The organism is Azospirillum humicireducens (assembly GCF_001639105.2).
Taxonomy (GTDB): domain Bacteria; phylum Pseudomonadota; class Alphaproteobacteria; order Azospirillales; family Azospirillaceae; genus Azospirillum; species Azospirillum humicireducens.
This window is the reverse complement of the sequence record NZ_CP015285.1, coordinates 2,554,333-2,609,146: the sequence shown is the minus strand read 5'-3', so window position 1 is coordinate 2,609,146 and position 54,814 is coordinate 2,554,333. Positions and strand designations below refer to the sequence as shown.

The window sequence follows — 54,814 nt, the reverse complement described above, 5'->3', positions numbered from 1 at the left end:
AGCTTCCCGCCTTCGCCCGCAATTCCCGGTACTCCGGCAGATAGCGCCCGGCCTGACGCATCAGCCAGAAGGGCGGACGAGACCGCACCTCCCCCGCCAGAGCGGCGAGCATCGGCTTCAGCGCGGACTTCGGATTCTGGACGGCAGAGCTGGAATCGGACAAGGCGGTGCGTTCCCCTGAATGCTGATCTGGATTCCGCGATTCCAACACGGAATCGGGCCAGGAATCTCGGACGGGTTTATCCCTTCTTCTTCACTATATTTTTTAAAGGGAGAAAGGAAGAGGATGAGGTGGATGGCTGTGGATAACGGTGATCCCCGAGGCACCGAAATCTATCCACAGATCCGGGCGCTTGTGCGGACATGTGCGCGGATCTGTGGACGATTCGGAGCACTACCCCGGGAAACGGCGGAAATGCTATAGCTGGACGAACGGGAGTCCCGTGGATAACAGCGCGGGCGGGGCCGGATCTTCCCAGCTTCCGAAGCGGTCGGCGGAGTTGTCCTCCCCTTGGCCGTATCGGGGAGGAGGAGTCCCCCGGTCGGGATGAAACGCAGGCGGATCCGGTTGTCCACAGATCTGGGCCGGGTTCTCCACAGAATGTTGGGGACGGATGAAAGAGTTCCACCTACATCTCGTGTCCGATGCGACGGGCGAGACCATCAACAGCGTGGCGCGCGCCTGCGTCATCCAGTTCGACGACGTTAGGCCGATCGAGCATTTCTGGAATCTGGTGCGGACCGACCGCCAGCTCGACCTTGTTCTGGAGGGGATCCGGGACAATCACGGGCTGGTGATGTTCACGCTGGTCGACGAGACTCTGCGCCGCCGTCTGCAGGATTTCTGCCGTGAGATGCAGGTGCCCTGCATCCCCGTGCTCGATCCGCTGATCAACGCGCTCGCCGCTTTCCTGGGCGTGGAATCGCAGCGCCAGCCCGGCCGCCAGCATGTCCTGGACGCCGAGTATTTCAGCCGCATCGATGCCGTCGATTTCGCCCTGTCCCATGACGATGGACAATCGAACTGGGACCTGCACGAGGCCGACGTTGTGCTGATCGGCGTGTCGCGCAGTTCCAAGACACCGACCTGCATCTATCTGGCCAACCGAGGCATCAAGGCGGCCAACATCCCGCTGGTGCCCGGCAGCCCGCTGCCGGCCGAGGTCGACCTCTTGACCCGGCCACTGATCGTCGGATTGACCAAGGACCCGGACCGGCTGGTGCAGATCCGGCGCAACCGGCTTAAGCTGCTCAATCAGGGCGAGGGGTCCAGCTATGCCGATCCCGAAGTGGTGCGCTCCGAGGTGCAGGAGGCGCGGCGCCTGTTCAGCCGGCGCGGCTGGCCGGTGATCGACGTCTCCCGCCGGTCCATCGAGGAGACGGCTGCCGAGATCATGATGCTGCTGGCCCGGCGCCAGAGCGCCAGTTTCAGCCCGGAAGGGAAGAAGACGTGAGCGCGCCCGTGCTGGTGCTGGCATCCGGCTCGCGCACGCGGGCGGCGATGCTGGAGCAGGCCGGGGTCGGCGCCATCCTCGACAAGCCGCTGGTCGACGAGGACGAAGTGAAGGCCGCCGGCCGGGCGGAGGGCGTACCGGCCGAAGCGGTCGCCGAGGCCCTGGCCGAGTTGAAGGCCCAGCGCATCACCCGCCGCCATCCTGGCGCGCTGGTGGTCGGCGCCGACCAGATGCTGGAATGCGAGGGGCGCTGGTTCGACAAGCCGGCCGACCGCGCCGCGGCGCGCGCCCAGCTGCTCGACCTGCGTGGTAAGACCCACCGCTTGGTCAGCTGCGCCGTGGTGGTGCGGGACGGCGAGCGGATGTGGCACAAGGTCGACAGCGCCCGCCTGACCATGCGCAATTTCTCCGAATCCTTCCTCGACGACTATCTCGACCGCGTCGGCGACGACGTGCTGCACTCGGTCGGCGCCTATCAGCTGGAAGGGCTGGGAGCGCAACTGTTCCAGCGGGTCGAAGGCGATTTCTTCACCATCCTCGGGCTGCCGCTGCTGCCGCTGCTCGGGTTTCTGCGCGTGCATGGGGTTGGCAGGGAATGACGGCGGTTCCTTCAAACAGCGGTGGATCTATCAGCGGCAAGGCCAAGATCGCCGGTGTGATGGGCTGGCCGATCAGCCATTCGCGCTCCCCCCGTCTGCACGGTTTCTGGCTGCGGCAGTACGGGATCGACGGGGCCTATGTGCCGCTGGCGGTGGCGCCGGAACGGGCCGAGCAGGCCATCCGCGCCCTGCCGGCTCTGGGCTTTCGCGGCTGCAACGTCACCGTCCCGCTGAAGGAGATCGCCTATCGTAGCGTCGACCGGCTGGACGAGACCGCCCGTCGGATGGGTGCGGTCAACACCATCGTGGTGGGCGACGACGGCGCGCTGGAAGGCGGCAACACCGACGGCTTCGGCTTCATCGAGAATTTGCGCTCCGAACAGGTGGAATGGACGGCTGAGAGCGGTCCGGCCGTGGTGATCGGAGCGGGCGGCGCTGCCCGTGCGGTGGTGGTCGCCCTGCTCGATGCCGGTGCGCCCGAGGTCCGGCTGGTCAACCGCACCCGCGTCCGCGCCGAGGAACTGGCGGCGGATCTGGCCGCGGTCGGGCTTTCCGGTGGCATGACGGTGGTGGATTGGGTTTCACGTGAAACGGTCCTCGAGGGGGCTGCGCTGCTGGTCAACACCACCACCCAGGGCATGGCGGGCCAGCCGGCGCTGGACCTGCCTTTGCGCGCCCTGCCCGTTTCGGCGGTCGTCAACGACATCGTCTATGTGCCGTTGGAAACCCCGCTGCTGGCCGAGGCCAGGGCGCGCGGCAATCCGGTGGCCGGCGGCATCGGCATGCTGCTGCACCAGGCGCGCCCCGGCTTCAAGGCCTGGTTCGGCGTCGAACCGCAGGTGACGCCGGAACTGACCCGTTTCGTCCTGGAAGGCTGAGGTTCGGCCATGATCGTGCTGGGCCTGACCGGCTCCATCGGCATGGGCAAGAGCACCGCCGCCCGCATGCTGCAGGCGATGGGTGCCCCGGTCTGCGATTCCGACGCGGTGGTGCATGGGCTGCTCGGTCGCGGCGGCCGGGCGGTGCCGGTCATCGACGCCGCCTTTCCCGGCGTGGTGATCGACGGAGTGGCCAATCGGACGGCGCTGGGGGCGGCAGTGTTCCGCGATCCGCATGCGCTGAAGCGGCTGGAAGCCATCCTGCACCCGATGGTGCAGGCTGCGCAGCGCGACTTCCTCGCCCGTGCCGCCCGCCGCGGTGCGAAGATCGCCGTGTTGGACATTCCGCTGCTGTTCGAAACCCATGGCGAGCGGCGGGTCGATGCAACCATCGTCGTCTCCGCACCCTTCGCCGTCCAGCGCGCCCGCGTGCTGGCGCGGCCCGGCATGACGGCGGAGAAGTTCGCCGGTATCCTCGCCCGCCAGATGCCGGATGCCGAGAAACGACGGCGCGCCGATCATGTCGTGCCGACCGGAGCCGGTCGGCTGGTGACGCGGCGGGCACTTCAGGGCATTGTGCGGGACGTGGTGCGGCGGCCGGGCAGGCATTGGCCGCCGCGCGGCTATCAACCAGGGCAGATCCATCATGCGTGAAATCGTTCTCGACACCGAAACCACGGGCTTCAAGCCGGAGGAGGGTCACCGGCTGGTCGAGATCGGCTGCATCGAGCTGGTCAACCACCTTGCCACCGGCGAACGCTTTCACGTCTATCTGAACCCCGAACGCGACATGCCGCCGGAGGCCTTTGCCGTCCACGGGCTGAGCACGGAGTTCCTGGCCGACAAGCCGCTTTTCAACGACGTGGCCGCCGACTTCGTCGCCTTCATCGGCGACTCACCCCTGGTGATCCACAACGCCGCCTTCGATATGCACTTCCTGAATTGGGAGCTGAAGATCGCCGGCTACCCGGTGATGCCGAAGGACCGCGCGATCGACACGCTGCTGATGGCCCGGCAGAAGTTCCCCGGCTCGCCCGCCACGCTGGATGCGCTGTGCAAGCGCTTCGGCGTCGACAACTCCAACCGTACCCTGCACGGCGCGCTGCTCGACGCCCAGCTGCTGGCCGAGGTCTATCTGGAGCTGCTGGGTGGCCGGCAGACCGGCCTGTCCTTCGCCGGCGGCCCGGTATCGAAGGGCGGATCCGCTGGACCGGTCCGCATCGACCGCCCCTTCCGCGAGGCTCGCGTCTTCGCAGTCAGCGAGGAGGAGGCAGCAGCCCATGCGGAGATGTTGAAGAAGATGAAGAACCCGCTCTGGGCCGTGGAGTAATACCAGCGGTCATTGATGATGACCGCTGGTATCCGCGCCGACTGGCGCGGCGGCGGCCCATGCCGCCGAAGCTCTTGATCCTGACAGGTCAGGATCAAGGGCCGCTGGTATAAGGGCACCGATCGATGGGGCGGATCCGCCTCTCCGCCCCAATGCAAAATCTTACGGCACCAGCACCGTCGACCCGGTCGTCGCCCGCGATTCCAGCGCCCGATGCGCCTCCGCGGTGTCCTTCAGCGCAAAGCGCTGGTTGACCGTAAAGGTGACGCCGCCATTCTTCACCGCGTCGAACAGATCCGCGGCCGATGCCATCAGGTCTTCCCGCTTGGCGGTGTAGGTCGCCAGCGTCGGCCGGGTCACATACAGCGACCCCTTCGCCGCCAGCACCCCCAGATCCAGCGGCGCCGGCGCACCGGACGCCGCACCGAACAGCACCATCAGACCGCGCGGACGCAGACAGTCCAGCCCGTCCAGGAAGGTCGTCTTGCCGACGCCGTCATAGACGACCGGCACGCCCTGCCCGTCCGTCAGGTCCTTCACCCGGCTGACGAAATTCTCGCGGGTGTAGTCGATGGTGTGGTGGCAGCCGTGGGCCTTGGCCAGTTCGGCCTTCTCCGCCGACCCGACGGTGCCGATCACCGTGGCGCCGAGATGCCGGGCCCAGGAACACAGCAGAAGCCCGACCCCGCCGGCCGCGGCCTGCACCAGGATGGTGTCGCCTGGCTGCACCGCATAGGTGCTGCGCAGCAGATACTGTGCGGTCAGACCCTGCAGCAGTGTGGCGGCGGTCGCCTGTTCGTCGAGCCAGCTCGGCAGCGGCACCAGCCGGTCGGCGGCGATCAGGCGGCTCTCGGCATAGGCGCCGATGGACATGGCGTAGCCGACGCGGTCGCCGACCTTCAGCGTGGTGACATCCGGCCCCAGGGCCTCGACCACACCGGTGCCGGCCATGCCGATCACCGCCGGCAGATCCGGCAGCTTGTAGGCGCCGGAGCGGTGATAGGTGTCGATGTAGTTCAGCCCGACCGCGGTCTGGCGGATGCGCACCTGTCCGGGGCCGGGCTCTCCCACCTCGATCTCGTCCCAGCGCAGAACCTCCGGCCCGCCGTGCTCGTGGATGCGGATCGCATGAACCATGGTGGTTTGGTTTCCCTTATCGTTGATCGTTGGATGTCGCGTTGACCTCACAGCAGCGCGAACTGTTCCGCCGCTGCGCCATTGCCCTGCCCCCTGCTGGATGCCCCCAGGCCGGCATGCCGGCGTTCGAGACCCAGAAGCCACGCCTTGGTGTCCAGCCCGCCATGGCCGGAATAGCCGCCCGGTGCTCCGCCGCTGGCCAGCACCCGGTGACAGGGAATGATGATAGGGATTGGGTTGGCGCCGCAGGCGCCGCCGACCGCACGGGGGGCGCTGCCCAGCAGCTTCGCCATCCCGCCATAAGTCGCAGTGCCGCCATAGGGGATCGCCAGCATCGCCTCCCAGACGCTTTGCCGGAACGGGGTGCCGGCCGGCTTCAGCGGCAGGTCGAAATGCTGAAGCCGCCCCGTGAAATAGGCGTCCAGCTGGCGCGCCGTCTCGGCAAGCACAGTGTCCGCATCGTCCTGTTCGAAGCGGCCCCACCCGACCCCGGTCAGTGCGGATCCGTCACCGGTCAGCATCAGGGGGCCGAGCGGGCTGTGGATGGAAAGACGCGCCATGGTTTCCTCCCAGGGAAGGCAGCATTTCCCAAAACTAGTTTGTCGTCGCCAGAAGAGTGGCCAGATCCGCCGGGTCCGTCACCGGCGCCGAACAGGTCATGCCACGGCAGACATAGGCCGTGGCCGTCCCGTCGAGCATCCCTTTCCCCTGCGCCGGGTGGGTGGCGGGCAGATCCGCTCCCGGTGCCAGTATGGTCAGGATACGGTTCGGCAGAGAGCGGTCCAGCACAGTCCGGCGCAACGCCTGTGTCTCCGCCGCCGTGGGCGGGCCGACGATGACGATCTGCAACGGCGCCGTCATCAGCTCCACCGCGTTCAGGAAAGTCGGCAGCGGGAAGAAGTTGCGGGTCAGCTCACCCGAGAAAGCGGCGGCGAGTGCCTCGGCCCGTTCGCGATAGGCATCCTCGCCGGTGCGCTGGAACAGGGTGGTCAGCACCGCCAGCATGGTGCCGTTGCCGCTGGGCGTGGCGTTGTCGTAGGCGCTCTTGGTTCGGACGATCAGCCCCTCCGCATCGTCGGCGGTGAAGAAATAACCGCCGTTGGCGCCGTCCCAGAAATGGGCGTCGAGCGTCGCCACCCAGGTCCTGGCCTGATCCAGTGCCGCCGGATCCCCGGTCGCCTCGTGCAGCGCCAGAGCGGCGCGGGCCATATGCGCATAGTCGTCGAGCATGCCCGTATGCTTGCCCTGCCCATGCCTCCAGCTGTGGCAGAGCCTTCCGTTCCTATCCATCCGGTCGCGGACGAAGGCGAAGGCGCGGCCGGCGGCATCAAGCCATTCCGGCTCGTCCAGCGCCAGGGCGGCATGGGTCAAGGCCGCGATCATCAGGCCGTTCCAGTCGGCCAGCACCTTGTCGTCCCAGCCCGGCCGCACCCGCTTGGCCCGCGCGCGCAGAAGAACCTCGCGTCCCTTGGCCAGCGTCGCCTCGGTGTCCGCATCCGCCAGGGTCAGGCCGCCCAGCCGGTTGAGAATGGTGACGCCTTCCCAATTGCCCTGAGGCAGCACCTCATAAACGCGCTTGAACGTTGCCAGCCCGTGGGTGCCGAGGACGGGGTCAAGCAGCCGATCGACCTCCTCCTCCTTCCATATATAGAAGAGTCCCTCCTCTCCTTCGCTGTCGGCGTCGAGTGTCGCGGCGAAGCCGCCACCATCGGCGATCATTTCGCGCAGCAGCCAGCCGGCCGTCTCGCGGATGCGCATCTCCAGCAGCGGGTCGCGGGTCTCCTGCCAGACCAGAGTCATCAGGTCGAGCAGCTCCGCATTGTCGTAGAGCATCTTCTCGAAATGCGGCACCAGCCAGCGTTCATCGACCGAATAGCGGGCGAAGCCACCGCCGAGATGGTCATAGATGCCGCCCTGTGCCATGTTGGCAAGCGTGTGGATCACCGCCTCGCGGAACGGCTCGCGCCCGGTGCGCTGCCATGCCCGCCACAGCAGTTCGAACAGCGGCACCTGCGGGAATTTCGGCGCGCTGCCGATGCCGCCATGGATCGGATCGACCTCCCGCAACAGCCGTTGCGCCACCTGGTCCAGCATCGCGGCATCGACAGCGCCGGCCGACCGGTTCTCCCCCATCCCGGCGAGCGCCGATTTCAGCGCGTCGACATTCTTGCCGACCTTGTCCGGCTCCTGCGCAAAGGTGACGGCGATGCCGCGCAGCACGTCGGGGAAACCGGCGCGGCCATAGCGCGGTGCCGGCGGAAAATAGGTGCCGCCCCAGAAGGGTTCGGCCTCCGGCGTCAGGAACATGGTCAGCGGCCAGCCGCCCTGCTGCCCCAGCAGCGCCAGTGCCGACTGGTAGATGGTGTCGAGGTCCGGCCGCTCCTCCCGGTCCACCTTGATGTTGACGAACAGTTCGTTCATCAGCCCGGCGATCTCCGGATTCTCGAAGCTCTCATGGGCCATCACGTGGCACCAGTGGCAGGCGGCATAGCCGACCGACAGCAAAACCGGCTTGTTCTCCGCGCGTGCGCGGGCAAAGGCATCCGGTCCCCAGGGCATCCAATGCACCGGGTTGTCCTTGTGCTGAAGCAGATAGGGGCTCGTCTCCCGGCCCAGCAGGTTTTCGCCCAACGGAGTGGCGGGCATGGCGGTGTCCGATCTGTTGGTGTGTCGATACTCAATAGGTGGCGCCGGGGTGGCGTTGCGCCAGTGCATCCTATCTGTATAGTGGGGCATGAGCCGCCGCGGCGCTCAACCCCAAAATCAACACGGCCAATGCCTGGACCGGTGCCTCTTCCGGCGTCCGGCCCTCGGTTCTGGAGGGGGTCCCATGAAAATCACCGTCGACATCGACTGCACCCCGGACGAGGCCCGGCACTTCCTGGGCTTGCCCGACGTGAAGCCGATGCAGGATGCCATGATGCAGGAGATCCAGGAGCGGATGCGTGCGAACCTCCAGGCCATGGACCCGGAGACCATGTTGAAGACCTGGCTCCCCGCCGGCATCCAGGGCATGGAACAGATGCAGAAGATGTTTTGGTCCCAGATGGCGTCGGCCCTGGGGCAGGAAGGAAGAAAGTGACCGACCAAACTATTGAAGCGCAAAAGCCGTATTTCGAAGCCCACGTCTTTTGCTGCACCAACCGCCGCCCCGATGGGCACAAGCGCGGATCCTGTGCAGCCCACGGCTCGGAGAAGCTGCGCGACTATATGAAGGCCCGCGCCCGTGAACTCGGCTTCGACGGCAAGGTGCGGATCAACTCCGCCGGTTGCCTCGACCGTTGCGAGCTGGGGCCGACGCTGGTGATCTATCCGGAAGGCGTTTGGTACACCTACCACAGCACTGGCGATGTCGACGAAATCCTGCAGACCCATCTGGTTGAAGGCCGTCGCGTCGAACGGCTGATGCTGACGACGGAGCAGCGGGAGTTGCGGCCCGAGCAGCAGGGTTGATCCGACAGCGATGTTCACCACCATCTACGCGCTCGCCACCGCCCCCGGCCGATCCGGCGTGGCGGTGGTTCGTGTTTCGGGTCCGGAGGCCGGATCTGCCCTCGCCTCGTTGACCGGCCGCCCCCTGCCCGAGCCGCGTCGCGCCGTATTGACCAAGCTGCGCGATCCCAAGACCGGCGACGCGCTGGACGATGCGTTGGTCCTGCGCTTCACCGCTCCCGCCAGCTTCACCGGTGAGGATGTGGTGGAGCTGCATCTGCATGGTGGCCGTGCCGTCGTTACCGGCGTGATCGAGGCGCTCGCCACCCTGCCCGGTCTGCGGCTGGCCGAACCCGGTGAGTTCACCCGCCGCGCCTTCGAGAACGGCAAGCTCGACCTGACCGAGGCCGAAGCGGTCGCCGACCTGATCGACGCCGAAACCACCGCCCAACGTCGTCAGGCGTTGCGGCAGATGGAGGGTTCGCTCGGCCGGCTCTATGACGGCTGGCGTGATCGGCTGACCCGCGCGCTCGCCCACATCGAGGCCGACATCGACTTTGCCGAGGATGATCTGCCGGGCGGTGTCGCCGATGCCGTCCGTCCGGTGATCGCGGAGCTGGCTGGCGAAATTGCCGCCCATCTCGATGACGGCGGCCGGGGCGAGCGTCTGCGCGAGGGGCTGCACATCGCCATCGTCGGTGCGCCGAATGCCGGCAAATCGAGCCTGTTGAACGCGCTGGCGCGCCGGGATGCCGCCATCGTTTCCGCCCGCGCAGGCACCACCCGCGACATCATCGAGGTGCATCTCGACCTTGGTGGTTATCCGGTCGTGCTGGCCGATACCGCCGGCCTTCGCGAAGCCGCCGCCGATGAGGTGGAGGAGGAAGGCATCCGCCGCGCCCGCGCCCGCGCCGCCCGCGCCGACGTGAAGGTGGCGGTTTTCGATGCCACCACCCTGCCCGACCTCGATCCGGCGACGCTGGACCTGATCGACCGCGACACGGTCGTGGTTTTCAACAAGACCGACCTCGCAGCCTGCGCCGGGCCGCGCCCGGATCTGTCGCCGATCCTGGTCTCCGCCCAGACCGGGGCGGGGTTGAGGCTGCTCGAAGAAAAACTGTCTGAGTTCAGCGCCGACCGCCTTGCCATCGGAAGCGCGCCCTCCCTGACCCGTGCCCGTCACCGTGCCGCGCTGACCGAATGCCGGGAGTCCCTGTTGCGGGCACTAGACGCGCCGCTTCCCGAACTCGCGGCGGAAGATGTCCGTCTTGCCAGCCGGGCGTTGGGGCGGATCACCGGGCGAGTGGATGTGGAGGATTTGTTGGACGTGATCTTCCGGGACTTCTGCATCGGGAAGTGAGAGGCGGGAAATGAGGGCGTGTTTCACGTGAAACAGGGTTGACTGCGGCACTTGTCCCCGTTCGCCTTCCCGCCTGCCTCTTGGATCCGCAGCGCCATTCCGCTATGGTCCCGCACATGCGAAGCTATGATGTCATCGTTGTCGGCGGCGGTCACGCCGGCTGTGAGGCGGCTGCAGCGGCAGCGCGCATGGGTGCGCGCACGCTCCTGCTGACCCACAAGGTCGAAACCATCGGCGAGATGTCCTGCAACCCGGCCATCGGCGGCTTGGCCAAGGGCCATCTGGTGCGGGAGATCGATGCGCTTGACGGGGTGATGGCAAAAGCCATCGACCGCGGCGGCATCCAGTTCCGCATCCTGAACCGCAGCAAAGGTCCCGCCGTCCGTGGACCGCGGGCCCAGGCCGATCGCAAGCTCTATCGTCAGGCTATGCAGACGCTGCTGGCCGAACAGGAGAACCTGTTCATTGAGGCGGGCGGCGCCGAAGACCTGATCGTCGACGCAGAGCAGCGGATCACCGGCGTCGTCACCGGGGCTGGCGAGTCCATCCGCGCCGGTGCCGTGGTTCTGACCACCGGCACCTTCCTGCGCGGCCTGATCCACATCGGCGAGGAGCGTACTCCTGCCGGCCGCGTCGGTGAAGCGCCGGCCATCGGCCTGTCCGACACGTTGGCCCGTCTCGGCTTTCCGCTCGGCCGGCTGAAGACGGGCACCCCGCCGCGGCTCGACGGGCGCACCATCGATTGGGATGCGCTGGAGAAGCAGCCAGGCGACACACCGCCGCCGCCCTTCTCCTATATGACGGACCGGATCGATACACCGCAGATCGACTGCGCGATCACCTGGACGACGCAAGAAGCCCACGCGCTGATCCGTGCCAACCTGCACCGCGCCCCGATGTATTCCGGCCAGATCACCGGCACCGGCCCGCGCTATTGCCCGTCCATCGAGGACAAGGTCGTCCGCTTCGCGGAGAAGGAGAAGCATCAGATCTTCCTCGAACCGGAAGGGCTGGACGATCCCACCGTCTATCCCAACGGCATCTCGACCTCCCTGCCCCGCGACGTGCAGCTCGGCATCCTCGCCAGCATGCCGGGGCTGGAGAAGGTGGTGATGATCCGCCCCGGCTACGCCATCGAATACGACTATGTCGATCCGCGCGAGCTGAAGCCGACGCTGGAGACCCGTCGGGCGCCGTGCCTGTTCCTGGCCGGCCAGATCAACGGGACCACCGGCTATGAGGAGGCAGCGGCCCAGGGCCTGATGGCCGGCATCAACGCGGCGTTGACGGCAAGCGGCAGCCGGGACGGATTCGTTCTCGACCGCGCCGACGCCTATATAGGCGTGCTGATCGACGACTTGATCGGCCGTGGCACAAACGAACCCTACCGCATGTTCACGTCGCGCGCCGAATACCGTCTGCTGCTGCGCGCCGACAATGCTGACCAACGCCTAACCGACAAGGGCATCGCCATCGGCTGCGTCGGCTCCGAGCGCCGCGATGTCTTTGCCGCCAAGAGCGCGGCCCTGTCCGCCGGCCGCGCCCTGGTCGCGTCGCTGCAGGCAACGCCGGTCGAGCTGTCCCGCCAGGGCGTTGCGGTCAACCAGGATGGCGTGCGCCGCAGTGCCGCCGACCTGCTGCGCTATCCCGACATCGATCTCGCCGCCCTCGCCCGCCTGTGGCCGGAGCTTGGCGGGATCGCGCCCGAGATCGCCGAGCAGCTGGAGATCGACGGCAAATATGCCGGCTATCTCGGCCGGCAGGAGGCCGACATCCGTGCCTTCCGCAAGGACGAGTCCCTCGCCCTGCCCGACGATCTGGATGTCGATGGCATCGGCAGCCTGTCCGCCGAAATCCGGCAGAAGCTGCGCCAGTCGCGTCCGGCGACACTGGGCGCCGCCGCGCGCATTCCCGGCATGACTCCGGCGGCGCTGGTCGCCCTGCTCCGTCATGTGAAACGCCGCGATGCGGCGTCCTCCGGAGTGGCTGCGGAATGAGCGGCTTGGACGCGGCCGCGTTTCAGGAGGCCACCGGTGTTTCACGTGAAACGCTCGACCGCCTGATCGCCTATGAGGCTCTGCTGCGCAAGTGGCAACCGAAGATCAATCTGGTCGGTCCCTCCACCCTGCCGGAGGCCTGGAAACGCCATTTCCTCGATTCCGCCCAGCTTCATCCGCTGCTGCCGGAGGGCACGCGGGTGCTGGTCGATCTCGGCAGCGGTGCCGGCTTTCCCGGTCTGGTGCTCGCCATCCTCGGTGTGCCGCAGGTGCATCTGATCGAAAGCGATGTGCGCAAATGCGCTTTCCTGCGGGAGGTTGCCCGCGTCTGCGAAGCGCCGGTTACCGTTCATACCAAGCGGATCGAGACCGTCACCGGGATCGCGGCGGACGTTGTCACCGCCCGCGCCTTGGCGCCGCTGGCCGACCTGTTCGCCTGGGCCCATCCCTTTATCGGGGCGCGCGGCAAGTGCCTGTTCCTGAAGGGCGCAGCGCTGGACGACGAATTGACCGCTGTAACGCAATATTGGACAATGGAACCTGAGCGATTTGACAGCCGCACCGATTCCAGCGGAACCATCCTGCGTGTGAGCAACCTTGAGCGTGCGTGAAGACCGTGCCTGACACTGTTGTTCCCCCGCCCTCTTCCCGCCAACCGGACTCCCGAGAGGCTGCCATGTCTGCCGTCACCCGTCCCCTTGCCCGCGTGGTTGCGATTGCCAACCAGAAGGGCGGCGTGGGCAAGACCACGACGACGATCAACCTTGCCACCGCGCTCGCCGTCATCGGCAAGCGGGTGCTGGTGATCGATCTCGACCCGCAGGGCAACGCGTCCACTGGCCTCGGCATTCCGCGTTCCGACCGCCGTGTCGGGATCTATGATGTGCTGTTCGATGACGTGTCGCTGGAGGAAGCCGCCACGCCCTCCTCCGTGCCGAATCTGTCGATCATCACCTCGTCGGTCGATCTGTCGGGCGCGGAGATCGAGCTGGTCGGCGCCGAGCGCCGCGAGTTCCGGCTGCGCGAGGCCGTCGCCAACAGCGCGCTGGAATATGACTACGTCCTGATCGACTGCCCGCCGGCGCTGGGCCTGCTGACGCTGAACGCGCTGGTCGCGTCGCATGCTGTGATGGTCCCCCTCCAATGCGAGTTCTACGCGCTGGAAGGTCTCAGCCATCTGGTCCGCACCATCGAGCGGGTGAAGCGCGCCTTCAACCCCAACCTCGACATCCACGGGGTCGTGCTGACCATGTTCGACAAGCGCAACAATCTGTCGGACATGGTGGCGGCGGATGTCCGCGGCTTCTTCGGGGAGAAGGTGTACGACACCGTGATCCCGCGCAACGTCAAGGTGTCGGAGGCGCCGTCCCACGGCAAGCCGGTGCTGATCTACGACATGCGCTGCCCCGGCTCCCAGGCCTACATCCATCTGGCGGGCGAGGTGCTTCGCCGTGAGAAGAGACTGACCGCATGATCGACGACACCAAACAAGGCGGCGCCCGCCGCGCCAGTCTGGGCCGTGGCCTGTCCGCTCTGTTCGGCGAGGCGACCGAGGATTATTCGGCGCTCGACAAGGTGCGGCAGTCCAAGCAGGTGCCGATCGAATTCGTCCATCCCGGCAAGTACCAGCCGCGACGGAAGTTCGACGACGAGGCGATCCAGGGCCTCGTCGAATCGATCCGCGACAAGGGCATTCTCCAGCCGCTGCTGGTCCGCCGCGACGGCGAGGATGCGAACTCTTACGAACTGATCGCCGGCGAGCGCCGCTGGCGCGCGGCGCAGATCGCCGGCCTGCACGAGGTTCCGGTCATCATCCGCGATCTCAGCGACCGCGAGGCGCTGGAAATCGCGCTGATCGAGAACATCCAGCGCCAGGATCTGACCCCTCTGGAAGAGGCGGAAGGCTACCGCCGCCTGATGGAGGAGTTCGAGCACACGCAGGAGGATCTGGCCCGCGCCGTCGGCAAGAGCCGCAGCCATGTCGCCAACATGATGCGTCTGCTGGCCCTGCCGGAGCCGGTCAAGTCGATGGTGCAGGACGGCGCCCTGACCGCCGGCCATGCCCGCGCCCTGCTGACCGCCCCGGATCCGGCCGCCGTCGCCCGTGAGGTGGTGACGCGCGGCCTGAATGTGCGCCAGACCGAAGACCTGATGCGCGGCGACCAGCCCAAGGCGAAGAAGGGCAAGGCCGCCGCTGGCGGTGCCGGATCCGCCCCTGCGATGAAGGATGTCGACCTGATCAATCTGGAGGAGGAAATCTCCGCCCGCATCGGGTTGAAGGTCGCGATCAACCCGCAGGGGCAGCGCGGGACGATCACCATCCACTACCAGACGCTCGACCAGCTGGATGACGTGCTGCACCGTCTGGGCGGAGAGGAGTAGACGGCTTCGGGGGAGCCCGTCACTCCCCTATCCCCGCGCCTTCTCCAGGTCGATGTAGCGGTAGAACAACCCGTTCTCTTCCATCGGTGCGCTCGACCAGACTTCAACCCATTCCGCGCCGATGGGGGGCATCAACGTGTCGCCCTCTATCGCACTCTCGATACGGGTCAGATGCAGGCAATCGGCGATGGCCAGGGTCTCGCGGAACAGCCCGGCGCCGCCGATGACGCACAGTTCAGCGGCGCCGGATTCCTGTGCCCAGGCAATGGCGGTTCCCAACCCGGAGAACCAGCGGGCGCCGTCATGCTCTCCAACAGCGGCCTGACGGCTGATGACGAGGTTGTCGCGGCCGGGAAGCGGACGTAGAGGCAGCGACTCCCAGGTCTTGCGGCCCATCAACACCGGCTTGCCCAGCGTCAGCTGCTTGAACCGGCGCAGGTCGCCCGGAAGATGCCAGGGCAACCGGCCATCACGGCCGATCACGTCGTTCATGGCGGCGGCGACGATCAGGCTGATGAGCATCCCCTGCCCTTTCCCCATTGAAGACAAGCAATCTTACGCCAGAATTGCGCTGAGCACCGCGTTCAGTCGCAGTCGCCCCTCCGATGTCGCAGACAGCCGCTCTGCGTCTCGGGTCAGGAAACCACCATTGATCAGGCGGGTCAGCGCCGCCGCATCGACGAAATCATCCAGCGTCCGCCCGGTTTCCTCCACCAGCCGGGCAAGCCGTACCCCTTCGCGCAGGCGCAGCCCCATCATCAGCAATTCGGTCCCGCGGGCGTTGCGGTCGATGGGATCGGGCGAGGCGGCGCCATGGCCGTCGCGTTCCACCCGCTCCAGCCAGATTTCAGGCGCGCGGTGGGCGCGGGTCGCGAACTTTCCGCCGTCCATGGTCAGCCGGCCATGGGCTCCGGGACCGATGCCGACATAGTCGCCATAGCGCCAATAGGTCAGGTTGTGACGGCTTTCCTCGCCCGGCCGCGCGTGGTTGGAAATCTCGTAGGCCGGCAATCCCGCCGCCGCCAGTTGGCTCTGCGTCGCCTCATAGAGGTCGCCGGCGAGATCGTCGTCGGGCAACACGAGATCGCCGCGGGCATGCAGTGGGTAGAAGGCCGTCCCTTCCTCGATCGTCAATTGGTAGACCGAAAGATGGCCGACGGCGTAATCCAGGGCTCGCGTCAGCTCTGCCTGCCAAGCCGCCACCGTCTGGCCGGGACGCGCATAGATCAAGTCGAAGGAGAAGCGGTCGAAGGTCTTCGCCGCCAGTTCGATGGCGTCGGCCGCCTCAGCCGCATTGTGCTGGCGGCCGAGGAACTTCAAACTGGCGTCGTCCAGCGCCTGGATGCCCAGCGAAACGCGGTTGATCCCTGCGCTGCGGAAGGCGCGGAACTTGTCGGCCTCGACGGAGGTCGGGTTGGCCTCCAGCGTCACCTCCAATCTGTCGGCAACCCGCCAGCGTTGCCCGACACGGTCGATGATGGCGCCGACGGTGGAGGGCTCCATCAGCGAGGGGGTGCCGCCGCCGAAAAAGATGGAGGTGACGGTGCGTCCGGCTGTCAGGTCGGCGTAATGATCCAGCTCGCGCAGCAGCCCGGCCCGCCAGCGGTCGTGGTCGACGCGCTCGCGGACATGGCTGTTGAAATCGCAATAGGGGCACTTCGATTTGCAGAAGGGCCAATGGACGTAGACCGCGAAGCCGGGTCCATCATAACCAGGCTCAAAACCACTCACCGGAAACACCGCTCCACCAGTTGGCGGAAGGCATCGGCGCGGTGGCTCATCTCATGCTTCCTGGCCGGATCCATCTCGCCGAAGGTCAGTTCGTGGGCGTCCGGCAGGAACATCGGGTCATAGCCGAAGCCATGCGGTCCCCGCGGCGGCCACACCAGCGTGCCGTGGCAGCGGCCCTCCACCGTCTCGACATGGCCGTCTGGCCAGGCCAGCGACAGGGCGCAGACGAAGTAGGCGCTGCGGTCGGCCTTGCCGGCAAGACCGTCCTCCACCTTCCGCATCGCCATGGCGAAGTCCTTGGCCGGCCCGGCCCAGCGGGCGGAGTAGATGCCGGGATCGCCATTCAGCGCCGGCACCACCAGCCCGCTGTCGTCGGCGAGCGCGACATGGCCGGCGGCGGCCGCGGCCTTCGCCTTCAGCTCCGCATTGGCGATGAAGGTCGTGCCGGTCTCTTCCGGTTCGGGCAGGCCCAGCTCCCCGGCCGCGGTGAAGGTGGCGACATAGGGGCCGAGCAGGTCGGCGATCTCGCGCACCTTGCCCTTGTTGTGGCTGGCGATGACGAGAGTGTCGCCGGTGAAGCGGCGGGGAGCGGACATGGTCATGAATCTCCGGCTGATACGGCCTTACTTGATGCCGAGAACCTGCTTCTGCAACGCCACCAGCTCGGTCACGCCCTTGCGGGCGAGCGCCAGCAGCTCCATGAACTGCGGCTCGGAGAAGGGGGTCTCCTCGGCGGTGCCCTGGATTTCGACGATGCCGGCCTTGCCGGTCAGGACGAAGTTGGCATCGGCCTGGGCCTTGGAATCCTCGTCATAGTCGAGATCGAGCACGGCGTTGCCCTGGAACAGGCCGCAGGACACGGCGGCGACCTGATCGGTCAGCGGCATGGTCTTCAGCGCGCCGATCTGCATCAGGTGCTGGAAGGCCAGATGCAGGGCGACATAGCTGCCGGTGATGGCGGCGGTGCGGGTGCCGCCGTCGGCCTGGATCACGTCGCAGTCGATCTTGATCTGCTTCTCGCCCATCGCAGACCGGTCGGTGACGGCGCGCAGCGCGCGGCCGATCAGGCGCTGGATTTCCTGGGTGCGGCCGGACTGCTTGCCCTTCGCCGCCTCACGGTCGGTGCGGCTGTGGGTGGAGCGCGGCAGCATGCCGTATTCGGCGGTGACCCAGCCGAGGCCGGTGTTCTTCAGGAAACGCGGCACCGTCTCGTCGACGCTGGCGGTGCACAGCACATGCGTGTTGCCGAAGCGGACCATGCAGGAGCCCTCGGCATAGCGGCTGAAGCCGGGCTCGAGGGAGACGGTGCGCAGTTGGTCGAAGGCGCGGCCGGAGGGGCGCATGGGCATCATTCCGAAGGTCGTTTGCAATCGGGCGGCAAGCTAACGGCTCCGTCCGTTCCCGTCCAGCATGGCGTCCCGCATGCCGGTCCGGCCGACACGCAAGAAGCGCCGGCTTCCGGGCAAAACGGAATTGGATGAGATGACGAACAAGCTGGATATGTCGTCAACCCGCAGGAAAATGCATGATTCGTACAAAATGGCACCGATCGAGGCTTGGCGAGCTGCGCGTTCGGCGTATACCATCGCTGCCCCACCGTCGGCAGCGCACCGCACAAAATGGCATCAACGACGACCGACGGGCTGCACACTCCGTTGAGGAACACGACATCCATGTCCGACACCAAGCGCGTCACCGACGAAGAGGCCCTGCTGCTGCATTCCAGCGGCCGGCCCGGCAAGCTGGAAATCACCCCGACCAAGCCGCTGACCACCCAGCGCGATCTTGCTCTCGCCTATTCGCCCGGCGTGGCGGTTCCCTGCCTGCGCATTGCCGAGGATCCGTCCCTCGCCTACGACTACACGGCCAAGGGCAACATCGTTGCCATCATCTCCAACGGCACGGCGGTGCTCGGCCTGGGCGACCTGGGCGCGCTTGCCGGCAAGCCGGTGATGGAAGGCAAGGCGGTGCTGTTCAAGCGCTTCGCCGACGTCGACGGCATCGACCTTGAGGTCGACACCCGCGACGTGGACGAGTTCGTCAACTGCGTGCGCTTCCTCGGCCCAAGCTTCGGCGGCATCAACCTGGAGGACATCAAGGCGCCCGACTGCTTCATCATCGAGGAGCGGCTGCGCGAGCTGCTGGACATTCCGGTCTTCCATGATGACCAGCACGGCACCGCGATCATCGCCGCCGCCGGCCTGATCAACGCCTGCGACATCACCGGCCGCCGGATCGAAGACGTCAAGATGGTGGTGAACGGTGCCGGCGCGGCGGGCATCGCCTGCGCCGAGCTGTTCTGCACGATGGGTGTTTCACGTGAAAACATCATCCTGTGCGACACCAAGGGCGTGGTCTATCGCGGCCGCACCAACGGCATGAACCAGTGGAAGTCGTCCTTCGCCGTCGACACCGACAAGCGCACGCTGGAAGAGGCGGTCGCTGGCTCCGACGTGTTCGTCGGCCTGTCGGCCAAGGGCGCCATGACGCCGGAGATGGTGAAGTCGATGGCGGCCAGGCCGATCATCTTCGCACTGGCCAACCCCGATCCGGAAATCACCCCGGAAGAAGTCAAGGCGGTGCGTACCGACGCCATCGTGGCGACCGGCCGCTCCGACTACCCGAACCAGGTCAACAATGTCCTGGGCTTCCCCTATCTGTTCCGCGGTGCGCTGGATGTCCGCGCCACCACCATCAACGAGGCGATGAAGGTCGCCGCTGCCAAGGCGCTGGCGGCGCTGGCGCGCGAGGATGTGCCGGACGAGGTCGATGCCGCCTATTCCGGGCGCCGGCTGCGCTATGGTCCGGACTACATCATCCCGGTGCCCTTCGATCCGCGCCTGATCGTCACCGTTCCGGCCGCCGTCGCCCAGGCGGCGATGGAAAGCGGGGTGGCGCGCAAGCCGATCCTCGACCTGAGCAGCTACAAGCATGCCCTGCGCACCCGCCTGGATCCGACGGCCGACAGCCTGGAGCTGATCCTGGAGAAGGTGCGGACCAACCCGCGCCGCGTCGTCTTCGCCGAGGGCGAGGAGGAACGGACGATCCGTGCCGCCATGGCCTTCCGCGCCCACGGCTATGGCACGCCGGTGCTCATCGGCCGCGAGGAGGTGATCAAGGAGCAGCTGGCGGCGATGGGCCAGGGCCATGTCCAGTTCGAGATCCACAACGCCCGCCTGTCGGACGCCAACCGGCGCTATGCCGACCATCTCTATCGCCGCCTGCAGCGCAAGGGCGCCCTGCTGCGCGACTGCCAGCGGATGGTCAACCAGGACCGCAACGTCTTCGCCGCCTGCATGGTGGCGCAGGGCGATGCCCACGCCATGGTGACCGGCCTGACCCGCAGCTTCGGCGTCGCCTATGAGGAAATCCGCCGCGTCATCGATCCCAAGGCGAGCGAGCCGGTGTTCGGCCTGCATCTCTCGATCACCCGCAACCGCACCGTCTTCATCGCCGACACCACCGTCCATGTCCGTCCCGACGGCAAGACGCTGGCCGATATCGCAGTCGGTGCCGCGGCCAAGGCGCGGCAGATGGGGCACGAGCCGCGGATCGCGATGCTGTCCTTCTCCAACTTCGGCCAGACGCCGCACCCGAACACCGATCCGCTGCGGGAAGCCCTGTCGATCCTCGACAGCCGCCGGGTCGATTTCGAGTATGACGGCGAGATGTCGGCCGACGTGGCGCTGGATTACCAGCTGATGAAGCGGGTCTACCCGTTCTGCCGGCTGTCCGGACCGGCCAACGTGCTGATCATGCCCGGCCTGCATTCGGCCAACATCTCGGCCAAGCTGCTGAACAAGATGGCCGGCGGCCAGATGATCGGCCCGCTGCTGATCGGTTTGGACAAGCCGGCGCAGATCGTCAGCATGGGTGCTTCGGTCAACGACATCGTCACCGCCGCGGCCCTGGCGGCGCATGACTCGCTGCCCTGGTGAGTTGAGACGTTCCTTCCAGATATCCCCTCTCCCCCTGGGGAGAGGGGTGGGGTGAGGGGGAACGCATATGCCGGACTGGTTTCGGCTGGGCCCAACCCCTTCTTCCCAACGGGAAAGAAGGCGCTTATTCCGTTACCCAAGTTCCTTGTAGAAATACGTGGTGTTGCAGAAGCCGCCCTCCGGCCACAGGGCATAGTTGGGGATGACGCCGACCTTTACCCAGCCGGCGCGCGTGTAGACGCGTTCGGCATCGGGAGAGGCGGTGTCCAGCACCAGCAGGCACTTGCCGGCGGCGCGGGCGGCATCCTCGGCGGCCTGGATCAGGGCGGCGCCGATGCCACGGCGGCGGGCGCGGCGGTGGACCAGCATCTTGGACAGGTCGGCGCGGTGCGGCTGGTTCGGTGGCTGGCCAATCACCAGTTGGACGGTGCCCAGTATGCCCTCCCCGTCCTCCGCCACCAGCAGGATGCGCTCCCCCTGCTCCACGCCCGCTGCTACCTTTCGCCAGAAGTCATCGGCGGTCCTGCGGTCGAGCGGAGCCATGAAGCTGACGGAGGCACCGCCCGCCACGCAGTCCAGGAGCACGGCGGCCTGAGCCTCGGCGACCGTCAGCACGCGCACGGTCACGGGGGCCGCGCCGCTATCCCCATTCTGTCGGCGGGAGTCCAGGCAGGCATCGTCCATGGCAAGCTCCTTCAGCGTTTAACGGCGTTTAAGGCTGGGCGCCCATCGGTGGTCAGCGCCACGATGTAGCGGGCCGTCCGGTCGGTCGGGTTGTGGAAGCCGGTCGGCCGGTCGAGCCGCATCGCGAGGCAGTCGCCGGTGGACAGCCGGTGCGTTTCCTCCCCCACCGTCAGGTCGATGGTGCCGTCCAGAAGATGGACCTGTTGCTCCACCGTCGCGGCGCGGTTCCCGCTGTCGTAGGACACGCGGACGCCCGGAGGCAGCTCCACCGCCACCAGTTCGATGGGGGACGGGTAGCCCGGTGGCGAGAGGTTACGGCGGCGGTAGCCGGTGGCGGGGTCCGTCCAGGCGACCTGATCGGCGCGGCGGGCGACCGGGCTGGCATCCTCCCGCTCGGCTTCTGCGAACAATGCGGCCAATGTAACGCCAAGACCGGCGGCGAGCCGGTCGAGGACGGAGGCGGTCGGGCTGCTCTCCCCCCTCTCCACCAGCGAGATCATGGAACGGCTCACGCCCGACCGTTCGGCCAGTCCGTCGAGGGTCAAGCCACGGTCCGCCCGCAAGGCGCGCAGGCGTGCGGCGAGCCGGCTGTCGATGTCCGATTTCGATTTATCCATGATCATAGAATTACCATCTATTATATTGGAGTCAAGGAGGGACCCCACGGTTGCGGCCATGAATCTTTTATGACCGCCGCGCGGCATCGGCGACGATGGTGTAGAAGGGCTGATCGTCACGATGTCTGCCTATCCACCCCCTGATCCGGTGCCGTTCCCATGCGCCTGAAGGCGTCGCCGCCCACTCCGCTGCTGACCGCGATCCTGATGATGCTGGTGCCCCTGCTGGGCGTGCTGGCCTGGGTGGTCCATGCCGGGGCGCTGCATGGCGGACTGGCGCTGGTCGCGGCTGTGCTGGCGCTGACGGGTGCGGTGCTGATCCTGCGCATCTACCGGCGCGATGCCGATGCGATGACCGACTATGCCGCCCGGCTGGCCGAGACCGACGAACCCATGGCCCCGGCCGGCACGCCGCCCGCCCTGAAAGCGCTGACCGCGACCATCGGCCGTCTGCACCGGGTCGGACTGCGCCGGGCGGAAAGCGTGCGGATGCAGCTGGACGCGGACGAGGCGGTGATCGACGCCCTGCCCGCCCCGCTGCTGCTGATGGATGCCGAACGGCAGGTGGTGCGCGCCAACCAGACCGCGCGGGAGCTGTTCGGCGACAAGGTGGTGGACCGCGATCTCGCTTCCTCCCTGCGCACGCCGGCGGTGCTGGAGGCCGTGGACTCGGTCCTGCGCGGCGGTGCGTCCCGCATCATCGAATTCACGCTGCCGGTGCCGGTGGAGCGCAGCTTCGAGGCGCAGGTCAAGCCCTTCCAGCGGCTGGTGCCGGAACCCGATCCCTCGCTGCTGGACGGCGAGATCGAGGAGGATCCGGCACCGCGTCCGCCCACCGTCGCCCGCATGGCGATCCTGACCCTGCATGACGTCACCGCGGCGCGCCGCTCGGAGCAGATGCGCGCCGACTTCATCGCCAATGCCAGCCACGAGTTGCGCACGCCGCTGTCCTCGCTGCTGGGTTTCATCGAGACGCTGCGCGGCCCGGCGCGCGACGATCCGGAGGCGCAGGACCGCTTCCTGTCGATCATGCACGATCAGGCCAGCCGCATGACCCGTCTGGTCAACGACCTGCTGTCGCTGTCGCGCATCGAACTTGACGAGCATATGCCGCCGAACGGCCGGGTCGATGTGGTGGAGGAGTTGGAGAACGTCATCGCCGCCCTGGAGTTGAAGGCGGCCCAACGCCGCATCCGCCTGCGGCTGGAGACGCCGGAGAGCCTGCCCTATGTCGTCGGCGACGAGGACCAGCTGACCCAGGTCTTCCAGAATCTGGTCAGCAACGCGATCAAATACACGCGCGAGGACACGGACGTGACCGTCACCGTGGCGCTGGCCGACGGTGCGGCCGTGGGATTCGCCGGGCTGCCCACGCCCGCCGCTGCCGCTGCGAAGGACAAGCGTGTGGTGCGCAGCGGCACGGCGATGGTGTCGGTTTCGGTGCGCGACCGTGGCGACGGCATCGCCCGCACCCATCTGCCCAGGCTGACCGAGCGTTTTTACCGGGTCGATGCCGCGCGGTCCCGCGCCATGGGGGGCACCGGGCTGGGGCTTGCCATCGTCAAGCATATCCTGAACCGCCACCGCGGTCGCCTGACCATCGAAAGCGAAGTGGGGGTCGGCAGCGCCTTCACCGTCTATCTGCCTGCGGTGGGAGAGGCCCAGTCCCCCTCTCCCCACCGGGGAGAGGGTCGGGGTGAGGGGGAAGCACTGCGTGTATTGACCAAAACTCCCGCCGCGCGACCCCCTCACCCTTAACCCTCTCTCCGGGGGGAGAGGGGATTTGGAGGGGGGTGAGACAGCTGGGGTGTTCTGTGACCGTGTCATGAAAGTGTCATAAAAACGCAATCAATTGGTCGCCCTCCGGGTCTATGGTCCGCGCCATTCCGATGGAGCAGTCTCCGTTTCCTCAAGGAGGGGCACCCGTGACCACCCGGACGCCTGTCATCGCCGCGAGCGCCTTTGCCCTGGCCCTGATCTTTGCGGCGACCCCCGCTTCGGCGCAGTCGCGCGACCAGATCCGCGCGGTCGGCTCCTCCACCGTCTTCCCATTCACCACCGCTGTGGCCGAGGCCTTCGGCAAGACCGGCAGGTTCAAGACGCCGGTGATCGAGTCGACCGGCACCGGCGGCGGGCTGAAGCTGTTCTGCGCCGGCGTCGGCCCGGCCCATCCCGACATCGCCAACGCATCGCGCCGTATCAAGAAGTCCGAGGTCGACCAGTGCGCCGCCAATGGCGTCACCACGATCACCGAGCTGAAGATCGGCTACGACGGAATCGCGCTCGCCTCGTCCAAGAAGGCAGCTCCGGTGTCGCTGTCGACGGTCGTGCTGTGGAGGGCGTTGGCCAAGGAGGTCCCGGTGAACGGCACCATGGTCGCCAACCCGTACAAGCTGTGGTCTGACATCGACCCGTCGCTGCCCAAGGCCGCGATCGAGGTGCTGGGCCCGCCCCCCACCTCCGGAACGCGCGACACCTTCAACGAGCTGGCTATGCTGGAAGGCTGCAGGAAGGTGGCCGAGGTCGCCAAGGCGGTTCCCGACGAGAAGGCGCGCGAGCGGGTCTGCATGACGATCCGCGAGGACGGCGCCTATGTCGAGGCCGGTGAGAACGACAACCTGATCGTCCAGAAGCTGACCGCCAACCCCAACGCCTTCGGCGTCTTCGGCTACAGCTATCTCGACCAGAACCGCGACACGCTGCGCGCGGCGCCGATGGACGGTGTGGAGCTGACGGCGGAGACGGTGGCAGCCGGCAGATATGAGCTGGCGCGTCCGCTCTACATCTACGTCAAGACCGCCCATGCCGGCGTCATTCCGGGCATCCGCGAGTTCATCGGCGAATACACCTCCGAACGCGCGATGGGCGAGGATGGCTATCTGGTCGACAAGGGGCTGATCCCGGAACCGAAGGCGTTGCGCGACGCCGCCCGCACCCAGGCGATCGGTCTGACGCCGCTGCAGTTCTGACCATCCTTTCTCCCTCCGGGCATTCCGCATGCAGCTGACCCTTCTCGCCCTGATCCTGGCCCTGCTCGCCGTGATCGGTTTCATGACCGGCCGGTCCCGCGCGGCGGCGTCCGTCGGCGGGCGGGTGGCGGAACTGCATTCGGTGCCGTCCTACCACGGCGTCTATGTGGCGCTGTGGGCCGGGCTGCCGGCGCTTCTCCTGTTCGTGGCCTGGACCGCGTCGGAGGGCTGGCTCGTCCTGCAGCTGGTCCTCTCCTCCCTGCCGGAACGGCTGACCACCGGTGACGGCCAATCGGTCGCGCTGCTGAAGGCCGACATCCTCAACATTGCCCGCGGCATCGCCACCGGGCGCGAGCCCGATCCCCTGGTGCAGGATGCGGCCCGCCGCTATGCGGAGCTGCGCGACCTTGCCGACTGGAGCCTGCTGGCGGTCGGCGCCAGCCTTGCCGTCGCCGGCCTCGGCTGGGGCCGCCACCGCATCGGGCCGGACCTGCGCGCCCGCCCTGCGGTGGAACGGGTGGTGCGGGTGGCGCTGGTCATCTGTTCGATGGTCGCCATCCTGACGACGGTCGGCATCGTCCTGTCGCTGCTGTTCGAGGCGCTGCGCTTCTTCACCGTCGTCTCGCCGCTCGACTTCCTGTTCGGCACCCATTGGAGCCCGCAGATGGCGATGCGGGCCGATCAGGTCGGCTCCAGCGGCTCCTTCGGCGCGATCCCGCTGTTCGCCGGCACGCTTCTCATCACGGTCATCGCCATGCTGGTGGCGGTTCCGGTCGGGCTGATGGCGGCGATCTATATGTCCGAATATGCCGGGCGCGGCGTGCGCACCTGGCTGAAGCCGGCGCTGGAGATCCTGGCCGGCATTCCGACCGTGGTCTATGGCTTCTTCGCCGCGCTGACCATGGCGCCCTTCGTGCGCTCGGTGGGCGAGGCCCTGAGGCTGGACGTCAGTTCGGAATCGGCGCTGGCGGCCGGCATCGTCATGGGGGTGATGATCATCCCCTTCGTCAGTTCGCTGTCGGACGACGTCATCAATGCGGTGCCGCAGAGCCTGCGCGACGGCTCCTATGGTCTCGGCGCCACCAAGTCGGAAACCATCAAGCAGGTGGTCCTGCCGGCGGCGCTGCCGGGCATCGTCGCCGCGGTGATGCTGGCGGTCAGCCGCGCCATCGGCGAGACGATGATCGTCACCATGGCGTCCGGCCTGACCGCCAACATGACCGCCAACCCGCTGCAGGCTGTGACCACCGTCACCACCCAGATCGCCACCCTTCTGGTCGGCGACCAGGAGTTCGACAGCCCGAAGACTCTGTCGGCCTTCGGTCTCGGCCTTGTGCTGTTCCTCGTCACGCTCTGCCTCAACATGGTCGCCCTGCGGGTGGTCCGGACCTATCGGGAAAAATATGACTGACCTCGTCGAGCAGGACGCGGCGGCCGTGACGCCCTCCCCTGCCTCCTTCCCCGGCTCCCACGGTCCGGCGAAGTCGCGCGTCCGGAGCGAGGCCTTCGCCCGCCGCCTGCGCGCCCGCCATGCCGCGGAACGCCGCTTCCGGCTGGCCGGGGCGGCGGCGGTGGCGCTGGCTGCGCTGATGCTGGTGGTGCTGCTGGGCTCGATCGTCGCCAAGGGCAGCACCGCCTTCTGGGAAGCGCGGATCCGGCTGGAGGTGACGCTGGACCCGGCCGAGGTGGCTGAGCGCAACTATGCCCCCATCCTGCGCCGGGCGCTCCATGCCCAGTTCCCGCAGGTGACCGACCGCGCCGGCAAGCGCGTGCTGAACGACCTGCTGTCGTCGGGCGCGCCCTACGAGCTGGAGGCGATGGTCGCCAAGAACCCGGCGCTGGTCGGCACCACGCTGACCGTCTGGGTGCGCGCCGACGACGAGATCGACCAGCTGGTCAAGGGCCGCTACCGCCGTGATTTGCCGGAGAGCGAGCGCGGGCTCAGCGACGCCAAGATCGCTGCGGCCGATGCGCTGCTGGCTTCCGGCGCGCTGGCGCAGGGCTTCAACACCACCCTGTTCACCGCCGGCGACAGCCGGGAGCCGGAGCAGGCCGGCATCGGCGGCGCCATCGTCGGCTCGCTGCTGACGCTCCTGGTGACAATGGCGCTGTCGGTGCCGGTCGGCATCTCCGCCGCGGTCTATCTGGAGGAATTCGCGCCGAAGAACCGCTGGACCGACCTGATCGAGGTGAACATCAACAACCTCGCCGCGGTGCCGTCGATCATCTTCGGCCTGCTGGGTCTGGCGGTGTTCCTGGGCTTCTTCGGCATGCCGCGTTCGGCGCCGCTGGTCGGCGGGCTGGTGATGGCGCTGATGACGCTGCCGGTGATCATCATCTCGGCCCGTGTCGCATTGAAGGCGGTGCCGCCATCGATCCGCGAGGCGGCGCTGGGCATCGGCGCCTCGCCCCTGCAGACGGTTCTGCACCATGTCCTGCCGCTGGCGATGCCCGGCATCCTTACCGGAACCATCATCGGCATGGCCCGCGCGCTGGGAGAGACGGCGCCGCTGCTGATGATCGGCATGGTCGCCTTCATCGTCGACGTGCCCCATGGGCTGACCGACAGCGCCACGGTGCTTCCGGTGCAGATCTACATGTGGGCGGACAGCCCGGAGCGTGCCTTCACCGAACGCACCTCTGCGGCGATCCTGATCCTGCTCGGCATCCTGATCCTGCTGAACGGGACGGCCGTGATCCTGCGCAAGATTTTCGAGAGACGGTGGTAAGCGCCATGAGCATTCAGAACCCGCTGAAGCTGCGGCCCCGCGCAGACAACCACCCTGGCCAGCGGTCCGGTGCGGACCTGCCGGCAAAGATGACCGCCCGCGGGGTAAAGGTGTTCTACGGCGCAAAGCAGGCGTTGAAGGGCATCGACCTGGACATCCATGAGAACCGGGTGCTGGCGCTGATCGGCCCGTCCGGCTGCGGCAAATCGACCTTCCTGCGCTGCCTGAACCGGATGAACGATACCATCGAGGACTGCCGGGTCGAAGGGCGGATCGCGCTGGATGGCGAGGATGTCTACGGCAAGGCTGTCGATGCGGTGCAGCTGCGCGCCCGCGTCGGCATGGTGTTCCAGAAGCCGAACCCCTTCCCCAAGTCGATCTACGACAACATCGCCTACGGCCCGCGCATCCACGGCTTGGCCTCGGGCCGTGACGAGCTGGACGAGGTGGTGCAGACGTCGCTCAAGCGCGCCGGCCTGTGGGCGGAGGTCAAGGACCGCCTGCGCGAGCCCGGAACCAGCCTGTCCGGCGGCCAGCAGCAGCGGCTGTGCATCGCCCGCGCCATCGCCGTAAGCCCCGAGGTGATCCTGATGGACGAGCCCTGCTCGGCGCTCGACCCCATTGCGACCGCCCATATCGAGGAGCTGATCGACGAGCTGCGGGCCAACTACACCATCGTCATCGTCACCCACAACATGCAGCAGGCCGCCCGCGTGTCGCAGCGCACCGCCTTCTTCCATCTGGGCGAGATGGTGGAGTGCGACGACACCGAGGAAATCTTCACCAACCCGCGCGACGAGCGCACCCAGGGCTACATCACCGGCCGCTATGGCTGAGCCCTGCTCCCGAGCCCTTGCCAATGCTTGCGCCCCTTCCCTCCTTTGTTGAAAAGGCTGTCCCATGCCGGTTAACGTCGAGACGCGCGCTGTGAACGGAGCCTCCATGAACGCGGCCCTGAAGCCGCTCGTCCTGGTCGTCGAGGACGAGGCCGACATTCTGACGCTGTTGAAGTACAACCTGGAAAAGGAAGGCTTCCGCGTCGCCACCGCCAGCGACGGCGAGGAGGCCCTGCTGGCCGCCGGTGAACAGACGCCGCACATCGTGCTGCTCGACTGGATGCTGCCGCTGATGAGCGGGCTGGAGGTCTGCCGCCAGCTGCGCCGCAACGCCAAGACCCGCGACATCCCGATCATCATGCTGACCGCCCGCGGCGAGGAAGGCGACCGGGTGCGCGGCCTGAATTCCGGCGCCGACGACTACATCACCAAGCCCTTCTCGCCGACCGAGCTGGTGGCGCGCATGCGCGCGGTGCTGCGCCGCGCCTCGCCCGGCATGACGGACGAGGTGCTGACCTTCGCCGACGTGACTATGGATCTGGCCGCCCACCGCGTAAGGCGCAATGGGCGCGATGTCCATCTCGGCCCGACGGAATTCCGCCTGCTGCGCCACTTCATGCAGCATCCCGGCCGCGTCTTCTCGCGCGAACAGCTGCTCGATCTGGTGTGGGGCCACGACGTGTATGTCGAGCCGCGTACGGTCGACGTTCACATCCGCCGCCTGCGCAAGGCGATGAACGAAGAGGACGAGCTGGACCTGATCCGCACCGTACGGTCGGCGGGGTATGCGCTGGATACGAAGTCGGTGTGAGGGTGCTGGCTTCGGGTGCCCCCTCCCCATCCCTCCCCCGCTTCGCGGGAGAGGGGGTAGGACGCTTGTCAGGCTGAGAATATGCGAAGGAGCAGCGGAGTTCCCTCTCCCGCTGACAAGCGGGGGAGGGTTAGGGAGGGGGCAAAACCGCGGAGAGAACGAAACCCCATGATCCTGCTCTTCACCGACTTCGGCCTCTCCGGCCCCTACACCGGCCAGATGAAGGCGGTGCTGGTGCAACAGGCGCCCACCGCCCCGGTCATCGACCTGTTCGCCGACGCCCCCGCCTTCGACCCGCAACTGTCGGCCTATCTCCTGGCGGCCTATGCCCCGGCCTTCCCCGCCGGCAGCATCTTTCTCTGTGTCGTCGATCCCGGCGTCGGCACCGACCGGCTTCCGGTGATGGTCGAGGCGGACGGGCGCTGGTTCGTCGGCCCCGACAACGGCCTCTTCGCCCTGATCGCCCGCCGCGCAACGTCGCTAAACGCCTGGGCCATCGACTGGATTCCGGACCGGCTGTCCGCCAGCTTCCATGGCCGCGACCTGTTCGCCCCCGTCGCCGCCGATCTGGCGACCGGCCGGCCGGTGCAGCGCAGCCCGCTCGATCTCGCCGCCATCGACCGCCCGGACTGGCCGGACGAGCTGCCGCGCATCGTCTATGTCGATGTCTACGGCAACGCCATGACCGGCCTGCGGGCCTCCGCCCTGCCCGCCGACGCGCTGCTGACCGCCGGTGGCGCCCGCGTCACCCGCGCCCGCACCTTCGGTGCCGTCGGGCCGGGAGAGCCGCTGTGGTATGAGAACTCCAACGGCCTGGCCGAGATCGCCGTCAACCGCGGGCGTGCCGAGGGCGTGCTGGGTCTCAAGGTCGGCGATCCGGTGACGGTGGAGTCCTGAGCGGGCCCAAAAGAAAACCGCCCGGAAGCGGGTGCTTCCGGGCGGCTGTTTCGATGCTCTGCGTGTCCGATCAGAAGTCCCGCGATCAGTCGTTGTTGCGCTGACCCAGGAACTGCAGCAGGAACTGGAACAGGTTGATGAAGTCCAGGTAGAGCGTCAGAGCGCCCATCAGGGCCAGCTTGCCGGTGCTCTCGTGATCGTAGCCCTCGGCGTAGCTTTCCTTGATCGCCTGGGTGTCGTAGGCGGTCAGGCCGGTGAAGATCAGCACGCCGATGGCGGAGATCGCGAAGTGCAGGGCCGGCGACTGGAAGAAGATGTTCGCCAGGCCGGCGATGACGAGGCCGATGACGCCCATCATCAGGAACGAGCCCATCTTCGACAGGTCGGCCTTCGTGGTGTAGCCGTACAGGCTCATCGCCAGGAAGGTCGCGGCGGTGACGAAGAAGGTCAGCGCGATCGACGCCCCGGTGAAGACCAGGAAGATGGCCGACATCGACAGGCCCATCGCGCCGCAATAGGCCCAGAAGATCATCTGTGCCGATGCGAAGGACAGGCGCTGGATGCCGAAGGACAGCACCATCACGAAAGCCAGCGGAGCCAGCATCACAACCCACTTCAGCGGCGTGCCGAAGATGGTCGCCATCATGGCCGGGCTGGACGACACCAGGGCGGCGACCAGACCCGTCAGAATCAGGCCGGCGCCCATGTAGTTGTACACGCGCAGCATGTGCTGCCGCAGGCCTTCGTCGAAGTATCCCCGATCTGTCGCGCGGCCTGCGGTCGCGAAGCGGTTATAGGTCGGGTCTGCCATGTTGGTTTCCTCGGTGGAATAGGGTGATCCCGTCGGGATGACATATTGGCGAGTCCGCAATACGGTTCAATAGGAATCGGCAGCGGTTCTCCAAGATGAAAAAGCTTTCACGTTTCGTTTTTGCTATGGCTTTCCGCTGGGGGAATCACTCGTTGCGAAGCAATGGCGCGGACGGCTGGCCCAATGCCCGCCAAGTACCATAGAACCCGAAAGCGAGCGTGATCGCCGTGCTGAGCAAGGCGGTGGTGACCACCGCCGACGGCAGGAAGCTCCATTCCCACCGCATCAGGAAGCGCAGCACCGCCCAGGCGGTCAGCGTGCCGATGCCGCCGGCGATGACAGCGGTCAGCAGGCCGAGCAGCCCGTATTCCAGCAGGAAGGCGCGCAGCACGTCGCCGCGCGTCGCCCCCAGCACCTTCAGCACCACCGCGTCGTAGACCCGGCGGCGGTGACCGGCAGCCACCGCGCCGGCCAGCACCAGCGTGCCGGCGGCGAGCGTGATGCCGGCGACGATGCGGACCGCCGTGCCGATATGGCCCAGCATCTCCGACACCGTATCGAGCGCGTCCTTGATCCGGACCATGGTGATGTTGGGGAAGCGCTGCAGCACGGCGCGCTGCACCTGCGTCTCGGCATCCGGCGTGGCGCGGACGGTGGCGACCCAGGTCTGGGGTGCGCCCTCCAGCGTGCCGGGGGCGAAGACCATGGTGAAGTTGATCGCCATGCTGCTGAAATCGGCGGCGCGGACGTTGGCGACCTTGGCCTCGATGCTGCGGCCCAGGATGTTGACGACCAGGGTGGCGCCTGGGCCGATGCCGAACGCCTCGGCGACGCTCTGGTGGATCGAGATCAGCGGCGGGCCGGCATAGTCGGTTGCCCACCAGCTGCCGGCGGTGACGGTGGAGTGCTTCGGCAGCGTTGCCGAATAGGTGATGCCGCGGTCGCCGGCCAGGATCCAGGCCTGCTCCGGGTTGACCAGCGCCTTCTCGGCCTCCTGCCCGTTCACCCGCTCGATCCGGCCGCGCAGGCTCGGCACCGCCTCGAAGGCGCTGGTGCCGGAAATGCCGGTGACGAGGTCGCGCAAGGGATCGAACTGGTCGCGCTGGATGTCGACGAAGAAGAAGCTGGGGGCGTCCTGCGGGATCGTCTCCGACACCCGGCGGGAGAAGTTGCCCTGGATCAGCGCGATGGCGACCAGCACCGTCAGGCCGAGACCCAGCGACAGCACCACCGCCGCCGTCGGGTTGCCCGGCCGGTGCAGGTTGGCGAGCGCCAGCCGCAATCCCGGACGACGGACACGGCCCACGCGCCTCGCCCCCCAGGTGACCAGTGCCGCCGCAGCGCGGAAGGCGATGAAGGTGGCGATGGAGCCGCCGACGAACCACAGGGCGAAGATCTTGTTGTGCGCCGTCAGCACAGCCAGCCCGGCCAACGCCACCGCCGCCCCGATCATCGCCAGGGTATAGGGCAGACGCGGCCTTCCGGCGGCCGGAGCGATCACGTCGCGGAACAGCGCGCCGGCCGGCACCTCGCGCGCCCGGCCGAGCGGCCAGAGCGAGAAGGTCAGCGCCGTCAGCACGCCATAGAGGGCGGCCAATGCCAATGCGCCCGGATAGACGCCGATATGGGCGGACACCGGCAGCACGCCGTCGAGCAGACGGCCCAGCGCCAGCGGCGCCACCGCCCCCAGCGCCAGCCCGATCACGATGCCCAGCAGCGCCAGCGCCAGGATCTGCGCCAGATAGAGCTGGAACACCAGCGCGCCCGGCGCGCCGATGCATTTCAGCATGGCGATGGTTCGGGCACGCGAATCCAGATGGCTGCGCACCGCATTGCCCACCCCGACGCCGCCGACCAGCAGCGCCGTCAGCCCGACCAGCGTCAGGAACAGCGTCATGCGGTCGATGAAGCGCTCGATCTGCGGTGAGGCGTTGGTGTAGTCGCGGATCCGCCAGGGCGCATCGGGGAAGCGGGCGCGCAAATCCTCCTGCCATACCTTCAGGTCGGTCTGCGGCGGCAGCGCGACCTTGGCGCTCCACCAGGTGAGACTGCCGGGTTGCAGCAACCCGGTGCCCTGCAGCGACGGCAGCGCCACCATCAGGCGCGGTCCGAGGGAAAAGGCGTTGGAGGAGGCACGGTCCGGCTCGCGGTCCAGAACGGCGGCGACGCGATAGGCGCCCTCGCCGACATGGATGGTGTCGCCGGTCTTCACGCCCAGCCGGTCGACGAGGCTCGCTTCGATCACCGCACCCCAGCGGCCGTCCTTCTGTGCCAGCGCGTCCCGCAGGTCGCCGCCGCCCTCCAGGGTGACCGTGCCGTAGAGCGGGTAGACGTTGTCGACCGCCTTCAGCTCGACCAGCGAAGAGCGGACGTCGTCATCGGCGCGCGCCATCGCCCGCATCTCGGCGGAGGTCGACACCCGGCCGCCGGCGGTCAGCGCCGCCATCTGGTCGTCGGCTGGCGGGTTGTAAAGTTGCCGCAACGCGACGTCGCCGCCGAGGATGGAGCGCCCGTCATTGGCCAGCCCGTCGAGCAATCCGCTCGACACCGACTGCACCGAAGCGATGGCGGCAACGCCCAGCGCCAGACAGGCGAGGAAAACCCAGAAGCCCTTCAGGCCGGTGCGCAACTCCCGCCGGGCAAGGCGGAGCGCGAGGGTGAGGTTGGTCATGCGCCTACCCCCTCCCTAACCCTCCCCCGCTTCGCGGGAGAGGGAACTGCCGCAATCTTACCCTCCACCGTCAAAGGCGGGGGAGGGAGGGACCCGCGGCGAAGCCGTGGGAGGGAGGGGGCACCCTGCGCTTGGACCATCATCCCGCTCACTCCCCCGCCGCCTGCAGCCTTGCGCGTCGTGCCGCCTGCCCGTCGTCGGCGATGCGGCCGTCGGCCAGCCGGACCGTCCGATCGCAGCGGGCGGCGAGGCTCGGGTCGTGGGTGATCAGCACCAGCGTGGTGCCGCGCCGCTCGGCCAGATCGAACAGCAGCGTCACGATGGTGGCGCCGGTGTCGATGTCGAGGTTGCCGGTCGGCTCGTCGGCCAAAAGCAGCGACGGCTCGGTCACGAAGGCGCGGGCCAATGCGGTTCGCTGCTGTTCGCCGCCCGACAACTGGCCGGGATAATGGTGGATGCGGTGCCCAAGCCCCACCTGCTCCAGCCCGATGCGGGCGCGGTCGAAGGCGTCGGCGACCCCGGCGAATTCCAGCGGGATTGCGACATTCTCCAGCGCCGTCATCGTCGGCACCAGATGGAAAGCCTGGAAGACGATCCCCACATGCTGGCGGCGGAAGCGCGCCAGGCCGTCCTCGTCCAGCCGGTTCAGCTCCTGCCCGGCGACGCGGACAGTGCCGCCGCTGGGGCGTTCCAGGCCGGCCATCACCATCATCATGGTCGATTTGCCGGAACCGCTGGGGCCGACGACGCCGACCCGCTCCCCGGCGGCCACCTGAAGATTAACGCCGCGCAGGATGTTGACGGGCCCGGCACCGCTGTCCAATCTCAAGTGGACGTCGTCGAGTTCCACGATGGAATCGTTGCCGATTGAATCGGGGAGGGGTCGGGCGATGGAATTGGACGACGTTGCAGAGGATTGGACCTTGGACATGCGACTCTCGCACAAGCGGAACGGACCATCGCCATATGGCACGACCCGCCGGGCTTTCAACATGGGCGCCATCGGCGCCGCACTCGCCCTCGTTTTTGCGTCAGGGGTATCGATGACCGTTCCGACCCGCGCAGCCGCCGCGCAGCCGGTGAAGCTGCTGGCGCTGGGCGACAGCCTGACCGCCGGCTACGGCCTGCCGGAACCACAGGGCTTCACCCGCCAGCTGGAAAAGGCGCTGGCCGCGAAGGGATACAGCGTCACCGTCATCAATGCCGGCGTGTCGGGCGACACCACCGCCGGCGGCCGGGCGCGGCTGGACTGGGCGCTGGCCGAAAAGCCGGACGCCGCCATCGTGGAGTTGGGCGCCAACGACATGCTGCGCGGGCTCGACCCCGGTCAGGCGAAGGACAATCTCGACGCCATCCTGAAGACCTTGAAGGACCGCAGGATTCCGACCCTGTTGGCCGGCATGTATGCCTCCCCCAGTTTGGGAAAGCCCTATACCGACAAGTTCAATGCCATCTATCCCGACCTTGCGAAGACCTACAATGTGCCGCTCTATCCCTTCTTCCTCGACGGGGTGGCGTTGCAGCAGGCGCTGATCCAACCGGATGGGCTGCATCCCAATGCCCAGGGCGTGGCGGTGATCGTGGAGCGCATCCTGCCATCCGTCGCCGCCCTGCTCGACGGCCTGCCGCAAATCCAGAAGACCAGCGTAAGAACCGGAGGCTGAGCCATCATGACCGTGACCCTGGACAGCGACACCCGCTTTACCGCCGCCTGCGCCGCCGGGGCGGAGTGGGGGCCGACGGTCAAGGCCTGTCTGGACCGGTTGGGGCCGGTCGCCGGCTGCAACCTGGGCGTCCTCTACCTGACCGACGGGCTGGCGGAGCACGCGACCAGCATCGTCACCCTGCTGCGCGGCGTCACCGGCATCCGCCATTGGGTCGGCACTGTCGGCATCGGCGTGATGGCGAACGGCGCCGCCCTGTTCGACGAGCCTGGTCTGGCGATCATGGCGGCCCGCCTGCCCGAGGACAGCTTCCGCCTGTTTCCCACCCTGACCGATGGGCTGGAGCCGCTGCGCGGCAGTGCCGGCGGCTGGCTCGACAAGCATGGCGCGGCGCTGGCGCTGGTCCATGTCGACCCGCACCATGCCGACATGGCCGGGCTGGTCGCCCGCCTGTCGGAGCAGGCCGGCGTCTTCCTGGTCGGCGGCCTGACCGCCTCACGCGCGGAGTTTCCGCAGATCGCCGCCGGGGCGGAAGATGCCGATCCGGTCACCCAGGGCGGCGTGTCGGGCGTGCTGTTCGCCCCGCAGCTGCCGGTCGCCACCGCGCTGACCCAAGGGTGCCGCCCCATCGGACCGACGCGCACCGTCACCGCCAGCGACGACAACGTCATACTGGAGATCGACGGCCGCCCCGCATTGGATGTGTTCAAGGAGGATATCGGGCCGGAGCTTGCCGCCGACCTGCGGCAGGTCGCCGGGCTGATCTGCGCCGGGCTGCCGATTGCCGGGTCGGACACCCAGGATTATCTGGTGCGCGACCTGATCGCCATCGACCCGCGCGCCGGCTGGATCTCCATCGCCGAACGGGTGATCACCGGCCAGCCGGTGATGTTCACCCGCCGTGACCGCGAGACCGCCGCCGCTGACATGCGCCGGATGCTGGACAGCCTCAGGAAACGGGTGAAGGCGACACCGAAGGGGGCGGTGTATGTCAGCTGCATCGCCCGCGGACCAAGCCTGTTCGGCGCGGCCAATGCCGAGCTGTCGATGATCCGCGAGACCTTCGGCGACATCCCGTTGACCGGCTTCTTCGCCTCGGGCGAGGTGTCGCACAACCGGCTCTATGGCTACACCGGCGTGCTGACGCTGTTTCTGTAAAGATCATTTCGAATAAGGAACGTTTCGGATGCAGTATCGTCCGCTCGGCCGCACCGGCCTGTCGGTCAGCGCCATCGGCCTGGGCACCATGACCTGGGGCCGCCAGAACACCGAGGCCGAAGGCCATGCCCAGATGGACGCGGCGCTGGACCGCGGCATCAATTTCTGGGACACGGCGGAGATGTACGCCATTCCCCCCACCGCCGACACCTACGGCAAGACGGAGGAGGTGATCGGCAGCTGGTTCCAGTCGCGCGGGAAGCGCGACAGGGTGATCCTCGCCAGCAAGATCATCGGCCTGCCGGCCGGCGGTTTCGGCTGGGTGCGCGAGGGCAAGTCGCGGCTGGACCGCGCCAACCTCTTCGCGGCGGTGGAGGCCAGCCTGTCGCGGCTGAAGACCGACTACATCGACCTCTACCAGATCCACTGGCCCGACCGCGTCACCAACCGCTTCGGCGGCCGCACCTACCAGCACAAGCCCGAGCAGGACGGCGTGCCGATCGAGGAGACGCTGGCGGCGCTGGCCGAACTGGTGCAGGCGGGAAAGATCCGGCATGTCGGCCTGTCGAACGAAAGCCCCTGGGGCGTCATGCGCTACCTGCGCGCCGCAGAGGTGGCGCGATTGCCGCGCGTCGCCTCGATCCAGAACGCCTACAACCTGCTGAACCGGACCTTCGAGAACGGGCTGTCTGAAGTGGCTCTGCGCGAGGATGTCGGGCTGCTGGCCTATTCGCCGCTGGCGGCCGGAACGCTGACCGGCAAGTACCTGAACGGCGCCATTCCTCCGGGTAGCCGCCGCGCGCTCGACCACCGGCCGTCGCGCTACGCCACCGTCAACGCCGACGCAGCGACGGAGGCCTATCTGGACATCGCCCGCCGCCACGGTCTGGCGCCCAACCAGATGGCCATCGCCTTCACATTGCAGCAACCCTTCGTCACCTCTTCGCTGATCGGGGCGACGACGATGGAGACGCTGATCTCCAACATCGACTCTATCAACCTGACCCTGTCGCCGGAGGTGATGGCGGAGATTGGCGCCGTGCACAACCGCATGCCGGATCCGTGTCCGTAAAGCGCCGGCTGCGGTTGCCCCCACCCTGACCCTCCCCCGCTCTCAGCGGACCTACGGTCCGCCTGTCGCGTCAGCACAAAGCGGAGCTTTGTGCGAGAGCTGGGCGGGGGAGGGAATTGGAGCTTTGTCGGCGTTCAGCGGCAGTCCCTCCCCCGCCCAGCGGGGAGGTTAGGTGGGGGTCTAACTCCACCGATCAATGGAGGTGTCCCATGCTCCGCCTGTTCGTCGCCATCGCCCTGACGGAAGAGGCGCGCCAGCGGTTGGCCGGGCTGGCCGGCGGGGTGCCCGGTGCGCGCTGGACCGAGCCTGAGAACCTGCACCTCACCTTGCGCTTCATCGGCGAGGTCCCGGAGGATCAGGCGATGGACATCGACACCGCGCTGACCGAAGTCCGGGCGCCGGCCTTCCCGCTTACCCTCGACGGGGTCGGCGTATACGGCAGCGCGCGCAAGGCGCGGGTGCTGTGGGCGGGGGTGGAGCGCAACGAGGCACTGGCTCATCTTCAGGCCAAGGTCGAATCCGCACTCGTCCGCTGCGGCCTCCCGGCCGAAGAGCGGAAATTTTCCCCCCATGTCACGCTCGCCCGGCTGAAGGACGCACCGGCCGACCGTATCGGCCGCTTCCTGTCCGACCGCGGCCTGTTCCGCGCCGGCCCGATGCCGGTGGAGCATGTCACGCTCTACCGCAGCCATCTCGGCAATGGCGGGGCGGTGTATGAGGCGCTGCGGGAGTATCCGCTCGATACCGCTTAGGCGAGGAACTCATCCCAGGGCTGGGAGTCGGTGTTCGGATTGATGCGGTCGCCCGGTCCGATGACGCGGTTCTTGCCGTCCTGCTTGGCGCGGTACATGCGCTGGTCGGCCAGTTCCACCAGGGCTTCCCAGTCGGCGGGCCGGTCGGCCGTCTGTTCGGCGATGCCGATGCTGGCGGTCTGCAGGCTGCCGTCCGGCCGCTTGCCGAAACCGGCGCGCCGCATCCGCTCCACCGCGATCATCGCGCCGTCCATCGGTGTGTCGGGCATGACGATCAGGAACTCCTCCCCGCCCCAGCGGATCAGCGCATCGGACTGGCGCAGCAGGCTGCGGATGGTGTTGGCGGCATGGCGCAGGACCCGGTCGCCCTCCTCATGCCCATGACGGTCGTTGACCGTCTTGAAATCGTCCAGGTCGATGAAGATGGCCGTCAGCGCCTGTGACGTCCGTTCGGCATGGGCGACCTGGAGTTTCAGCAGCTCCTCGCCGATGCGGCGGGAAAAGGCGCCGGTCAGCGTGTCGTGCGCCGCCTGCTCGAGCAGCGCGATCATGAAATGCAGCTGGCTGATCGCCGCCAGCGTCGCGACCACCGCGATCAGCGCAAGCAGCCACAGCGCGCTGATGTAGGACGGGAACGGCATCACCAGCGACCCGTAGAAGCCGGCGGCCAGATGGGCGGCCAGCATCGGGGTGGCGAACAGGGCGCCTTCCAGGGCGGTCAGCGGAAAGACGCTGAGACCCGCCACCATCACGAAGGGCAGATAGCCGTAGCCGGCGCTTACCGCGATGCGCAGGTCGTCGACGCCTTGGTTGTAGAGCAGCGGGTGGGAGATGGCGAAGAACAGTGTCGGGATTGCCAGCAGGGCGGCCAGCCGCCGCCAGGCGCCGGCCATGTCCTCGCAGGACCGGCGGTCGAAGGCCAGCGCCAGGAAGGCGGCGCTGGCGGTGAGGCGCAGGACGATCAGCCAGATCGCCAGCGACCAGTCGAAGACGGTGACGTCGATGGCGATCCACAATGGCGTCAGGATACCGAAGATCAGCGCCACCATCCGCACGCGCGACTGGATCATCGCGGCGCGCCGCCGTTGCAGGATGGGCGTGTGGTTGGTCGGCTGGATCAGCGTGGGCAGTTCGTCGCCCCGGACAAAGGCGCCGAACAGGGCGGGGAGGAGCCTGTCAACCCGCATGCAGCCGCCTGCCCCCGGCATCGGCCGGGCATGTCGCCGAAGAATTCGCCATGGTGGGTGATTACACGCGCATGACCATCCCTTCAACGGCTTTCGCGTGGAAATGGCGTTCCGGCCTTGCAAAAGCACGGAAAGCTCCAGCCATGCGGCAAAAAGTAACGGGCGGCGCGTCAGCGACACGCCGCCCGTCTGCAATGCCTGTCCTGAGGGTGTGAAAGGCCGTTCAGTCCTTCAGGTCTTCCCAAAGCTCCTTCACCTTGGCGAAGAAGCCCTCCGACTGCGGGTTCGACCCTTCCTTGGCTGCGCCCTCGAACTCGCGCAGCAGCTCCTGCTGGCGCTTCGTCAGGTTCACCGGGGTTTCCACCACCGCCTGGATGTACATGTCGCCGCGCTGGGCGCTGCGCAGCACCGACATGCCCTTGCTCTTGATGCGGAACTGGTGGCCGGACTGGGTGCCTGGCGGCACCGTCACCTTGGTGCGGGTGCCGTCGATGGTCGGCACCTCCACCGAACCGCCGAGGGCCGCCGTGGTCATCGGGATCGGCACCCGGCAGTGGATGTTGGCGCCGTCGCGTTGGAAGATCGGGTGGGGGGCGAGCGCCAGGAAGATGTAGAGGTCGCCGGCCGGCGCGCCGCGCAGGCCCGCCTCGCCCTCCCCCGCCAGACGGATGCGGGTTCCGTCCTCGACGCCGGCGGGGATGTTGACCTGAAGGGTCTTTTCCTTGCGCAGGCGGCCGGAACCGCCGCAGTTCTTGCAGGCGTCCTTGATGACCTTGCCGGCGCCGTGGCAGCCGGGGCAGGTCCGCTCGATGGTGAAGAAGCCCTGCTGCGCCCGCACCTTGCCGTGACCCTGGCAGGTCGGGCAGGTGATCGGCTGGGTTCCCGCCGCCGCACCGGAGCCGTTGCAGCCGTCGCACTGCACGGTGGTCGGCACGCGGATGGTGGTCTGGGTGCCCTTGAAGGCATCCTCCAGCCCGATCTCCAGATTGTAGCGCAGGTCCTGGCCGCGGCCGGACGCACCGCCGCCGCCGCGACGGCCGCCCATGAACTCGCCGAACATCTCGTCGAAGATGTCGGCGAAACCGCCGCCGCCGCCGAAGTCGAAGTTGAAGCCGCCGGCCCCGGCACCCGCGCCCGGACCACGGCCACCCTCGAAGGCGGCATGGCCGAACCGGTCGTAGGCCGCGCGCTTCTGATCGTCCTTCAGGACGTCATACGCCTCGCTGATTTCCTTGAACTTCTGCTCGGCGTCCTTGTCACCCTGGTTGCGGTCCGGGTGGTACTGCATCGCCATCTTGCGATAAGCCTTTTTCAGCTCATCCGCGCTGGCGCTCTTCGCCACACCGAGCAGCTCGTAATAATCCTGTTTCGCCATGGGGGCCGACCGCCTTTGAGTCGTTCTGGTCCAAACTGTCCGCGTCGCGTCGGAGCCTGACCCCAGCATACCGAAGGCCCGCCGCCGGGAAAAGGCGGCGGGCCATCGATGCTCGCGTCAGGTCCGTATCAAAAAGAAGCTGGCCTTGAGATCAGGCCGACTTCTTCTTGTCGTCCTGGACCTCTTCGAAGTCGGCGTCGACGACGCCCGGCTCGTTCGGCTGGGCGCCCGGCGCCTCGCCGCCCGCCGCCGGGGCCTCGCCCTGGCCGGCCTTGTACATCGCCTCGCCCAGCTTCATCGAGACCTGGGCCAGCGCGTCGGTCTTCGCCTTGATGCCGTCCAGATCCTCGCTGTCCAGCACCGACTTCAGCTCGGCGACGGCAGCCTCCGCGGCGGTCTTGTCGGAGGCCGGGATCTTGTCGCCGTTCTCCTTGATGGTCCGCTCGGTGGTGTGGATCAGGGCGTCGGCATGGTTGCGGGCGTCGACCAGCTCACGGCGCTTCTTGTCGGCGTCGGCATGGGCCTCCGCGTCCTTGACCATCTTCTGGATGTCGGCGTCCGACAGGCCGCCCGAGGCCTGGATGCGGATCTGCTGCTCCTTGCCGGTCGCCTTGTCCTTCGCCGTGACGCTGACGATGCCGTTGGCGTCGATGTCGAAGGTCACCTCGATCTGCGGAACGCCGCGCGGGGCCGGGGGGATGCCGACCAGATCGAACTGGCCCAGCATCTTGTTGTCGGCAGCCATCTCGCGCTCGCCCTGGAAGACGCGGATGGTGACGGCGTTCTGGTTGTCCTCGGCGGTCGAGAAGGTCTGGCTCTTCTTCGTCGGGACCGTGGTGTTGCGGTCGATCAGGCGGGTGAAGACGCCGCCCAGCGTCTCGATGCCCAAGCTGAGCGGGGTGACGTCGAGCAGCAGGACGTCCTTGACCTCGCCCTTCAGCACGCCGCCCTGGATGGCGGCGCCGATGGCGACCACCTCGTCCGGGTTGACGCCGCGGTGCGGTTCACGGCCGAAGAACTGCTTCACCGCATCAATGACCTTGGGCATGCGGGTCATGCCGCCGACCAGGATCACCTCGTCGATCTCGCTGGCCTTCAGGCCGGCATCCTTCAGGGCCGCCTTGCAGGGCTCGATCGTGCGCTGCACCAGCTCGTCCACCAGGGCTTCCAGCTTGGCGCGGGTCAGCTTGATGTTCAGGTGCTTCGGACCGGTCTGGTCGGCGGTGATGAAGGGCAGGTTGACTTCGGTCTGCGTGGTGGACGACAGCTCGATCTTCGCCTTCTCCGCAGCTTCCTTCAGGCGCTGCAGCGCGAGCTTGTCCTTGCGCAGGTCGATGCCCTGCTCCTTGTTGAACTCGTCGGCCAGATATTCGATGACCCGGCTGTCGAAGTCCTCGCCGCCCAGGAAGGTGTCGCCGTTGGTCGACTTCACCTCGAACACGCCGTCGCCGATCTCCAGCACGGAGATGTCGAAGGTGCCGCCGCCCAGGTCATAGACCGCGACGGTGCCGGACCCCTTCTTCTCCATGCCGTAGGCGAGTGCCGCGGCCGTCGGCTCGTTGATGATGCGCAGGACTTCCAGCCCGGCGATCTTGCCGGCGTCCTTGGTGGCCTGGCGCTGGCTGTCGTTGAAGTAGGCGGGGACGGTGATGACCGCCTGCGTGACCTTCTCGCCCAGATAGTTCTCGGCGGTCTCCTTCATCTTGGTGAGGATGAAGGCGCTGATCTGGCTGGGGCTGTACTTCTTGCCGTGCGCCTCGACCCAGGCGTCGCCGTTGTCGCCGGAGATGATGCGGTAGGGAACCAGGCCCTGGTCCTTCTTCGTCAGCGGATCGTCGAAGCGGCGGCCGATCAGACGCTTGATCGCGAAGAGGGTGTTTTCCGGATTGGTGACCGCCTGGCGCTTGGCGGGCTGGCCGATCAGCCGCTCGCCGCCCTGGCTGAAGGCGACCATGGACGGCGTCGTCCGCGCGCCCTCGGCGTTCTCGATCACCTTGGCGCTGCCGCCTTCCATCACGGCGACGCACGAGTTCGTGGTGCCGAGGTCGATACCAATCACTTTGCTCATGTTCAGCCTCTTTCGTTCGGCAGATGCGTGGCGGCCCGTCTGGTCCGGCACCGCCGCGATCCCCATAGGGTCGGTGAAACGTCGGTGGAGCGCTTGGGGGCCTGTCCCATGGAGTTCCGATCCGTGGGGTCCGGCCCGTGCTGGCGGAGATATAGGCGGAGCCGTTTCTGGCTGCAACAGGGTGCCGCGCCTTTCGGCCCGCAAAAGCGGGGAAAAATCGCGGCCGTCTCGTCCTTCCCGCTGGCGTTGCCGTCCCGCGTTCCGCATTAGTAGAATACCCGTGTATTCAAATCCATGAAGATGAATATCCCGATATTCCTCCCGTCTGATTCAAATCGTCACCAGTGTTACAAGTGAATAATGGTTTGATTGTGAACCATCTTCTGAAGTTAACCTTTCATTAACAAGCAACTGAGTGCAAAGCTGCTTCCAATCAATTCGCGGTTGTTGTGTTTATTCATGGAATGGCAAATCTATTAGTGAAATCACGAAAGGAATATGCTATCTCCTTTGCGCTATAGGGGATGGCCGCAAAGGGATGGGCCGGCGACGTCTGCGTCGCAGCCGCCACAGCATGCGGTTCCATGCAAAGCTGGTCACACAGGTGTGAAAGGGAAGCGCGATGATGGACGAACGACGCGATGTGGCCCTGGCAATCAAGTCCTGCCTGGACAGCCTGATGAGCGACGCGACGCGCTGCGATCTGGACGACCTGGCGCGCTTCATCAGCCTTGCCGCCCTGGCTGCGGAAGAGGCGGCAGTCGCCCACGATCCGAAGTCCGTCCGCCTGAAGGCGCTGATGGCCACAGGTGCCGGCCACTGCTGACCTGAATACCGGCTTTCGGTGCTCCGGGCACGGCAGCCCGGGCACGGCAGCCGGCGGGATTTACAGTATTTCCGCGTTGCGGATGGCGTCGTCGATCCTGCCCAGCATCTCGGCGCAGGAGTCGTCGCCATCCATCAGAGCGGGCAGCGCAAAGCTGAACATCGCGACCGCCGCCACTGTTCCCCCTGCGGTATTCGCCACTTCAAGACGTTCTGCGCCGACCAGCCAGAGGTAATGGGTCTCGGCCCTGCCGTCTTCCTCCGTCCGCATCATCGCCTGGGCGATCACCGCGCCATCGGCACGGCTTTCCACCGTCCGGTCGCCGGCCCGTGGATCCTGTGGCCTGACAAAGCGAAGGGCCATCTCCTGCAGCGTGTCTGCGGCGCTGCGGGAGTCAGGCCGAGGCGTCACCCTGTCGGTCACCAGCCGCAGCACGCCCGCGGCCGGCGGCGGTGGCCGGAAGGTGCCGACGGGTTGGCCTTCATGTTCCTCCACATCGACTGCCCAGCCCGGTGGAAGGCGGAACCGCACCGTGTCGGCCCAGCCGATGTCGGATCCCGGTTCATTCGCCATGTGTCCGTTCTGCATCTGGGGGCCTTGCGCCATCGCTCCCTCCCGGGTTTTTCCGCGCACGCCGAACGGTGCGCCGGGGCCGGCACCATAGGCGCCGCGAGCCGTGCCGCCAATGCCCTATCGGAACCCTTTGGCTTCACCGAAGTCCCTGGGGAAATCCTTCAGAACGTCAATCCGGGATCAGGAACTGCACGCCCAGCCAGCGCCAGCGGCCGTCGGCGGTCGGCAGGGTACAGTTGACGCGGGCGCGGCCCGGCGGGAAGGCATCCTTGATGCGGACCTCCACCCGGTCTTCCGCGATGCGCTCCAGTGCGGTGCGGCCCTGGCCGGTGGCGAAGCAGGCCAGCTTCGAACTGTCCCCCACCCCGTCGGCGATGGTGAAGCCCAGAGGCGGCGGGTTGACGGTGACCAGGGGATCGTCGGGCGTCAGGTCCGACACCGGCAGCGGCAGGGCGTTGGCGGCCAACTCGAACCGGTCGGCATTGCCGTAGGTCTCGTTCATGACGAAGCGCGGGAGGCTCCAGGGATCGGCCTGGGCGTGCAGCACCCCGGATTGCTGGCCGAAGGCGGCGGTGAAGCCCTGATCCATCACCAGTTGCCGCACCGCCAGCGAATATTCTCCCTGCGGGTAGGAGAAGATCGTCGGGCGCCGCCCCAGCTCGGTCTGGAAGCGGTCGGACATCCGGCGCAGGTCGGCGGCCAGCTGGTCCGGGCTGCGCGCCAGCATCGACTGGGTGGAGGTGCCGAGCGCGCCGATGGTGACGCCGGCCGCCGCCAGCTGCCGGATTTCGCTCCAGGTCATGTGGGCGGGGGAACCGCGGTCCACCGGGTCGGTCGCGACGAACAGCGTGAAGGGCAGATTGGCCGCCTTCAGCCTTGGCCAAGCCTCGGTGAAGGCGGAGCGGCTGGCTTCGTCGATGGTGATTGCGACCGTGCGGTCGGGCAGCGGCTTGCCGGTGCGCAGCGCATCCAGGATCTTCGGCAGCGGCAGCACGCGGTAGTCGCCATCCGTCAGCTCGTCCAGATGGGCTTCGAACTGGTCGATCCGGATGCTGATCGAAGAATTCTGGTCCTCGCCGAAGCGGTCATAGGCGAAGACGACCGCGCTGGCGCCGGGCGGAGGGGCTGAATCGGCGATGGCCGGCCGCGACGCCGGCACGAGCGCAGTCCAGACGGACAGCGCGGCGGCGGCAAAAACCCTGACGGCACGACGGAACGGCATGGCGTCCTGCGGAATAGGCTGGCCGGGACGACCTCCGTCCCGACGCAAAGGGTGTGCCACAGTCTCCGCCATGCGAACAAGCGCCGACCGTTACTTTCCCGCTAAGGGCTGCGATGCGGTGCGCGCGTGCAACAATGGAATGCGTGATCGGTGGCACACGCCCCGATACGGGCGTCGTCGGGGTGAGGCCCGGCCTGTATCGGCCGCTCCTACATCAGCCGACCGCCGGCGGCGGCATCGGTCAGCAGGGGATAGCGCCCGGCATCCGGCAGCTGGTAATGCCACCATTCGGAGGAGTAGTGTTCCCAGCCCGCGGCGACCATCACGCCCAGCAGCATGGCGCGGTTGCGCTGCTGCTCTGCGGTCAGGTCGCTGCGGCCATGGTGCGACCGCTCCGTCATCGCGTCGAAGCCGGTGCCCATGTCCAGCGGCTCGCCCATACCATTCACCAGGGTCAGGTCGATCGCCACGCCGCGGGTGTGGTTGGAGCCCAGGCGGGGGTCGGCGATGTAGGTCGGATCGGAGAATGCGTGCCAAAGCCGCCATTGCGCCTCTGCCGGGCGGAAGGCATCGTACACGCGCAACCGGCAGCCGATCCCGCGCGCCAGCCGGATGGCGTCGGTCAGCCGGCTGGCCGCGTCGGGGTGCAGCAGGCACACCGCCGACCGGTAGATCGGCGCGCCCGACAGATTGTCGGCGGTGGCATAGAGAAGCTCCAGGTCGATGTCGAAGGCCGGGGGGGCGATTTCGGTGAGCATGGAAAGGGCAATCGTCGGCGTATTGGGGAAGGGCACGAGCTCTAGCATGGCGTCGGCGCCGCCTGCCATGGTCGCGGGTCTGCCATGCCGGGGCCGGCGGGCCTTGCGGGATTGTGTCCGGCAGGCAATCCGTGGTGAAGGCAGGCTCGTATGAAGATGGGGCGGCATGGCGGCAAACCCGCTGCGCCGGCCATGAGGAAGGTGGGGAGATGAAGGTTCTGGGTCTGGATACGGCAACGTCCGGCTGTTCGGCCGCGCTGTGGGAGGGAACGGCCGGCATGGCGGGTGCAGCGCGCGTCACCGTGCGGCGCAGTGCCCCGATGGCTCGCGGGCAGGCGGAGGTGCTGGTGCCGCTGGCGCAGGAGGTGCTGGCGGAGGCCGGCGCCGCGTTCGGCGACCTCGACCGCATCGCCGTCACCGTCGGGCCGGGCGCCTTCACCGGGCTGCGCATCGCGCTGGCTGCCGCCCGCGGGATCGCCGTCGCACGGGATCTTCCGGTGGTCGGCATCACCAGCTTCGACGCCATCGCCCATGGCGTGCCGGAGACCGAGCGCGCCGGGCGTCCCCTGCTTGTTGCCGTCGACAGCCGGCGGGCCGAGCCCTTCCTGCAGCTCTATGACCCCGCGCTGGCGACGGTGGGGGAACCGGCGATGCCTGACCCGGCGGCGATCCCCGGCTGGCTCGAGGCGCTGTGCCCGTCGGGACCGCTTTTGTTGGCCGGCGACGCGGCGGCGGCGTTGGTCCCGCTGCTGGCCGGATGGGTCGGGCTGGAGGTTGCTTCGGGCAACGGGCTGCCGGATGCCGCGGTGGTGGCGGCGCTGGGGGCTTCCCGTCCGACCGGCTTGCCGGCCGAACCCTTCTATCTTCGTCCGCCCGACGTCACCCTGCCGAAGGCGGCCGGTGCCAGGACCGCAGAGAAGACCGCTGGGGGACGAGGTCCGTGACCGTGCCCGCCTTCCGTCTGCACGCTGCCGGCCGGTTCGAGTCCGGTGTGGTCGCCGCCCTGCAGCAGGCCTGCTTCCCCGAGGATCCGTGGGACGAGGCGTCGGTCGCCACCTTGTCCACCCCGCCCGCCGGTTTCGCAATCATCGCGCTCGACGCGCTCGACCAGCCGGTCGGCTTCGTCATGGCCCGGGTCGCGGCGGAGGACGCGGAGATCCTGGCCATCGGCGTGCTGCCGCAGGCCCGGCGGGGAGGTGTCGGCCGTCTGCTGGTCGAGGCCGCGGTTGCCGGTTCCCGTGACCTGGGAGCGACTGCGCTGTTTCTCGAGGTCGCCGAAGACAACCAGGCGGCATGGACTCTATACAAGGCTTGCGGCTTCTTTTCCGTCGGACGCCGTCCCGGATACTACAAACGACCTGACGGCCGGATCGCGGCGCTTGTCCTGCGCCGCGATATCGACGGGGTATAGGAGTTAATTTTTCCGCAGGATCAGGCGGTGAACTCCCTCCGGTTCATCCAATCGTTCGGGGTGGACCGACAGAATGCTGTGACCCAACTCCATCAAGGATCGTGGAACGTTTTCCAAGGGTTCGCCTGCATTCAGCCGGACTTCGAGAGTCTGCCCCGCGTCCATCCGCTCCACCATCAACTTGGTTTTGACGAAGGTTAACGGACAAACCTGCGAGGTGATGTCGAGAAACAAGTCTGTGGAGCTTTTTTCGGTCACCGATTCCTCTTTGTTCCAAAGGATGGATATTGCACGCCGCAGAAAACCTCTTTATATGGTGATGTACGAATGCCGCGGAGCAAGCTTACATGAGCAACGGGTCCCCTTCCAACGCGCTGTTGTCTCTGACCACGGAGATCGTGGCGGCGCATGTCTCCAACAATACAGTCGCACTGACCGATCTTCCGACCCTGATCGAGCAGGTCTACAAGTCGCTGGCCAATGTCGGCACCGAACCGGTGGTGGCGGAGGAGCGGCCGCAGCCCGCAGTGCCGATCAAGAAGTCGGTCACACCGGACTATATTGTGTGCCTGGAAGACGGCAAGAAGCTGAAGATGCTGAAGCGCCATCTGAAGACGGCGTACAATATGACCCCAGAAGAATACCGGGACCGCTGGGGCCTGCCGGCCGACTACCCGATGGTTGCGCCGAACTACGCGCGCCAGCGCAGCTCGCTGGCCAAGCAGATCGGCCTTGGCACCCGCGCCCGCCGCGGCGCCTGAGGATCGGAATTTCGGCAGGGTGGGCGGGCGCCGATCACGACGCCCCCGCTCTGGCCCATCCTCTTGGGGCCGGTCCCATATCCGGTGAGCCCTGTTTCCCTGGCCACCGCGCCTAGCCTTTCGCGGTCACCTGACAATCGTCATGGGCAGGCGATCGCCCCCCAACCATCAGGTCCGAAGCCCAGCCTGCAGGACCGCGGATCCCGGCCCCGACCGGGTGGCGGCGCCTACGATGTCGGTTGACCGGGAACCGCCTGATCGTGTTATCCCTTGCGCTGGGTGCGGCGCTGTTCGTCCCGGCGTGGCCGTCCGGGCCCCGGCGGGGACAGCCGGCGCGGCGCATCGTCCCGAACCATCGCAGCGGACCGTCGACATGGCTGATGCAAGCTTGGACCAGCCGGACATGACCCTGACCAGCCCGGAGCGGGGCGAGGCGTCGATACAGGACACCGCCGATTCCGATGCGGCTGTGTCGGGCAGGCTCATGGACGGCATCCGCCTGGGCACGCTGGAGGTGCGGCTGGCCAGGTCCGCGGAAGAGATCGATTGGGCGCAGGCCCTGCGCTACCGCGTCTTCTACGAAGAGATGGCGGCGATCCCCTCCCCTGCGATGCAGGCCCAGGGCCGCGACTTCGACGATTACGACGATGTGGCCGACCATCTGCTGGTCATCGACCATGCGCGCGGCAACGGCCCGGACATGGTGGTCGGCACATACCGCCTGATCCGCCGGCCCGCTGCCGAGAAGGTCGGGCGCTTCTATTCCAGCGACGAATACGATATCGGCCGGCTTGCCAGCTATCCCGGCGAGGTGCTGGAGCTGGGGCGGTCCTGCGTCGATGCCGGCTACCGCTCGCGCGGCAGCATGCAGCTTCTGTGGCAGGGCATCGCCGCCTATGTGTTCCAGCATGACATCGCCCTGATGTTCGGCTGCGCCAGCCTGCCCGGCACCGATCCGGATGCCTTGGCGGAGCCGCTGTCCTACCTTTACCACCATCACCTCGCCCCGGCCGAGCTGCGGGCGATGGCCCTGCCGGAACGTCATGTGTCGCTGGACCGCATGCCGAAGGATCTCATCGATCCCCGGCGGGCACTGAACATCCTGCCGCCGCTGATCAAGGGCTATCTGCGCCTGGGCGGGTTCATCGGCGACGGTGCGGTCATCGACCATCAGTTCAACACCACCGATGTCTGCATCGTGGTGAAGACCGACCTGATCACCGACAAGTACTTCAAGCACTACGAACGTCGCAGCCGCGACAGCCAGGGCAGCTGAGGCGATCATGACCCGTACCGCGCGCGCCCTGGGATCATCCGGCCGCGGGGCCCTGCGCCTGAGCCTGTACCTGCTGTGGACACTGCTGCTGATCCCGCTCCAGGCGTTTGCCGTGGCGCGGGGATGGCGTCTGTGCCGCACCCTGCCGCGCTTCTATCACCGCGTCTGCACCCGGCTGATGGGGCTGGATGTGGTGGTGCGCGGCGAACAGGTGTCCGGCGGACCGGTGCTGTTCGTATCCAACCACTCTTCCTACCTGGATATCTCGGTGCTGGGGTCGCTGATCCCCGGTTCCTTCGTCGCCAAGACGGAGGTCGGGACTTGGCCTTTCTTCGGCCTGCTCGCCCGGCTTCAGCGTACGGTCTTCGTGGAGCGCAAGGCCCGTACTTCGGTCGACAAGCAGCGCGACGACATCGGCAGCCGCCTGGATGCCGGCGACAGCCTGATCCTGTTCCCCGAGGGGACCTCCAGCGACGGCAACCGCACCCTTTCCTTCAAGACCGCGCTGTTCGCCGTCGCCGCCCGCCGCATCGACGGCCGTCCGCTGACGGTCCAGCCGGTCAGTATCGCGGCCACCCGGCTCGACGGCATTCCGATGGGCATCGCCTTCCGCCCCTTTTATGCGTGGTACGGCGACATGGATCTGGTGCCGCACCTGTGGCAGGCCTTCCGTCTCGGCGGCATGACGATCGAGGTGGAGTTCCACCCGCCGGTCACCATAGACGGCTTTTCCAGCCGCAAGGCTTTGGCGGACCATTGCCAGCGCGTGGTTGCCGACGGCGTTGCCCGCGCCATCTCCGGCCGCCCCGATGCACCGGTCCGGACCAAGGACACCGCTCCGCAGGAAGCGGCTTCTCCCGCCTCCGCCCCGGCGATCAGCGACCCTGCGCACGGGAGTGCTTGATTCCGCTCTTGTATCCGCCGCGGCAGTCGCCTATAAACAGCGGGCGCGCGGGTGTAGCTCAATGGTAGAGCAGAAGCTTCCCAAGCTTACGACGAGGGTTCGATTCCCTTCACCCGCTCCAAGTTCCGCACCGGTTGCGGCTTGAAAAATACCCTTTTGAAAGTTTGATCGTGGTGGCTGGGCGGTCCGTGCCGATGGGTGCGGATGGGCGCTCTCTTTTGCGTTGATGGTTCGCCGATGGGGCGATTGCCGGACTGGCGGCGATCCTTGAGGCTGGGCGGTATCCTCCGTCTGTCCGAAGGGGAAAGCCCATGCGGCCAATCGAACGAGCACGCCGACTCAGCCGGTGCCTCCAGGCGCGCTTTCGCATCGACCTCTTCTCTACCCTGGTGGAGCGCGAGTTCGAACGACGGCTGGCGGAATTTATTCTGGAGGCGGAGCGCGATGCCTATCGCCGGGGGCGCGAGGCGGCGCTGGCCGGATCAGGTGGTTCCCCAGTTCCAGTGAGCGGCGAGGACGGGAAAGCCGCGGTCAATCCATCTCCGCAACGGGAAGAGGGGGCATGGCCGGGCGGGAAGCCCATGACCATGTGAGGCCCGCCCGCTCGGCGCAGGCATAATGCCAGGGGCGCTGGTCGCCGTGACCGGCCCAATGCGGATCACCCGTGCGGATCGACCGCCCGCAGGCGCAGCACAGCGGACCGTTACGCGTCGTACGCCCGGATTGGGCGCGCGTGGTGCCGGTTTTGGCTGATTTTGGCTTCGGTTCCCATCCCAGCGACGCGGGATGCCGTCCGTACGGCGCCATGCTCTTTCCCCAGATTTGCGATGATCCCCCGATCACGGCCACAACGCGTCCATAGACATAGACGTCGATAACAACACGGTCGTGGCGGTGCGAGAATGCCGCCGTCGCTCCTCGTTGCCAACAACAAGGATGGACAGGTTCCAACCCGAAATCGCTGCCTTCCGTATGGGCAGGCAGATCAAAAACTGCTTGTTTGTGAGAATTTTTGCAGAGAATAAAAAATATTCCCCACACAATCAGGCCTGCTTTAGGTGATTGAAACCGTCAATTTTCTGGGTCAATGTAGCGGATATATTCTATGATGTCTCTGAACATACCATCATTAATAAATATGCAACCATTGGAGACGGCTATCCTCAACTTATGCTGCGTTGCAGCATGATCTTCATGCGAAGGTGCTCCATGATGGCATTTCTACTGAGTGATCTTCACCCATTTACCGCCATTCCTCACATTGCAGCGACCGGCATTGCCGCCCCGCCCCCTGTCGACGACCGGTGTCGACGACCGGCCTCCTGCTGGTGACGTTCGGCCGTTGGCAGAGTATGGTCGGGTGGTTGCGGTTGTCCTTCCTCGGGGCGACGATGGTCGGGTCATGGCAAATCTCCTGATCGGATCGGTCTTCGGCCTGATGTCGGACGCGATGGTGCTGATCGGGCATGGTGTCTGCTCTGTTGCCCGCCGGAGCTTCTCGGGAATTGTCCGGCTGCCTGTCCGCCCTGCACTCCGTTTCCCGAACAGCGGCTTAAGGCCGTCAGCGCACCCCGCCGGTGCACCCCCGATTGCTCCCGATACGGGGCGGGAACATTCAGCCCCACGGCAGGGTTGTGGCAGCGAAGGGGATGTTTGGGAGGACCTGCCGTCATGGAAAAAGACCAGATCGTCGATACGCTCAATGACCTGATCCGCATCGTCGAGGACAGCCACGAAGGCTACCGTCAGGCCGCCGAAACAGCCGAGGACGAGGATCTGAAGGCCTTGTTCAACGATCTGGCCGCCCAGCGCGGTGCCATCGTCCGAGAGATTCAGCGGCTCGTCGCCGAACAGGGCGGGGCGCCCGACATGGGCGGCACCATGATGGGTGGTGCCCACCGGTTCTTCCTGGAACTGAAATCCGCCGTCATGGGCCACGACCGAGCCGCCATCATCGCAGAGGTCGAACGCGGTGAAACCGAATGCCTGCGCCGCTATGACGACGCCATGGGAAAGGAGCTTCCCTTGCCCGTCACCGCCGTCATAGCCCAGCATCTGGATCGCATCCGCGTCGACCGTGACCGCATGGCGGCGTTGCGTGGGGTGGTGGCGTGATGGTGCGTCGCAGCATTGCGGGGGCGCCGGAGCGGGCGTAGGCTTTCAATCCGTGGTCCCGGCCGATGGCCGGACCAATTGCCCCGCCGATCATCCGGCTTTGGTGGCCGGATGTCGGCTCCACCTGGACATGGATTGATGAACAGCGACACACAGAAAGCAGACCAGTCCGGCAACGATCTGGTCACCAAGGGCGCTTTTGCCCTCTACCACGCCGAGAATGCCCACCGCGTGGCCGAATTCAAGAAGTCCAAGAATGCCGAGGCGGCCATCGCCGCCGATTTCGACGCCTACCGCTCCCGCTATCTGCGGAAGTTCAAGGATGTCTTCGACAGCCTGTCCGAACAGGGGTTGACCGTCACCCGCGCGGTGTGACCCGGCCGGGCGCCTGCCCCCCTATCCCGGTCCCAGCCGCCGCCGCACGACGCCGGTCCGCCGCGTCCAGCACCGCGAGGCGCCCGGCGGGATCGAGGTCCCTCCAGTTCATGATGTCGTTCAGCGACCGGTAACAGCCGACGCAGACCTCCTGCTCGTCCAGCGTGCAGAGCCGGATGCAGGGGGATGGAACCTGATCGTTGCGGGGCGCTTGCGTCATGGCGTGACTGTGCCAAGACTGCTGCAACGCGGCAAGCGGGGCGTCGCGCCATCCACCTCGCCCGAATGGGATGGGAAAGCCGCAGGCCCGCCGCTATACTGAGCGGCATGGCCCGCATGCTGTTCCTTCGTGACATCGACGCCGACGTGCAACTGCGCTGCCGCGCCTGCGGGCATGGCGGCGTGCTTCCCCGTGCCATGCTGGAACGGCGCTTCGGCCCGAACTATCCGGTGCTGTCGATCGCGCCGCATTACCGCTGCTCGCGTTGCGACTCCCGCGACATCGAAAGCCGGCCGATCCTGGCGGCACCGCCGGCCTCCTCCTTCGATGCCGCGAACGAGGAGCCGTCCTTCGACGCCCCGCTGGCTGCTCTGAACGGTTTGCTCGCTTCGCTGCGTGGCGACGGTCCGGTGGAGGGAGCGCAGTCCGTTTCTCCGCCTCCCCCTCCTCCCCCACTTGCTCCCGCCGCCCCTGTGCGCAGCAAGCCGCTGTCGGAGCTTCCGCTGTCCGATCTGGTGGCCGATGGTCCGGGGGAAACCGGCGCCGCTCCGCTGTGGGAGCCGGTTTCCCTGGCCGATATGGCGGCACGGTTGGGTGCGATCAGGCCGGACGATGACGACCCCGGCCGGGATGGCGATCTGGATGGCGGCGAACCGGTCGATGACGGTTGGGACGATCCGCCCCCGCCTGCCCGCCCCGCCGGGAAGGAGACTGCCCGCGACAATGTTCCCGACGCGGATCCCGACGATGGCGGGGACGAGACGCTGGCGGCGATGCATCGCCTGCTGGCCCAGGCCCATTGGAGCGAGGACGACGAACCGGAAGACCGTCCGCCGGCGGCTGCCCGTCACTTCGAGCCGCAGGAACCCGAAGCGGACTACGACGGGCGGGTGGAAGAGGACGAGCCGCCGGTCTTCTCCCACAAGGTTCTGGTGCGCAAGGATTTCGAGGAGGATTGGGCCGATCCGGCTTCCGACCGCTGGCGGGTGGAGAAGGACGACCGCGACGAGGTGGACGGCTTCGATGATGATGAGGAGCCGTCGGACGAGGAGATTCTGTCCTTCGCGATCCGCGATCCGGAAAAGCCGGCTGCTCGGCTTTCGGAGCGGTCGGCGATCAAGCCGGTCAAGCCCGCTACGCCGCCGGCCGATGAGCCGCTCGATTTCGACCAGCACCGTGCCGAACGCCGTGCCCAGCGCCCGCCCCCGCCGCCGGAGGATGAGGAAGGCTTCGACCGCACCCTCGCGGCTTTGCGGTCGATGATCGAGGATGCGGCCAACGACCCGGACGACGATGCTTTGCCCCCGCCGCGGAAGCCGCCTGCAGCGGAGACAAGGGGCATCGGCAATGGCCCTGAAAGCAACAGCGATAGGATCCCCGGCGCGGCGACCGGTTGGCAGCATGAGGACGGGAGCGGGGACGATCCGCTGCCCGGTTTCGACGCCGGTCCAGAGCTGGACCCCGACCGGGATCCGGCGCCGGCCGGCCGCCGCTCCGCCCAGGAACGCGAGATCGAAGAGGCGATGAAGGCCCTGCGCGGCCTGATCGAGGAAGAGGTGGCGTCCGAGCCCCCGCCTCCGCCGTCCGCTCCGCCGTCGAAGCCGCGTGCCGGCAAGCCGCGCCCGCCGCCCCGCCGCGAGCCGCCCGCCCCTCCCGTGGAAGAGGCGGAGCCCACGGAGCCGCCTGCCAGGCAGGGTTCCAAGCCGGTCGATCCGACACCGCTCAGCAAGACCATCGCCGCACTGCGCGGCATGCTGGAACTGGACGGCAAGCGCAAGCGTTGACGCGGCCACCGTCCTTGCGGCAAGCGATCACCTGCGCAGACGCTTTTCCT

General features: G+C 67.2%; 56 protein-coding genes and 1 tRNA gene (2 of these 57 running past the window's edge). 35 read left to right on the top strand and 22 right to left on the bottom strand.

Features of this window, described 5'->3' with window-relative positions; genetic code table 11:
• Nucleotides 1–112: the beginning of a uroporphyrinogen decarboxylase gene (gene hemE, locus A6A40_RS12245; RefSeq protein WP_063636263.1), read on the bottom strand. 914 nt of this gene lie to the left of the window's left edge; the window shows 112 of its 1,026 coding nt (coding positions 1–112); the start codon lies at nt 110–112; its stop codon lies beyond the left edge, outside the window.
• Between the two features lie 502 nt (nt 113–614).
• Between hemE and A6A40_RS12240 the strand changes: the two genes are divergently transcribed.
• The 5 genes from A6A40_RS12240 to dnaQ are packed head-to-tail and all read left to right on the top strand — an operon-like array spanning nt 615 to nt 4,261.
• Nucleotides 615–1,454, top strand: a complete 840-nt coding sequence (locus tag A6A40_RS12240; RefSeq protein WP_063635635.1) for a pyruvate, water dikinase regulatory protein — start codon at nt 615–617, stop codon at nt 1,452–1,454.
• A 47-nt stretch (nt 1,455–1,501) separates the two neighbouring features.
• A complete protein-coding gene (locus A6A40_RS12235; protein ID WP_418208612.1) occupies nt 1,502–2,053 on the top strand; it encodes a Maf family protein in 552 nt (183 codons plus the stop codon).
• A complete protein-coding gene (locus A6A40_RS12230; protein ID WP_063635633.1) occupies nt 2,050–2,931 on the top strand; it encodes a shikimate dehydrogenase in 882 nt (293 codons plus the stop codon). The genes A6A40_RS12235 and A6A40_RS12230 overlap by 4 nt, the downstream gene beginning before the upstream one ends.
• 9 nt (nt 2,932–2,940) lie before the next feature.
• Nucleotides 2,941–3,585 (top strand): dephospho-CoA kinase, encoded by a 645-nt coding sequence (coaE, locus tag A6A40_RS12225; protein ID WP_063635632.1) that lies wholly within the window; start codon nt 2,941–2,943, stop codon nt 3,583–3,585.
• Nucleotides 3,578–4,261, top strand: coding sequence for a DNA polymerase III subunit epsilon (gene dnaQ / locus A6A40_RS12220; protein ID WP_063635631.1), 684 nt, complete (start codon nt 3,578–3,580; stop codon nt 4,259–4,261). Before coaE ends, dnaQ begins: the two co-directional genes overlap by 8 nt.
• 162 nt (nt 4,262–4,423) lie before the next feature.
• On the opposite strand, the gene A6A40_RS12215 is transcribed toward dnaQ, so the two are convergent.
• From A6A40_RS12215 to A6A40_RS12205, 3 genes are read right to left on the bottom strand one after another with little or no spacing between them, the layout of a single operon-like run.
• Nucleotides 4,424–5,398: a quinone oxidoreductase family protein gene (locus tag A6A40_RS12215; protein WP_063635630.1), complete on the bottom strand. Its 975-nt coding sequence runs from the start codon at nt 5,396–5,398 to the stop codon at nt 4,424–4,426.
• Between the two features lie 47 nt (nt 5,399–5,445).
• Complete coding sequence (locus A6A40_RS12210) at nt 5,446–5,958, bottom strand: methylated-DNA--[protein]-cysteine S-methyltransferase (RefSeq protein ID WP_063635629.1); 513 nt, start codon at nt 5,956–5,958, stop codon at nt 5,446–5,448.
• Between the two features lie 34 nt (nt 5,959–5,992).
• Complete coding sequence (locus A6A40_RS12205; protein ID WP_063635628.1) at nt 5,993–8,044, bottom strand: thioredoxin domain-containing protein; 2,052 nt, start codon at nt 8,042–8,044, stop codon at nt 5,993–5,995.
• 184 nt (nt 8,045–8,228) lie between these two features.
• On the opposite strand from A6A40_RS12205, the gene A6A40_RS12200 reads away from it, so the two are divergent.
• From A6A40_RS12200 to A6A40_RS12170, 7 genes are all read left to right on the top strand, one after another.
• Nucleotides 8,229–8,480 (top strand): DUF6489 family protein, encoded by a 252-nt coding sequence (locus A6A40_RS12200; protein ID WP_063635627.1) that lies wholly within the window; start codon nt 8,229–8,231, stop codon nt 8,478–8,480.
• Complete coding sequence (locus A6A40_RS12195; RefSeq protein ID WP_063635626.1) at nt 8,477–8,851, top strand: (2Fe-2S) ferredoxin domain-containing protein; 375 nt, start codon at nt 8,477–8,479, stop codon at nt 8,849–8,851. Before A6A40_RS12200 ends, A6A40_RS12195 begins: the two co-directional genes overlap by 4 nt.
• 10 nt (nt 8,852–8,861) lie before the next feature.
• Nucleotides 8,862–10,190 carry a tRNA uridine-5-carboxymethylaminomethyl(34) synthesis GTPase MnmE gene (gene mnmE / locus A6A40_RS12190; protein ID WP_063635625.1) on the top strand — a complete coding sequence of 443 codons (1,329 nt, stop codon included), beginning with the start codon at nt 8,862–8,864 and terminating at the stop codon, nt 10,188–10,190.
• A 116-nt stretch (nt 10,191–10,306) separates the two neighbouring features.
• Nucleotides 10,307–12,187, top strand: a complete 1,881-nt coding sequence (mnmG, locus tag A6A40_RS12185; RefSeq protein ID WP_162363815.1) for a tRNA uridine-5-carboxymethylaminomethyl(34) synthesis enzyme MnmG — start codon at nt 10,307–10,309, stop codon at nt 12,185–12,187.
• A gap of 5 nt (nt 12,188–12,192) precedes the next feature.
• Nucleotides 12,193–12,798, top strand: a complete 606-nt coding sequence (gene rsmG, locus A6A40_RS12180; RefSeq protein WP_418208611.1) for a 16S rRNA (guanine(527)-N(7))-methyltransferase RsmG — start codon at nt 12,193–12,195, stop codon at nt 12,796–12,798.
• 65 nt (nt 12,799–12,863) lie between these two features.
• A complete protein-coding gene (locus A6A40_RS12175; RefSeq protein WP_063635622.1) occupies nt 12,864–13,661 on the top strand; it encodes a ParA family protein in 798 nt (265 codons plus the stop codon).
• Complete coding sequence (locus tag A6A40_RS12170; RefSeq protein WP_063635621.1) at nt 13,658–14,569, top strand: ParB/RepB/Spo0J family partition protein; 912 nt, start codon at nt 13,658–13,660, stop codon at nt 14,567–14,569. Before A6A40_RS12175 ends, A6A40_RS12170 begins: the two co-directional genes overlap by 4 nt.
• Nucleotides 14,570–14,596: 27 nt before the next feature.
• Here the strand turns inward: A6A40_RS12170 and A6A40_RS12165 are convergent, their stop codons facing one another.
• The 4 genes from A6A40_RS12165 to rph are packed head-to-tail and all read right to left on the bottom strand — an operon-like array spanning nt 14,597 to nt 17,643.
• Nucleotides 14,597–15,091: a dihydrofolate reductase gene (locus A6A40_RS12165; RefSeq protein WP_063635620.1), complete on the bottom strand. Its 495-nt coding sequence runs from the start codon at nt 15,089–15,091 to the stop codon at nt 14,597–14,599.
• 33 nt (nt 15,092–15,124) lie between these two features.
• On the bottom strand, nt 15,125–16,309 hold the full coding sequence (gene hemW / locus A6A40_RS12160; protein ID WP_063635619.1) for a radical SAM family heme chaperone HemW: 1,185 nt from the start codon (nt 16,307–16,309) through the stop codon (nt 15,125–15,127).
• Nucleotides 16,297–16,896, bottom strand: coding sequence for an RdgB/HAM1 family non-canonical purine NTP pyrophosphatase (rdgB, locus tag A6A40_RS12155; RefSeq protein WP_063636262.1), 600 nt, complete (start codon nt 16,894–16,896; stop codon nt 16,297–16,299). Before rdgB ends, hemW begins: the two co-directional genes overlap by 13 nt.
• 27 nt (nt 16,897–16,923) lie before the next feature.
• The gene (gene rph, locus A6A40_RS12150; RefSeq protein ID WP_063636261.1) at nt 16,924–17,643 is read right to left on the bottom strand and encodes a ribonuclease PH; all 720 of its coding nucleotides are present in this window, start codon (nt 17,641–17,643) and stop codon (nt 16,924–16,926) included.
• Between the two features lie 330 nt (nt 17,644–17,973).
• Here rph and A6A40_RS12145 point away from each other — a divergent pair, with 330 nt between their 5' ends.
• The gene (locus tag A6A40_RS12145; protein WP_063635618.1) at nt 17,974–20,238 is read left to right on the top strand and encodes an NADP-dependent malic enzyme; all 2,265 of its coding nucleotides are present in this window, start codon (nt 17,974–17,976) and stop codon (nt 20,236–20,238) included.
• Nucleotides 20,239–20,370: 132 nt separating this feature from the next.
• On the opposite strand, the gene A6A40_RS12140 is transcribed toward A6A40_RS12145, so the two are convergent.
• Together A6A40_RS12140 and A6A40_RS12135 are read right to left on the bottom strand one after the other, a co-directional pair.
• Complete coding sequence (locus A6A40_RS12140; RefSeq protein WP_063635617.1) at nt 20,371–20,922, bottom strand: GNAT family N-acetyltransferase; 552 nt, start codon at nt 20,920–20,922, stop codon at nt 20,371–20,373.
• Nucleotides 20,923–20,933: 11 nt separating this feature from the next.
• The gene (locus tag A6A40_RS12135) at nt 20,934–21,539 is read right to left on the bottom strand and encodes a helix-turn-helix domain-containing protein (RefSeq protein WP_063636260.1); all 606 of its coding nucleotides are present in this window, start codon (nt 21,537–21,539) and stop codon (nt 20,934–20,936) included.
• 159 nt (nt 21,540–21,698) lie between these two features.
• Between A6A40_RS12135 and A6A40_RS12130 the strand changes: the two genes are divergently transcribed.
• The 7 genes from A6A40_RS12130 (at nt 21,699) to A6A40_RS12100 (ending at nt 29,781) form a co-directional block, all read left to right on the top strand.
• The gene (locus A6A40_RS12130) at nt 21,699–23,297 is read left to right on the top strand and encodes an ATP-binding protein (RefSeq protein ID WP_063635616.1); all 1,599 of its coding nucleotides are present in this window, start codon (nt 21,699–21,701) and stop codon (nt 23,295–23,297) included.
• A 167-nt stretch (nt 23,298–23,464) separates the two neighbouring features.
• The gene (locus tag A6A40_RS12125) at nt 23,465–24,508 is read left to right on the top strand and encodes a PstS family phosphate ABC transporter substrate-binding protein (RefSeq protein ID WP_082860802.1); all 1,044 of its coding nucleotides are present in this window, start codon (nt 23,465–23,467) and stop codon (nt 24,506–24,508) included.
• Between the two features lie 28 nt (nt 24,509–24,536).
• The gene (pstC, locus tag A6A40_RS12120) at nt 24,537–25,919 is read left to right on the top strand and encodes a phosphate ABC transporter permease subunit PstC (protein ID WP_063635615.1); all 1,383 of its coding nucleotides are present in this window, start codon (nt 24,537–24,539) and stop codon (nt 25,917–25,919) included.
• On the top strand, nt 25,912–27,237 hold the full coding sequence (gene pstA / locus A6A40_RS12115; RefSeq protein WP_063635614.1) for a phosphate ABC transporter permease PstA: 1,326 nt from the start codon (nt 25,912–25,914) through the stop codon (nt 27,235–27,237). The genes pstC and pstA overlap by 8 nt, the downstream gene beginning before the upstream one ends.
• Nucleotides 27,238–27,326: 89 nt before the next feature.
• The gene (pstB, locus tag A6A40_RS12110) at nt 27,327–28,073 is read left to right on the top strand and encodes a phosphate ABC transporter ATP-binding protein PstB (protein ID WP_063636258.1); all 747 of its coding nucleotides are present in this window, start codon (nt 27,327–27,329) and stop codon (nt 28,071–28,073) included.
• 106 nt (nt 28,074–28,179) lie between these two features.
• Complete coding sequence (phoB, locus tag A6A40_RS12105; protein ID WP_063635613.1) at nt 28,180–28,884, top strand: phosphate regulon transcriptional regulator PhoB; 705 nt, start codon at nt 28,180–28,182, stop codon at nt 28,882–28,884.
• 168 nt (nt 28,885–29,052) lie between these two features.
• Nucleotides 29,053–29,781: an SAM hydrolase/SAM-dependent halogenase family protein gene (locus A6A40_RS12100; RefSeq protein ID WP_063635612.1), complete on the top strand. Its 729-nt coding sequence runs from the start codon at nt 29,053–29,055 to the stop codon at nt 29,779–29,781.
• A gap of 85 nt (nt 29,782–29,866) precedes the next feature.
• Here the strand turns inward: A6A40_RS12100 and A6A40_RS12095 are convergent, their stop codons facing one another.
• The 3 genes from A6A40_RS12095 to A6A40_RS12085 form a co-directional block, all read right to left on the bottom strand.
• The gene (locus A6A40_RS12095) at nt 29,867–30,592 is read right to left on the bottom strand and encodes a Bax inhibitor-1/YccA family protein (RefSeq protein ID WP_063635611.1); all 726 of its coding nucleotides are present in this window, start codon (nt 30,590–30,592) and stop codon (nt 29,867–29,869) included.
• A gap of 145 nt (nt 30,593–30,737) precedes the next feature.
• Nucleotides 30,738–33,263, bottom strand: coding sequence for an ABC transporter permease (locus A6A40_RS12090; RefSeq protein WP_063635610.1), 2,526 nt, complete (start codon nt 33,261–33,263; stop codon nt 30,738–30,740).
• A 148-nt stretch (nt 33,264–33,411) separates the two neighbouring features.
• Nucleotides 33,412–34,194: an ABC transporter ATP-binding protein gene (locus A6A40_RS12085; RefSeq protein WP_063635609.1), complete on the bottom strand. Its 783-nt coding sequence runs from the start codon at nt 34,192–34,194 to the stop codon at nt 33,412–33,414.
• Nucleotides 34,195–34,306: 112 nt separating this feature from the next.
• Between A6A40_RS12085 and A6A40_RS12080 the strand changes: the two genes are divergently transcribed.
• From A6A40_RS12080 to thpR, 4 genes are all read left to right on the top strand, one after another.
• Nucleotides 34,307–34,927, top strand: coding sequence for an arylesterase (locus A6A40_RS12080; RefSeq protein ID WP_108546663.1), 621 nt, complete (start codon nt 34,307–34,309; stop codon nt 34,925–34,927).
• 6 nt (nt 34,928–34,933) lie between these two features.
• Nucleotides 34,934–36,085 (top strand): FIST signal transduction protein, encoded by a 1,152-nt coding sequence (locus A6A40_RS12075; RefSeq protein WP_063635607.1) that lies wholly within the window; start codon nt 34,934–34,936, stop codon nt 36,083–36,085.
• 28 nt (nt 36,086–36,113) lie between these two features.
• Nucleotides 36,114–37,157, top strand: coding sequence for an NADP(H)-dependent aldo-keto reductase (locus A6A40_RS12070; RefSeq protein WP_063635606.1), 1,044 nt, complete (start codon nt 36,114–36,116; stop codon nt 37,155–37,157).
• 209 nt (nt 37,158–37,366) lie between these two features.
• Entirely contained in the window at nt 37,367–37,909 is a 543-nt protein-coding gene (gene thpR, locus A6A40_RS12065; RefSeq protein ID WP_063635605.1) for an RNA 2',3'-cyclic phosphodiesterase, read from the top strand.
• Here thpR and A6A40_RS12060 read toward each other — a convergent pair.
• From A6A40_RS12060 to dnaK, 3 genes are all read right to left on the bottom strand, one after another.
• Nucleotides 37,906–39,096, bottom strand: a complete 1,191-nt coding sequence (locus A6A40_RS12060; protein WP_063635604.1) for a GGDEF domain-containing protein — start codon at nt 39,094–39,096, stop codon at nt 37,906–37,908. The two genes, thpR and A6A40_RS12060, sit on opposite strands and share 4 nt — an antisense overlap.
• A 223-nt stretch (nt 39,097–39,319) precedes the next feature.
• Complete coding sequence (dnaJ, locus tag A6A40_RS12055) at nt 39,320–40,471, bottom strand: molecular chaperone DnaJ (protein ID WP_063635603.1); 1,152 nt, start codon at nt 40,469–40,471, stop codon at nt 39,320–39,322.
• 151 nt (nt 40,472–40,622) lie between these two features.
• On the bottom strand, nt 40,623–42,539 hold the full coding sequence (dnaK, locus tag A6A40_RS12050; RefSeq protein WP_063636257.1) for a molecular chaperone DnaK: 1,917 nt from the start codon (nt 42,537–42,539) through the stop codon (nt 40,623–40,625).
• A gap of 622 nt (nt 42,540–43,161) precedes the next feature.
• On the opposite strand from dnaK, the gene A6A40_RS12045 reads away from it, so the two are divergent.
• Nucleotides 43,162–43,365 (top strand): hypothetical protein, encoded by a 204-nt coding sequence (locus A6A40_RS12045; protein ID WP_014249133.1) that lies wholly within the window; start codon nt 43,162–43,164, stop codon nt 43,363–43,365.
• A gap of 60 nt (nt 43,366–43,425) precedes the next feature.
• Here the strand turns inward: A6A40_RS12045 and A6A40_RS12040 are convergent, their stop codons facing one another.
• The 3 genes from A6A40_RS12040 to ddpX all read right to left on the bottom strand — a co-directional run bounded on the left by A6A40_RS12040 (nt 43,426) and on the right by ddpX (nt 45,918).
• Nucleotides 43,426–43,938 carry a hypothetical protein gene (locus A6A40_RS12040; protein WP_236783657.1) on the bottom strand — a complete coding sequence of 171 codons (513 nt, stop codon included), beginning with the start codon at nt 43,936–43,938 and terminating at the stop codon, nt 43,426–43,428.
• A gap of 169 nt (nt 43,939–44,107) precedes the next feature.
• Nucleotides 44,108–45,160 (bottom strand): polysaccharide deacetylase family protein, encoded by a 1,053-nt coding sequence (locus A6A40_RS12035; RefSeq protein ID WP_063635601.1) that lies wholly within the window; start codon nt 45,158–45,160, stop codon nt 44,108–44,110.
• A gap of 209 nt (nt 45,161–45,369) precedes the next feature.
• A complete protein-coding gene (gene ddpX, locus A6A40_RS12030; RefSeq protein WP_063635600.1) occupies nt 45,370–45,918 on the bottom strand; it encodes a D-alanyl-D-alanine dipeptidase in 549 nt (182 codons plus the stop codon).
• A gap of 209 nt (nt 45,919–46,127) precedes the next feature.
• Between ddpX and tsaB the strand changes: the two genes are divergently transcribed.
• Nucleotides 46,128–46,862, top strand: a complete 735-nt coding sequence (tsaB, locus tag A6A40_RS12025) for a tRNA (adenosine(37)-N6)-threonylcarbamoyltransferase complex dimerization subunit type 1 TsaB (protein ID WP_063635599.1) — start codon at nt 46,128–46,130, stop codon at nt 46,860–46,862.
• The gene (locus tag A6A40_RS12020) at nt 46,859–47,329 is read left to right on the top strand and encodes a GNAT family N-acetyltransferase (protein WP_082860799.1); all 471 of its coding nucleotides are present in this window, start codon (nt 46,859–46,861) and stop codon (nt 47,327–47,329) included. Before tsaB ends, A6A40_RS12020 begins: the two co-directional genes overlap by 4 nt.
• Before the next feature lie 3 nt (nt 47,330–47,332).
• On the opposite strand, the gene A6A40_RS12015 is transcribed toward A6A40_RS12020, so the two are convergent.
• Nucleotides 47,333–47,587 (bottom strand): sulfurtransferase TusA family protein, encoded by a 255-nt coding sequence (locus A6A40_RS12015; protein WP_014249127.1) that lies wholly within the window; start codon nt 47,585–47,587, stop codon nt 47,333–47,335.
• Between the two features lie 89 nt (nt 47,588–47,676).
• On the opposite strand from A6A40_RS12015, the gene A6A40_RS12010 reads away from it, so the two are divergent.
• The 7 genes from A6A40_RS12010 (at nt 47,677) to A6A40_RS11985 (ending at nt 52,760) form a co-directional block, all read left to right on the top strand.
• Complete coding sequence (locus A6A40_RS12010; protein ID WP_014249126.1) at nt 47,677–48,090, top strand: Ros/MucR family transcriptional regulator; 414 nt, start codon at nt 47,677–47,679, stop codon at nt 48,088–48,090.
• 373 nt (nt 48,091–48,463) lie between these two features.
• The gene (locus A6A40_RS12005) at nt 48,464–49,366 is read left to right on the top strand and encodes a GNAT family N-acetyltransferase (RefSeq protein WP_082860798.1); all 903 of its coding nucleotides are present in this window, start codon (nt 48,464–48,466) and stop codon (nt 49,364–49,366) included.
• 7 nt (nt 49,367–49,373) lie between these two features.
• Nucleotides 49,374–50,270, top strand: a complete 897-nt coding sequence (locus tag A6A40_RS12000; RefSeq protein ID WP_063635598.1) for a lysophospholipid acyltransferase family protein — start codon at nt 49,374–49,376, stop codon at nt 50,268–50,270.
• 47 nt (nt 50,271–50,317) lie between these two features.
• Nucleotides 50,318–50,391: transfer RNA gene (locus tag A6A40_RS11995), tRNA-Gly, on the top strand.
• Nucleotides 50,392–50,581: 190 nt separating this feature from the next.
• A complete protein-coding gene (locus A6A40_RS30395) occupies nt 50,582–50,863 on the top strand; it encodes a hypothetical protein (RefSeq protein WP_146191559.1) in 282 nt (93 codons plus the stop codon).
• 1,078 nt (nt 50,864–51,941) lie between these two features.
• Nucleotides 51,942–52,385, top strand: a complete 444-nt coding sequence (locus A6A40_RS11990; protein ID WP_063635597.1) for a ferritin-like domain-containing protein — start codon at nt 51,942–51,944, stop codon at nt 52,383–52,385.
• A 138-nt stretch (nt 52,386–52,523) separates the two neighbouring features.
• Nucleotides 52,524–52,760: a hypothetical protein gene (locus A6A40_RS11985; protein WP_063635596.1), complete on the top strand. Its 237-nt coding sequence runs from the start codon at nt 52,524–52,526 to the stop codon at nt 52,758–52,760.
• On the opposite strand, the gene A6A40_RS11980 is transcribed toward A6A40_RS11985, so the two are convergent.
• The gene (locus A6A40_RS11980) at nt 52,744–52,980 is read right to left on the bottom strand and encodes a DUF1289 domain-containing protein (RefSeq protein ID WP_063636254.1); all 237 of its coding nucleotides are present in this window, start codon (nt 52,978–52,980) and stop codon (nt 52,744–52,746) included. The two genes, A6A40_RS11985 and A6A40_RS11980, sit on opposite strands and share 17 nt — an antisense overlap.
• A 116-nt stretch (nt 52,981–53,096) precedes the next feature.
• On the opposite strand from A6A40_RS11980, the gene A6A40_RS11975 reads away from it, so the two are divergent.
• The gene (locus tag A6A40_RS11975; protein WP_146191558.1) at nt 53,097–54,764 is read left to right on the top strand and encodes a hypothetical protein; all 1,668 of its coding nucleotides are present in this window, start codon (nt 53,097–53,099) and stop codon (nt 54,762–54,764) included.
• A gap of 27 nt (nt 54,765–54,791) precedes the next feature.
• Here A6A40_RS11975 and A6A40_RS11970 read toward each other — a convergent pair whose 3' ends face one another.
• On the bottom strand, nt 54,792–54,814 hold the end of the coding sequence (locus A6A40_RS11970; RefSeq protein WP_063635594.1) for a DUF1003 domain-containing protein. The gene runs 787 nt beyond the window's last position; the window shows 23 of its 810 coding nt (coding positions 788–810); its start codon lies off the right edge, out of view — the gene reads right to left on this strand; its stop codon occupies nt 54,792–54,794.

Excerpts from the sequence above, each read along its gene's own strand:
- A6A40_RS12240 (WP_063635635.1), top strand. The coding sequence starts at position 615 with ATGAAAGAGTTCCACCTACATCTCGTGTCCGATGCGACGGGCGAGACC.
- A6A40_RS12235 (WP_418208612.1), top strand. The coding sequence starts at position 1,502 with ATGCTGGAGCAGGCCGGGGTCGGCGCCATCCTCGACAAGCCGCTGGTC.
- A6A40_RS12230 (WP_063635633.1), top strand. The coding sequence starts at position 2,050 with ATGACGGCGGTTCCTTCAAACAGCGGTGGATCTATCAGCGGCAAGGCC.
- coaE (WP_063635632.1), top strand. The coding sequence starts at position 2,941 with ATGATCGTGCTGGGCCTGACCGGCTCCATCGGCATGGGCAAGAGCACC.
- dnaQ (WP_063635631.1), top strand. The coding sequence starts at position 3,578 with ATGCGTGAAATCGTTCTCGACACCGAAACCACGGGCTTCAAGCCGGAG.
- A6A40_RS12215 (WP_063635630.1), bottom strand. The coding sequence starts at position 5,398 with ATGGTTCATGCGATCCGCATCCACGAGCACGGCGGGCCGGAGGTTCTG.
- A6A40_RS12210 (WP_063635629.1), bottom strand. The coding sequence starts at position 5,958 with ATGGCGCGTCTTTCCATCCACAGCCCGCTCGGCCCCCTGATGCTGACC.
- A6A40_RS12205 (WP_063635628.1), bottom strand. The coding sequence starts at position 8,044 with ATGCCCGCCACTCCGTTGGGCGAAAACCTGCTGGGCCGGGAGACGAGC.
- A6A40_RS12200 (WP_063635627.1), top strand. The coding sequence starts at position 8,229 with ATGAAAATCACCGTCGACATCGACTGCACCCCGGACGAGGCCCGGCAC.
- mnmE (WP_063635625.1), top strand. The coding sequence starts at position 8,862 with ATGTTCACCACCATCTACGCGCTCGCCACCGCCCCCGGCCGATCCGGC.
- mnmG (WP_162363815.1), top strand. The coding sequence starts at position 10,307 with ATGCGAAGCTATGATGTCATCGTTGTCGGCGGCGGTCACGCCGGCTGT.
- A6A40_RS12175 (WP_063635622.1), top strand. The coding sequence starts at position 12,864 with ATGTCTGCCGTCACCCGTCCCCTTGCCCGCGTGGTTGCGATTGCCAAC.
- A6A40_RS12170 (WP_063635621.1), top strand. The coding sequence starts at position 13,658 with ATGATCGACGACACCAAACAAGGCGGCGCCCGCCGCGCCAGTCTGGGC.
- A6A40_RS12165 (WP_063635620.1), bottom strand. The coding sequence starts at position 15,091 with ATGCTCATCAGCCTGATCGTCGCCGCCGCCATGAACGACGTGATCGGC.
- rdgB (WP_063636262.1), bottom strand. The coding sequence starts at position 16,896 with ATGTCCGCTCCCCGCCGCTTCACCGGCGACACTCTCGTCATCGCCAGC.
- rph (WP_063636261.1), bottom strand. The coding sequence starts at position 17,643 with ATGCGCCCCTCCGGCCGCGCCTTCGACCAACTGCGCACCGTCTCCCTC.
- A6A40_RS12145 (WP_063635618.1), top strand. The coding sequence starts at position 17,974 with ATGTCCGACACCAAGCGCGTCACCGACGAAGAGGCCCTGCTGCTGCAT.
- A6A40_RS12140 (WP_063635617.1), bottom strand. The coding sequence starts at position 20,922 with ATGGACGATGCCTGCCTGGACTCCCGCCGACAGAATGGGGATAGCGGC.
- A6A40_RS12135 (WP_063636260.1), bottom strand. The coding sequence starts at position 21,539 with ATGGATAAATCGAAATCGGACATCGACAGCCGGCTCGCCGCACGCCTG.
- A6A40_RS12130 (WP_063635616.1), top strand. The coding sequence starts at position 21,699 with ATGCGCCTGAAGGCGTCGCCGCCCACTCCGCTGCTGACCGCGATCCTG.
- pstC (WP_063635615.1), top strand. The coding sequence starts at position 24,537 with ATGCAGCTGACCCTTCTCGCCCTGATCCTGGCCCTGCTCGCCGTGATC.
- pstA (WP_063635614.1), top strand. The coding sequence starts at position 25,912 with ATGACTGACCTCGTCGAGCAGGACGCGGCGGCCGTGACGCCCTCCCCT.
- pstB (WP_063636258.1), top strand. The coding sequence starts at position 27,327 with ATGACCGCCCGCGGGGTAAAGGTGTTCTACGGCGCAAAGCAGGCGTTG.
- phoB (WP_063635613.1), top strand. The coding sequence starts at position 28,180 with ATGAACGCGGCCCTGAAGCCGCTCGTCCTGGTCGTCGAGGACGAGGCC.
- A6A40_RS12100 (WP_063635612.1), top strand. The coding sequence starts at position 29,053 with ATGATCCTGCTCTTCACCGACTTCGGCCTCTCCGGCCCCTACACCGGC.
- A6A40_RS12095 (WP_063635611.1), bottom strand. The coding sequence starts at position 30,592 with ATGGCAGACCCGACCTATAACCGCTTCGCGACCGCAGGCCGCGCGACA.
- A6A40_RS12090 (WP_063635610.1), bottom strand. The coding sequence starts at position 33,263 with ATGACCAACCTCACCCTCGCGCTCCGCCTTGCCCGGCGGGAGTTGCGC.
- A6A40_RS12085 (WP_063635609.1), bottom strand. The coding sequence starts at position 34,194 with ATGTCCAAGGTCCAATCCTCTGCAACGTCGTCCAATTCCATCGCCCGA.
- A6A40_RS12080 (WP_108546663.1), top strand. The coding sequence starts at position 34,307 with ATGACCGTTCCGACCCGCGCAGCCGCCGCGCAGCCGGTGAAGCTGCTG.
- A6A40_RS12075 (WP_063635607.1), top strand. The coding sequence starts at position 34,934 with ATGACCGTGACCCTGGACAGCGACACCCGCTTTACCGCCGCCTGCGCC.
- A6A40_RS12070 (WP_063635606.1), top strand. The coding sequence starts at position 36,114 with ATGCAGTATCGTCCGCTCGGCCGCACCGGCCTGTCGGTCAGCGCCATC.
- thpR (WP_063635605.1), top strand. The coding sequence starts at position 37,367 with ATGCTCCGCCTGTTCGTCGCCATCGCCCTGACGGAAGAGGCGCGCCAG.
- A6A40_RS12060 (WP_063635604.1), bottom strand. The coding sequence starts at position 39,096 with ATGCGGGTTGACAGGCTCCTCCCCGCCCTGTTCGGCGCCTTTGTCCGG.
- dnaJ (WP_063635603.1), bottom strand. The coding sequence starts at position 40,471 with ATGGCGAAACAGGATTATTACGAGCTGCTCGGTGTGGCGAAGAGCGCC.
- dnaK (WP_063636257.1), bottom strand. The coding sequence starts at position 42,539 with ATGAGCAAAGTGATTGGTATCGACCTCGGCACCACGAACTCGTGCGTC.
- A6A40_RS12045 (WP_014249133.1), top strand. The coding sequence starts at position 43,162 with ATGATGGACGAACGACGCGATGTGGCCCTGGCAATCAAGTCCTGCCTG.
- A6A40_RS12040 (WP_236783657.1), bottom strand. The coding sequence starts at position 43,938 with ATGGCGAATGAACCGGGATCCGACATCGGCTGGGCCGACACGGTGCGG.
- A6A40_RS12035 (WP_063635601.1), bottom strand. The coding sequence starts at position 45,160 with ATGCCGTTCCGTCGTGCCGTCAGGGTTTTTGCCGCCGCCGCGCTGTCC.
- ddpX (WP_063635600.1), bottom strand. The coding sequence starts at position 45,918 with ATGCTCACCGAAATCGCCCCCCCGGCCTTCGACATCGACCTGGAGCTT.
- tsaB (WP_063635599.1), top strand. The coding sequence starts at position 46,128 with ATGAAGGTTCTGGGTCTGGATACGGCAACGTCCGGCTGTTCGGCCGCG.
- A6A40_RS12010 (WP_014249126.1), top strand. The coding sequence starts at position 47,677 with ATGAGCAACGGGTCCCCTTCCAACGCGCTGTTGTCTCTGACCACGGAG.
- A6A40_RS12005 (WP_082860798.1), top strand. The coding sequence starts at position 48,464 with ATGGCTGATGCAAGCTTGGACCAGCCGGACATGACCCTGACCAGCCCG.
- A6A40_RS12000 (WP_063635598.1), top strand. The coding sequence starts at position 49,374 with ATGACCCGTACCGCGCGCGCCCTGGGATCATCCGGCCGCGGGGCCCTG.
- A6A40_RS30395 (WP_146191559.1), top strand. The coding sequence starts at position 50,582 with ATGCGGCCAATCGAACGAGCACGCCGACTCAGCCGGTGCCTCCAGGCG.
- A6A40_RS11990 (WP_063635597.1), top strand. The coding sequence starts at position 51,942 with ATGGAAAAAGACCAGATCGTCGATACGCTCAATGACCTGATCCGCATC.
- A6A40_RS11985 (WP_063635596.1), top strand. The coding sequence starts at position 52,524 with ATGAACAGCGACACACAGAAAGCAGACCAGTCCGGCAACGATCTGGTC.
- A6A40_RS11980 (WP_063636254.1), bottom strand. The coding sequence starts at position 52,980 with ATGACGCAAGCGCCCCGCAACGATCAGGTTCCATCCCCCTGCATCCGG.
- A6A40_RS11975 (WP_146191558.1), top strand. The coding sequence starts at position 53,097 with ATGCTGTTCCTTCGTGACATCGACGCCGACGTGCAACTGCGCTGCCGC.